We start from the raw sequence: 41,071 nt of genomic DNA on the forward strand, positions 1-41,071 counted from the left end.
CTGGGCGTAAACCTGGGCGTGGGGCTGGGCGGCCTGCCCGAGATGGAGGCCACGCACGACATGTGGCAGGCAGGCGGGTTTCGAAAAATCTCTCCGTTCTTCATTATCCAGATCGCGCCCAACCTGCTGGCGGGTCAGGTAAGCCTGCTGCTCGATTTTCGCGGGCCCAACATGAGTGTCGCCAGCGCATGCGCGACCAGCGGCCACTCGCTCGGCGAGGCCGCGGCGGCCATCGCGCGCGGCGATGCGGATGTGATGCTCGCGGGCGGTGCCGAGTCGACCATCACGCCTCTGGCAGTCGGCGCCTTTGCGCAGATGCGCGCGCTCTCCACGCGCAACGACGCGCCAGCGGCGGCCTCACGCCCCTACGACCGCGACCGCGACGGCTTTGTCCTCGGCGAGGGCGCGGTCGTTTTCGCGCTCGAAGAATACGGGCACGCGCGGCGGCGCGGGGCGCGGATCTACGCCGAGCTGCGCGGCTACGGAGCGAGCGCGGATGCGTACCACCTCACCTCGCTCGCTCCGGGGGGAGAAGGCTCGGCCCGCTCCATGCGGGCCGCACTGGCTGCGGGCGGCCTTGCGCCCGGCGAGGTCGACTACGTCTCGGCCCACGCGACCTCGACCCCGGGCGGCGACGGCGAGGAAGCCGCCGCAATCGCCAGCGTGTTTGGCGAGCACGCGCCGCGCCTCAACGTCAGCGGCGTCAAGTCGATGACCGGCCACCTGCTCGGCGGCGCGGGTGCGCTCGGCGCCTTTGCCGCCGTCAAGGCAATCGCCGAGGGCACCGTCCCGCCGACGATCAATCTGGAAAACATCGATCCGGCCTGCGCCGAAACAGGGCTCAACTTTACGCCCAATGTGGCAGTAAGGCGCGAAGTCCGCGCCGCGCTCTCCAACTGCTTCGGCTTTGGCGGCACCAACGCCTCGCTCGCCTTTGCGCGAGTCTGAGTCCGCGCCGTTAAAAACGCGTACACTAGGCGTAACGGCGACCAACCTATCGGCGGCGATTTTTACGGAGCCCCCGCTCAACAGCCGCCGCCGCGCCAAGCGCCCGTTTCACTGATGCTCTGGCTCTACCGGCTACTCTATCCCTTTGCGCTGCTGATCGGCGCACCGTTTTACTTGCGGCGGATGTGGCGGCGCGGCGGTTATCGCGAGGGCTTCGCCCAACGGTTTGGCCGCGTGCCCGCTCTGCCGCCGCTCCGGCCAAAGCACGTTTCGCCAGCGAATGGCACCGCCGCCGCCGCGCGCCAGCGGATCTGGCTGCAAGCGGTGAGTGTGGGCGAGCTGCTGGCGGTCGCTCCGCTTCTGGAAGCCTGGGCGCGCGCGGGCCACGAAGTTTACCTCACCACGACGACGAGCACGGGCTACCGCCTGGCGCGCGAGCGATACACCGCCTTAACAATCGGGATCGGCTACCTGCCGCTGGATTGGTGGCTCTTTAGCGCGCGCGCCTGGCGTGCCGTAAATCCCGACCTCGCGCTGCTCATGGAGGGCGAGCGCTGGCCCGAGCACATCGCGCAAGCGGCGCGGCGCGGTGTGCCAGTCGCCTGCCTCAACGCGCGACTTTCCGACCGAAGTTTCAGGCGCATGCGGCGCGCCCGGTGGGCCGTAAAGCCGCTGCTGGGCGGGATCACGCAAATCCTCGCCTGCTCGCCGGAAGACGCGCAGCGATTCCGCGCGCTGGGTTTTGCCGCCGGGAAAATCGAGACAACGGGGAATATAAAACTGGATGTCCGCGTGCCGCCGCTCGGTGCAGACGCCCGGGCGCAATTGCGGCGCGAGCTTGGCATCGGGGCGGTGGCGGGCGAGGACGCCACCTGCGCACCGCTCGTTCTCTTGGGTGCATCGACCTGGCCGGGGGAAGAGGCCGCACTGGTCGATGCGTTTTTGCGCGTACGTGCGGCCTCCGCATCCGCCGCCGCAGCAGCCAATCGCGGCGCACCACCGATTTCGCTCGTTCTGGTGCCGCGGCATGCCGAGCGGCGCGGCGAGATCGCGGCCTTGCTGCGCGAGCGCGGGCTGAGCCACCGGCTGCGCTCCGATTATTTGCGCTCGGCCGACGGGTTCGCAGGTGTGCCGCCCAATGCCGCAGCAACTGCCGCCGTGGAGGTCGCGGTGGCCGATACGACGGGCGAGCTCCAGCAGCTCCTGCAAGTGGCCGACCTCGTCTTTGTGGGTAAAAGCCTGCCACCGCACACTGAGGGGCAGACGCCGGTCGAATCGGCGATTCTGGGAAAGCCGATTTTGTTTGGCCCCGGGATGGGGAATTTCAGGGCAATCGCCCGCGAGCTCGTGAACTGTGGCGCGGCCCGCGTGGTGCCCGATCCGCAAGCGCTCGCCGCTCAGGTGTGCGCGCTACTCACTGCAGAGGCGGGCGCGTCAGCGCGCGCGGCGATGGGCGCAGCGGGCCGGGCGTGGCACGCGCAAAACGTGGGCGCAGTGGAGCGGACTGTGCGGGCGGTCGCCCAACTGGTTGAGCCGGGCCGCGGCCATAAATAACCCTTAAGTCACAGTTCGTGGTTGCCCGCATTTTGGGGCGACCTACCGTCATCCCTTTTTTCGGATGCACCCCCATGCGACAAAGCGCATCTACACACCGCAATCGCTCGAATTCTGGTTTGAAAAACTGGGCGAAGATTGGTCTAACACTTTTAAAGAAAGCCAGTTAGAAAATGGGCGGCGGCTTTATCGCGAAGGGCAGGTCCGCGAACTGGAGCTGACGGCGGGCGAGGCGATCATCCATCGCCGTATCGATAAGCGCGACGAATACGCCTTGATCGAGTGGGAGCCCAGTTCGGGCGGACGCGAGCGGCTCCATGTGCGCTCTTCGACGACCGACCTGGAGGAGGCGCGCGCGCTGGCGGTGGCCGGGCTGCACGAGATTGAAGAACTCATCGCCGACGAAATTCCGGCCACGGCGGACGACTCCCTCGAAGCGGCCGCACCCGAGCGCCCCAAGGCGGCTGCGAAAACCGCCCCGGATGCCGCTAAAACTCCCGCGCCGAATCAGCCGAGCCCAGCCCTCCGCGACAAAAGCGACTCGCTGCCTGCGGCGAGCCGTAGCGGCGCCACGCCTCAGGTCTCTGCCGCCGCCACGACTGCACCTCCCGCCTCTCCCGCTCCTTCCGCTCCCGAAAACCGCAGTAACCGTGAGCTGCTGCTTGATTTTAAGGTCACTTCGGCGGGGCTGAGCTTTCAGGCGTATTGGCTGGAGGCAGACGGCGCGCGCCAGCCCGCGCTCGGCGCCAGCGCGAACAGCGGTGTGCACGTGAGCAGCGCAGAGCGAGCCAAGCTGATCGGGCTCGCGGCCTATGCGCGCAAGGCGCACCTGCTCTACGATCAGGCGAGCGGCGTTTACCTGATGGAATCGCTGGTCGAGATCCCGAGGTTTTTAAAAACGACGCTGCCCGCGTGGGAGAAGCTCTTCCGGGTCGAGATCGACGCCCGCGCCGAGCATCTGCGGCACGGCACGCGCTCAATTGACATCGAGGGCATCGCGCAGCGCAGCGACAGCGGGGGAGGGGGCTACTCGCCCTTGGCCGATAAGGCTGCGGGGGCGACGAGCGCGGGCTCGCGCAACTGGCGCGGCGCGGTTGACGCCGTGGAGGGCATCAACCTGCGCTGGATCTTCCGCGTGGGCGAAAGACTGCTGAGCCCCGGCGAGGTGCGCACGGTGCTCAAGAGCGAGGGCAAGCCGGTGTTGCTGCCCAACTTTGGCGTCGTCGCAATCGAGCCCGAAAAACTGAGTGCGTATAAAACCTTTGGGCCGAAGCGCAGCCTGGCCACAGCGAGCGCGGCGCAAGCGGAGCTCCCGAGCGCAGCTTCACCGAAGCAGCTCGGCGAGCAACACTCCGAGGAAGCCGGTCGGGCCACCGCGCCAAACGAAGCCGCGAACGCCTCTTCCGCTCGGCAGTCGGGTGAGGGAGGCGGTGAGCCCGAGCTGCCGCCTTATCTGATTTTCTCCCTGTTTAACGAGGCGGGCCTGAAGCTCACGCTCAGCCCCGAGCTCGAGGCATGGCGGCAGCGATTGCTCGCTGCGCCGCCGCCTGCGGCGGACTTGCCCGAGCTTCTGCGGCCCTACCAACGGCGCGGTGTCGAGTGGCTCGCGCACCTGGGCGAGCTGGGCTGCCACGGCTTGCTGGCCGACGAGATGGGCCTCGGCAAAACCCTGCAAGTGATCACGCTGCTGAGCCACGCCCGCCGGGCAAACGAAGTGCCTTTCGCCGCTGCCAAGCCTTTACCCAACACCGCGGAAGTTACTGAGGCAGACGCGCGCCCAACAGAAGGCGCCGCAGACTCCTTATTCTTGCGCGACGGCAACGGAGCTGCGCCTTCTTCGTCCGAATCTGCCGTGGATGCTGGGAATGCTACCAGGCCTGACGTGCGACCAGCGGGAGCGCGCCAAATAGAAAGGTCGAAGGACCTCCCGTCGCTGATTGTTTGTCCGGCCAGCGTGGTGCCCGTTTGGCAGGAGGAGATCGCTCGCTTCGCGCCCGAGCTGCGCACCGCAGTCTTGAAGGGCAGCCACGATTTTGTGAGCGACCGGCGAGCCGAGCTCGTGTGGATCGCCAGCTACACGCAGCTCCGCAAACATCGCGAGCAGCTCGCCCACCAAAGCTTCGACTACGCGGTGCTCGACGAAGGGCAGTTTATCAAAAACCCCGACGCCAAGGTCTCGCAGACCTGCTGGGAGATCTGCGCGCGGCGGCGGATCGTGTTGACCGGCACGCCGCTGGAAAACCGCCAGCTCGACCTGTGGAGCCTGTTCCGCTTTTTACTGCCGGGGCTGCTCGGCACGCGCGCGAGCTTCGAGGCGGCGCTCGCCAGCGACCGCGTGGGGACGACCGAGCGGCTACGCGCGCAGCTTGCGCCCTTTATCCTGCGGCGCACGAAGCGCGAGGTCGCCACAGAGCTGCCGCAAAAAGTCGAGATGGAGCTGCTGTGCCCGCTCAGCGACGTGCAGAAGGCCGAGTACGCGCGCACCTGCGCCGAGGGGCTGGAGCGGCTGGGTGACGATATGGCGGTGGCCCTGCGCGAAAAATCCTTTGGCTTCCTCGCCCTGCTCACGCGGCTGCGGCAGACTTGCTGCGATCCCGACCTGCTGCCGTGGCGCAGCTCGCCGCTCAGCGATTCGGGCAAGCTCATGCTGCTGGTCGAGAAGCTCGCCGAGGTGATCGAGAGCGGCCACAAGGTCGTGATCTTTTCGCAGTTCGTAAAACTGCTCGACCGCGTGAAGGCCGCGCTCGATGTGCATCACCCGCTGCTCCCGCGCTTCGAGCTGACCGGCGGCACGCTCGACCGGCAGCGACCCGTGCAGGAGTTTCAAAATGCGGTGGGCGCGGCGGCGATGCTCGTCTCGCTAAAGGCCGCCGGCACGGGCATCACGCTGCACGCGGCGGACTACGTGTTCCTGCTCGACCCGTGGTGGAATCCGGCGGTGGAGGCACAGGCGGTCGACCGCGTCCACCGGATCGGCCAGGAGAATACCGTTTTCGTTTACCGGATGGTGACGGCGGGGACGATCGAGGAGCGGATCCAGGACCTGAAGGCAGAGAAGAAGGAGCTCTTCGACAAGCTGCTCGGTGGCACGGGCGCGGACATCGACCTCGGCGCGCACTTTGACTCGCTACGCAGCCTGGTGGAGCTCGGCGCGAGCGTGGGCGGCAGCGACTCCGCGACCCTCGGCGCAGCAGGCGGTGCAAGCGCGGTGGGCGCAGGCCCGAGCGCGGGTGGGCCAGCTCGCCTTGCGGAAAATGGCCGCGCCGAGCTGCGCGCTGCTGGAGCCAATGCGCCCAGGCCCAGCGGCCGCCTCGACCTCGCCGCGCTCGCGGCGACGATGAGTCCCGACGAGCTCGACTTCGCAGCGGCGCAAACGCTTCCGGCCGCCGCCAAGGCTGTCGCGGCAGAAACCGCCGCCGCCGGCCCAAGCCCAAGCGCCGAGCTCGCTCCCGCCACTGCCGCCCGCGTCGAGGCGCAGCAATCCGAGTTGGACTTTCTCAGTTAGCGCGGCGCAGAGTCCCCCCCGAAGTCTCCGCGATGAAGGCAGTCACCGATCCGGCCAAGCAGTTTATGGAGCGCATGCTGCGCTTGATGCGCTGGCGGGTCTGGCTGGCGGAGAAGCTGCACCCGACCGAGTGGCAGGTCACGCTCATGTGGGCCGCGCTGGCGGGTCTGCTCGGCGCGCTGGCGGCCTTGTTTTTCTCGGCCTGTGCGGAAGGCGTTCACCAGGTGCTGACGAACTCCACGGCGGGCGTGGTCGAGTCGATGCGCGTGCTGCCGTGGTGGGCGCGGCTGCTCGTGCCTGCGCTGGGCGGCTTGCTCGCGGGTACGGTGCTGCTGCTCGGCGCGCGTTTTCTCAAAGGCCAGAGCGCGACCGACTACATGGAGGCCATCGTGATCGGCGACGGGCGGATGCCGCTGCGCACCAGTCTGGTCAAAATCACGGCCTCGCTCTTCACAATCGGCTCGGGCGGCTCGGTCGGGCGCGAAGGCTCGCTGGTGCAGCTCGCTGCCTTGCTGGCCTCGCTGGTCGGGCGCTGGCGGCGCTTTTCGCCGCAGCAGTTGCGCCTGCTCGTGGCTTGCGGCGCGGCGGCGGGGATCGCCTCGGCCTATCACGCGCCGATCGGCGGCGCGTTTTTCGTGGCAGAGATCCTGCTCGGCACCATCGCGATGGAGAGCCTCGGCGCGCTGATCGCGGCTGCCGTCGCCGCCACGCTCACGATGCAGGCGCTGGGGAGCTCGGGCGCCCTGTACGCGGTGCCGCGCTTCGAGCTGCACTCGCCGTTGGAGATGGGTCCATACCTCGTGCTCGGCCTGTTGGCGGGAGCGGTGGCGCCGTTTTTCCTGCGCTCGCTGCGTCGCGCAGAAACCCTGTTTGTCGAAACGCAACTCCCGCTCGTCGCGCGGCTGACGCTCGGCGGGCTGCTCGTCGGCGCGATTGCCATCAGCGTGCCCGAGGTCGCGGGCAACGGCTACACGGTGGTCGTCGATATTTTAAACGGGCGGATCGCATGGCTCGCCCTGATCGGCATCCTGGTCTGCAAGTGGCTGGCGACCGCCTCCTCCGTGGGCTCGGGCGCGCAGGGCGGCGTATTTACGCCCACGCTGTTTATGGGCGCCTCGGGCGGCTATCTCTTCGGCTCGGCCGTAAACGGCGTGTGGCCGCAGGCCGCCATCGATCCTTCGGCTTTTGCACTTGTGGGCATGGGCGCCTTCCTCTCGGCGGCGAGCCGCGCGCCGCTGATGGCGGTCATCCTGCTCTTCGAGATGACGCTGAGCTACAACATCATCCTGCCGCTGATGCTGTGCAGCGTCGTCGCCTACTTCACGGCGCGGGGGATCGACTCGCACTCGCTCTACGGCGAAGTGCTCAAGCGCAAGGAAGCCGAAAGCCCCACCCATGCGCTGGAGCACCGCAGCGTGCGCGACCTCATCAAGGTCGATCCGCCCACCGTGAGCCCGCGCGCGCACTTCGCCGAGCTCGCCAAGCTCTTCCTCAGCGTGCGGATCAACAACGTCTACGTGGCCGATGAGGCCACACGCCGCTGGATCGGCGCCGTCTCGCTCCACGACATCAAGCCCTACCTGAGCGAGCCCTCAATGGTCGATCTGGTGCTCGCAGGCGACATCCTGCGCGAGGATTTCCCGACCCTGCGCCCCGAGCAGTCGCTCAGCGAAGCATTGGGGAAATTCATCGGCAGCGAAGTGCAGCGGCTGCCCGTGGTCGATGCCAGCGGAACGCTCCTCGGCAGCATTTCCAAAAACGACCTCATGCTCGCCATCGTCGAGCAGCAGAAGTCCGCCCCCGCCCCTCTCGCCTCCGCTCCGCGTAGTGCCTAGCGGCTCGCACAATGAACGAGTCGAAGCCCTTGCGCGCAGCGGCAACGTCGCTGCGGCCCATAAAACGGTCAACGACCCCACTGCGCGTGGGGCGGTGGCGGGTCGCCACTGCCATTCAATTTGCGATTTTACCCGTGCGCTGCGCGCCCGAGCAAAATCGCAAATTTAACGGGACATCCCCCTGTCGCTTCGCGACAGGCCGTGAGGAATTAAACGCGGATGAAGCAAACACCTTCAATTCGGTCGCGACGAAAGGGTTTACGGGTTAAATCTCCGACCCGACCGGAAGGTCGGATGTTTTCAACTGTGCGGCTTGCTCGTCGGGCGTTCCGCCCGACAGCAAGCCGCACAGTAAATGGGAGCGGGCACTGCCCGCCGCCCCACGCGCAGTGGAGGGGTGATCCGCCGCCGTTTTGCAGCGGGCCTGCGGAATTTTCACACGCACTACAAACAGGCTGTTGATGAGTGGACCTTGTACGATAATTCTGGTCCTTCACTGGTCATCATTGAAAAGGGAGCAGGAATGCAGCCATGACGCCTGAAGAGATTGCAAAAATTGCCGACCCCGAACTCAGGGGGGCCACCGCCGCGCTTCAGAGGGCGGCTCAGATGGCGCGGGAGATTGCGATCCAGACCAATACCGCGATCATCGTGAGGGGAGAGGACGGGCAAATCCGCCGGATCACGGCCGACGAGCTGCGCAGGGAAAAAGCCGCTGCCGAGGCTGCCGAAGCGGCGGCCAGGACGGCGCGGGCGGCTCGCTGATTTTTGCGCCCCCCTTGGCGCCGCAAGACGTGACCGGAGGCGTGGAGCACCAGCTCAGCCTCCCGAACAGCGCATATTTTGCTCAATGAAGGTTCGTGACCTCACAGCCTCGCTGAGCTCAGGCCCATAACATCACGGCTGCGGAGGCGCAGTTTGGTTAAGAAATGCGTGGACTTGTGCATTAAATGCGCAGTTTATAGAACACTCCAAGAGACCCGACCGTTCCCGTCTCCCGAGGGCGCCTCCCCTGAATCCCTTAAGCCACGCAAGATAACCCAATTTATGGCAACTTTTTGCCGCTACATGCGCATTAATTTATACGTATTTTTGCTATCCATTTGGCATAAAAAGCTTATCCCTCTCCCCCAACAATGAATGTGAACGCCAAGCCAGCCCAGCGAGATTCGAGGGGCGATTTCCGCCCACTCTCCACCGATAGCACGTTTAGCATAGGCTCCCCACGGGCCCGCATATCGACCTGCGGGCTTTTTTTAGCGCTCGGGATTGGACTCGGGCTGCCCGGGGCGGCGCGCGCGCAGCTCCTCATCATCCCGCCCGGCGTTTACCAGTGGGATGGCGGGGCAGGGACGCAGAGCTGGGGCGACGCGGCCAACTGGTCTCACGCCAATGCAGCCAACGACAACCAGGTGCCGCCTTCTGATGCGGCTGCGTTCTTCGATGCGCTCTCCAGCTTCGGAGCCGATCCCGACGCGCGCGAAGAAATCTCCGTCTTGGGCGACACCTCGATTGGCTCGCTCTGGTTTGGTGCGCACAACAACGGCCCGGCCTACACCCTATCGAGCACCGGCAAACTCACACTCGGCGAAGGTGTGGCGAACCAGGGAAACCTCATCGGCGTGGTCGACTGGTATCGCTCGCGCGAGACGCGGATCTTCGCGCCCACGATCTCGCTGCACAACTCAGCCCCCAACACCGTGCGGATCAGTAACCAGAGCATGGCGGGGCTCCTGATCGGGGGCGGCCCCGGCGATTCCAGCAGCACCTTCGACCTCGGCTCGCATACGCTCCAGATCCGCGGCGGCTCCATGACCCACATCGCCTCCTCCCTCACCGGCACGGGGCGGATCGATGTCGAGACAGGCAGGACGCAGCTCATCCTCAACGCCGATAACTCCGGCTGGACTGACGGTTCGCTCAATATCGCCGGTCACGCGATTGCCGTGATCAAACACAGCGGCGCGCTGGGAGAGAACATCACTGTAAACGAGCACAGTCGTTCTTCATTGCCTGGGTGGGACCATGGGACGCTGATGCTTCGCCCGACGATTACTGCGGATGGGGAAGGCCTAAGCGGCCTGACCGTCTCGCCCAAGGAGATCTTCGTCTACAGCCAAGGAGCGGGGCGTGCCACTAACATAAATCCCAATTCTGGTAACTACGGAAAAATCGGTAGTGGGACTGGGGGACTTTACAATGATGGTGGAAACAACACGATCACTTCGGATATTAAGGGTGGGGGTGGTTCTATAGGAGGGAATTACTTCTATTCGCGCTCCGGAAATTTGAAGCTAACGGGGAGGATCAGACTTGATGGTAATTTTACCAAAGAAGGATGGGGGACGATTACCCTGACCCGTGGCCTAAACCCGAATTTCGGGTATGAGGCTCCAGACTCGGGTAATACGTGGTCTGTGGGTATTTTTCTTAATAAGGGAGAGTTGCGAATCGAGGAGACTCACTGGGCGCTGTTTGGCGGTTTTGGCACATCGTATCTCTCACCGACCGGTTCGTATATCCCGCTGGATAATATGTCTCCAACACTGTATTTTACTGGCGGTGTGCTTGGGCTGGGGGTGGATACACACTTTAATCGCAAGGTCGGCGACGGGATAGGCGCCAGGTTCGGCGGTTCTTACAATGGTAATAGTACAACTATTATCGAAGCAGCCAACGTTTACTGGGGCGGTAGAGGTGGGTTTATCGCACGGGGCGGGATTCGGACCGTCGAGCTGACCTTGGATAAGGGAGGCTACATTCCAGACCCGAATGACTCGACAAAGCTGGTAAAAAACTGGGAGCTCGGCGGGACGCTCAACTGGCACAAGGGCGGCTTCATGGGCGCATGGGAGGGGAGAGCTGTATTCGGAGGGAGCAACACCAACCGGAAATTGGGCGGGCCGCTTGTCCTCGGCTCGGATAGTTACGAAAACTACCTCATCTGGAAAAACCCGATCTACTTTGGGAATCGCAATCAGTTTCAAAGTGAACTGGACGTCTTCCAGACTGATGCAGGGCTGAGCTATTCCTTCTATGCCCCAGGACGTGCCATTGAGGTGCAGGAGGGCGTGGCCGAAATGCAGGGCAAGTTGAGCGGCGAGGGCTTCGATCTTGTTAAGCGGGGGAAGGGCCTCCTGCGGCTGACGAGTACCGAGTCCAACTATGAGCGCCAGTTTTACGCGAAAGATAATGTGTATCAGGGCGGCCATACCATTATCGAAGCAGGAGCGCTCCAGGGTGCGACCAACAACCTGGACTTCAGCAATGTCATCCTCTCGGACGGCGTCTACATGCCGAACACGGCGAACTTGACGAGCGTCCCCGGCCTCGGTCGCCTCTTCAACGTCACACTCGGCACCGGCACGGGACAGTTCCGGTGGATGGCTTCAACGGGCACCGGCGGTGTCTCAATCTCACGCGGCGGCGGTTTCGCCGCAGGCGAGCAGGACACTGTGATCCGGATCGGCACTTCGACCACAGCACTAAATTGGGGCACGGGCGGCACCCAGCACTTCCTCACCAGCGGAGCCGAGCTGATCCTCGGCCACTACCTGTCTGGCGCCACGCTCACTTGGGACAAGGCACTCACGCTGAAAGGCAACGACATCCAGACGCTCCGCGTCATCCGGGGGCGAAAGAACATCGATTTCGATGCCGTGCTCACTCAAAAAATCACCGCTACCGAAGGCCTTAATGCCGGACTCCGCATCGTGGGCGATATATACGACAAGGGGACATACGATATAAATGAAGATATGCACAATGGCCGGGTCGCCCTGCGCAACGGTGACAATGAGCTCAACAACCTCATCATCTCGGGGGCCAGTGCTACGCTTGACCGCGCAGGGAAAATCTCGGGTGCGACTCATGTCCTCGTCGATCAAGGCGGCACACTCACGCTCGATAATCGCTCGCAGAGCGTCGCCAACCGACTGGCGACAAACTCCACCCTTGAGCTCGATGCGGGTAACTTTCGCTACCTCAAGCGCACCAGCGGCAGTGACGTAGCTGGCGCAAATACCCTCGGCACGCTCAAACTCTCCGGCGGCGCCAACACCATATCGACCGACTCGGTGCTCAACTTCGGCGGGCTGGAGCGGGTAAATGAGCGTACCACGCTCAACTTGGGAGGCGAAGGAGGGTTTCTTCCCGGCTCTGGCCCGATACTGGCGTTTTCCGGATCAAGCGCAACCTACCTCGAATGGCTGACTGTCGGCGGTACCGATTGGGCCGTTGGTAACGGCAGCGGCCAATGGAGCCGGATGACTGGCTACACCAGTAACCTCAACGGAGGTGCCACTAGCCACGCCCGTATCGCCAACAACAACGCCACAGTTTCTCAAAACCGCAGCATCCGCTCGCTCGCCTTGGCGGGCACCGGCTCGGTGACGATCAACTCGGGGCGGACGCTCACTGTCGGCTCCGGCGGTCTGCTCTTCACCTCCTCCAATGCCTTGTCCACTCCCTCAATTCTGGGCAGCGGCTCCTTGGCGACGTCGGGTGGGAACGCGTTCTACGCGCACGTTTTCTCCCCGGTGGCGAACGTCTCCGCCACCTTTACCGGAGGGAAGGATTTGGTAAAAACCGGATCGGGCACGCTCTCGCTCACGGGTGGCGGAATGCACAGCTTCAACGACGTTTACGTTCACGAAGGCCGGCTGGAGCTCAACCTCGGGAGTAGCGGCAGATTTAACGCCAGCGGTAAAATCTACGTCGGCGACCGCTCGGGGACAGACGTTCTCCGGCTGCCGCAATTTGATAACCAGATTAACAGGAATGCCCACGTCGTCCTGCGTGGCGGCGATTACGGCGCGGGCGTCCTCGAGTTTGCGCTCAAGCCAGCGGGCTTGCCCGGCACGACCGCCTTTGAGGGGACGACGCACCGGATCGGCACACTGGAAGTCCAAGGCTTTGGGGTAATCGACTTCCGCGGCGGCGAAGTCGGCCATGCCAACTACCTGTACATCGACGAACTGATCATTGAGTTCGGCTCAAAGCTCGCTGTCCGCAACTGGTTTGAAGGTGAAGACTTCCTCCTCGTCCACCGCTCCAAAGCGGATGAATACACCTACGCCGCCTCCAACCCAATGGATGTGGGGATCATTGGGAACTCTCACCAGCGCATTTACTTTGAGGGCTACGAAGGTGTACTCCTCTTCCTCAACCACTACGACGAAGACTACTACGAAATCACGCCCTTCCCGCGCGCCAAAGCCACCTACCTCCCCGAGCCGAGCACCTACGGCGCCCTCCTCGGCACCCTCGGCCTCGGCCTGTTTTTCTACCGCCAAAAACGCCGAAAAAAATCTCGCCCGTCCCAGTGAGGTATCACGGGGTGTCCCCTGATGTAGCGGGTGAGCCAATCGGGACTGGTGTTTAAAATACTTGTGACGGGGAGAGGTGGGTATCTTCTTCCATAACCTGTGAAGAAGTTATTCCTTATATTTTTCTGCGAATAAAAGCAGTGAAAAAAGTGCACAGGCCGCTGCGACCTGTGCACTTGAACAGTATGCAGTATGACTAATTTTAGTTTCCTGGAATGAAACACTGATCAGTCTTCATCATCGACGATCAGCACCATATCTCCTACCCAACGATTATCATCGTAAGGCGTGATCATGTGAAATTCGGGGTCTTGGCCCATGACCTTGCCATCAATGACCATAATACTGGAGAAAACACCGTCATCCAGATTGGCTGCATTGATAAGCCCGAGATGGTTCGCTAGCTTCTGCATTTGGTAAAGAGTAACCCCAAAACGCCCCCCATGGCTTGCTATCCGATTTACTGAAGTTCCGTCCACGTAGATCAGGTAAAACTTTCCATCGGCAGATTGCCCAAGTGCTGTACGCGTATGAAAATCTAGATGATAAAAGGGCTCGGGCATTGGAGAGTTTTCGCCGTCTTGAACAAGGGCTGGTGTCGCGAGCCAAGCATTGAGACCTGGTCGGCCTGGTATGTTTAAGTCCAACTCCACGGGGCCCGCAGCCGCTGCCTCCTTAAGGATTTTCTGTTTCTCTCCTGTTGCCAAAATGAGTGGGCCTCCGCTTTCAATAAAGTAACCATCATACAGATAACCATCTTCACCAATTTGCATCTTGAGGAGGGGGATTTTATGCGTGCCATGAGAGAGAGGCGCGCTCTCAGCCACCATTGTATCCATCGCAATAAGCTCATCTTTACCGGGCTCAGGCATGCGGTCAATACCGTCGATCGTTATGCTTTTCTTGCCTCCAGCCCACTTGAACACAGGCATCGGAAACAAACTCCTCTTATCTATCATGGTCTCAATCTCACCGTTGCCCTTGTTGTCGAGATAGAAGTTACTGCGCCATGAGTCTGGGTTGTACGGATCTGGCTCGTGGTGCCACTTACCTTCGGTAATAGAGATAGCTGTGGGCACACCCGCTATTTCATTAATTGAGTGCTCGAAATAAGCACCGTTGGTCGCTACTACTGCATTACGCCGACGCGCCACTTCCAAGGGCGTTTGGCGCAGTGCCGTGCGAGACCACTCACTAATGACCTTCCCTCGATATTTTTTGGGGTCAACGACCACTATATCAATAGACCACGGGCCATGATTCCAAGTAGGGGAAAAAGTCGGGCTACCAATGAAGGGGGTGCGAATGGATAATTTGCGCCCAGCCTGCCTAGCTTCCTCCCGGGTCTCAAATTCACCGGCAAATAAGACGTAATATGTGCCCAATGGACTCTCAAACGTATGCTCCCGAACCTTATAGCCCGCTTGGGTAAGCGCCTGCTCAAATGGAGCCAAGGTGGAACGGTCAAGCGAGTGACTACTCTGAAACGCTACCTTTGGAGGGCCATCCTTGGGCCACGCTCCGCGTTCGATGTGTACGTGGGTCAGGCCTGGGCGGAGCTCCCTGATCGTGCGGGTTTCCTGAAGGTCATCTCGACCAATCGGGAGGGGGCCCGGGGGTAAAACGGCCTGCGCCGCGAACGGAGCAGCAAGCAGACCAAGTAAAAGGGCCGCCTTGGGAAATCCGGGTGTCCGGTAGTGACTTATCTTATCCATTATCATTGGGATTAGGTTTATACAGGAGGGGAAAGGGGATGAGGTCGGTGCTTTTTTGCGTTTACCCAGCTCGACTTAACAGACCTTTTAAGAGACTTGATTTTAGCGCTTAAGCTCTTGATAAGCACGTACTCCTGAAAATTTCAGAGACAGGCGGAGCACGGTACGTGCCAGTGGGGGGATGGGGAAAAGCGAAAAACTGAGGAACCAAGAAAGCCAACGGCTAGGAAATGTGGGGCGAAATCCGAAATGCAATACTCTTCTACCTCATAGTCCAGTTCGCCCCTTCGCGGAGGCGGCGAGGAAAACTCACCTGTATGCCTTCCCGGCAATCCGACAGGAAAAGTTCAAGGCCGCTTGCCCGCCAGTCCGGCCTTGGTAAACTTGGTGGACCCTAGCGGGTTCGAACCGCTGACCTCCTCAATGCCATTGAGGCGCTCTTCCAACTGAGCTAAGAGCCCATTCATCCAAGTGAAGGGCCGCTAAAATCCAAGCTGGATGGATTATGGCAAGGCTTTTATCGGAGATTTTGAGCGTGGCGAGAGAAGGGGGACTCACTCGTGTGTGCGCCGTTTCTTACTGGGCGGAGTACCAGCGCCAGGCGGTTTCCACGATGGGTTCGATGGTGCTGAATTTGGGTGTCCAGTTGAGCTCGGATTTTGCCTTGCTGGAATCAGCGTAGAGGGCGGGGGGATCGCCCGCGCGGCGCGGCGCAAAATTGTGCGGGACGGGGCGACCGGAGACTTTTTCAATCGCGCGCAGGACTTCGAGGACGGAGCTGGGGGTGCCGGTGCCGAGGTTGTAAAAGAGGGCGGCACCGGGAGCGTCCAGTTTGGGGAAAACGGCGATGTGTGCGCGGCTCAGGTCGTCAACGTGTACGTAGTCGCGCAGACAGGTGCCGTCGGGAGTCGGGTAGTCGTTGCCGAAGACTTGCAGTGCGGGGCGGCGGCCTGTGGCGGCGTCAAAGGCGAGCGGGATGAGGTGCGTCTCGGGTTCGTGTTTTTCGCCGATGCTGCCGTCTTCGGCAGCGCCCGCGGCGTTGAAGTAGCGGAAGGCCGCGAAGCTGAGCCCGTGTGCGTGAGCGAGCGCCTTGAGTGCGTTCTCGATATCGAGTTTGCTCTGCCCGTAGGGGTTGATCGGTGCCTGTGGAGTGTCCTCGGTGATTGGCATTTTCTCGGGGATGCCGTAGGTCGCGCAGGTCGAGGAAAAGACGAATTTCTTGACGCCTGCATCGAGCATGGCGCGCAGCAGGTGGAGCGTGCCGACGACGTTGTTGAAGTAATACTTGAGCGGATCGGTGACGCTCTCGCCGACGTAGGCGTAGGCGGCGAAGTGCATGACAAGCTCGATCTTTTCCTCGCGCAATATGCGGCCCACGGTGGCTTCGTCGCCCAGGTCTGCCGTATAAAAGGGCAGGGTGGGCGGCACATCTTCGCGGTGTCCGTAGACGAGGTTGTCGAGCACCACGGGCGAGTGCCCGGCAGCGACGAGTTGACGGACACAATGGCTGCCGATGTAGCCAGCTCCACCTATGACGAGAACTTTCATGCGGTGAGCCTTGTATTGCGGCACTCACCGGATTGGCTAGCGCAATCCCCACCCACATTTTTGCATGAAGCACGCACGCATCGTCATTACCGGCCTCGGCCTCACCGCGCCCAACGGCAATTCGCTCGCCGAATTTCGCCAAAACCTGCTCTCGGGCGTCGCCGGTATCGAGCGCCTGGACATCCGCTATGTGGGCGAGCAGCTCGCCGGGGTATGCCACTACGATCCGCTACGGTATCAGACTAAGAAGGAGCGGCGCGTAGGGACGCGGGCGGGCTCGATCTCGATCTACTGCGCGCGCGAGGCGCTGGCCGATAGCGGGGTGAATTTCGCCGCAGCGGATAAGGACCGCATCGGCATCTACATCGGCTGCACGGAGCACGGTAATGTGGAGACGGAGAACGAGATCTATAACATCTCGCAGTTTGGCTACGACACGAAGTATTGGTCGCACTACCACAACCCGCGCACGGTCGCCAATAACCCTGCGGGCGAGGCTTCGCTCAACCTCGGTGTGACCGGCCCCGTGTACACGATCGGGGCGGCTTGCGCGGCGGGAAACCTCGGGCTGATCCATGCCACGCAAATGCTGCGGCTGGGTGAGGTGGACTTCGCGATTTGCGGCGGCGTGAGCGAGAGCATCCACACCTTTGGGATTTTCGCGGGCTTCAAGAGCCAGAACGCACTCGCCAGCCACGCCGATCCGCACAAGGCCAGCCGCCCCTTCGACAAGGCGCGCAACGGGATCGTCGTCTCCGAAGGCGGCGCGCTTTTTACGCTGGAGCGGCTCGAAGATGCCCAGGCGCGCGGCGCCAAAATCTACGGCGAGATCGCGGGCTACCACATCAACAGCGACGCCAGCGACTACGTACTGCCCAACCCCGCGCGCCAAACCCAGTGCGTGCAAAAAGCAATCGCGCACGCGGGCCTGCGCGCCGCCGATATCCACATCGTCAACACGCATGCGACCTCGACTCCGCTTGGCGACATCCAGGAGTGCGAGGCCATCCGCGCCGTCTTCGGCGAGGGCTGCCCGGACACTTACATCAACAACACGAAAAGCTACATCGGCCACTGCATGGGTGCGGCGGGCGCGCTGGAGCTCGCGGGAAATCTCCCCGCCTTCGACGACCTCACCGTGCACCCGACCATAAACGTGGACGAGCTCGACCCGGCCTGCGCGCTCCCGAACCTCGTCCTCAACGCGCCGCGCCGCGCCGCCCGCATCGATACGATCCTCAACAACTCTTTTGGCATGCTCGGGATAAATTCCGCGTTGATTGTGAAGCGCTTCGTGCCCTAGATCGCCGCCCCTTGCACATCCCGCACGGCTCCCTCCATCCCCTTTCCAATCATGACAAAAGACGAATGTAAACAGGTGGTCATCAACATCATTGCGGACATCGCTCCCGATGAGGACTTGAGCAGCCTGAAGCCCGATCTGCGCCTGCGCGACCAGCTTGAGCTCGATTCGATGGACTTCCTGGACATCGTCATGGAGCTGCGCAAGCAGCACGGCATCGAAGTGCCGGAAGCCGATTACCCGCAGCTTGCCAGCCTCGATAGCTGCGCCGAGTACCTGACACCGAAGTTTGCCGCGTTGGGAAAATAATCCCACCCCGCGAGCCAACGGACGGGCGAGCCAGAGCACAAACCCATGAGCGCGGTCGCGGCGGACGAGGGCGGCAACGCGCCGAACCAAGAGCAGCAACACTACGACGTCGCGATTATCGGGGCCGGGATGTCCGGCCTCGCCGCGGGGATCCGTCTCGCGCACTTCGGCAAGCGCGTGTGCCTGTTTGAGCGGCACAACGCGATTGGCGGGCTCAACAGTTTTTACAGCTTGGGCGGCCGAAAATACGATGTCGGCCTGCACGCGGTGACCAACTTCGTGCGCCCGGGCGTGAAGGGTACGCCGCTCACCAAGCTGCTGCGCCAACTGCGGATCGACCGCGAGGAATTCGCGCTGTGCGAGCAACGGCAAAGCCGCGTGAGCTTCGGCCCGAGCGGCGAGCACACACTAAAATTCAGCAACGACCTCGCGCTGCTGGAGAGCGAGGTCGCCCGAGAGTTTCCGGCGCAGATCGACGGCTTCCGCGCGCTCGTCGCCGCAGTGCGCCGCTACGATGATGTGTCGCTCGATGCGCCACAGGTATCCGCGCGCGAAATCGTCGGCCGCCACATCACGGATCCGCTGCTCACCGACATGCTTTTTTGCCCGGTGATGTACTACGGCAGCGCGAGCGCAGGCGACATGGATTTCGGCCAGTTCGCCATCATGTTTAAGGCGCTGTTCTTCGAGGGCTTTGCCCGCCCGCTGGATGGCGTGCGCGTGATCCTGCGAGTGCTGCTGGGCAAATACCGCGCGGCAGGCGGCCAGCGGCGGATGAAGTGCGGGGTGCGAAAAATCATTTGCCGCGGCGGCCGCGCCGCTGCGCTGCTCCTCGATTCGGGCGAGGAGGTCACCGCTACGCACGTGCTCTCCTCGGCAGGCGCACCGGAGACATTCGCCATGATCGAAAATGAGGCAGGCGGGGAAGGGGAGCGCGGCGGCGCAGACCGCAGGCCCGGGCAGGCCCTCGCAGCTTCCGCTACGCCGCTGGCTCGCGCGGGCGGACACTCCTTTGTCGAGACGATCACGGTGCTGGAGGAGCAGCCCGACGAGCTCGGCTGGGGAGAAGACACCATAGTTTTTTTCAACGACTCGGAGCGCTTTCACTACGGCTGCCCCGAGGCGCAAGTCGATGTGCGCAGCGGGGTCATCTGTTTCCCCAACAACTTCGCCTATCCCGATGGCCAAAACTTGAGCGAGGGCTTCGTGCGGCTGACCTGCCTCGCCAATCCGCAGCGCTGGTTTGGCCTGCCCGAGGAGCGTTACCGTGCGGACAAGCAGCGCTGGTTTACCGAAATCGAAAAAAGTGCGCGTCGCTTCTTGCCGCCGCTCGGAGCGGGCTCGCTCGCCGAACGCGCTGTGGCGACCGACATGTTTACGCCGCGCACGATCCACAAATACACGGGGCACGCCAACGGCGCGATCTACGGCTCGCCCGAGAAAATCCGCAGTGGGCGCACACCGCTTGCCAACCTCTACCTCTGCGGCACTGACCAAGGGTTTCTGGGCATCATCGGCGCAATGCTCAGCGGCATCTCGATGGCCAACTTTCACATCTTGCAGGGCAGCCGCAGTTGAGGGCCAGGGAGCGTTCGGGCCTCCACCGCGCGTCCCCCCGCTAAAATCCGGACGAACTTTGTCCCGCGTGCCCTTCGCCGCTTGCCAGTCGCACGGGCGTCCATTCTCTCGACAGCTTTTTACATGGCTTACGACTGGTTAAAAGGTGTGGACGACGAGTATGACGTCATCGTCATCGGCAGCGGCTTGGGCGGGCTCACCGCGGCCAATTACTTGGGAAAAGCCGGTCACAAAGTCCTGCTGCTGGAGCATCACTACCAGTTCGGCGGCCTCGCCACGTGGTTTACGCGTCGCGGCGGGCACATCTTTGACATCTCGCTGCACGGCTTTCCGGCGGGCATGAAGAAGAGCTGCCGCAAGTACTGGACGCAGGAGATCGCCGACTCGATCCACCAGCTAAAGGACATCCGCTTCATCAACCCGCAGATGGATGTGCGCACGACCTTCACGCGCGAGGACTACACCCGCGCCCTCGTCGAGCAGTTCGGCGTGCCGCGCGCGCAGGTCGAGGCCTTCTACGACCACCTGCGGCAGATGAATTATTACGACGATAACCCGGAAACCACGGGCGAGCTTTTCGAGCGTTTCTTCCCCGGGCGGGCCGATGTGCACCGGCTGCTCATGGAGCCAATCGCCTACGCCAACGGCTCTACGACCGAGGATCCCGCGATCACCTACGGAATCGTGTTTTCCAACTTCATGGGCTCGGGCGTCTACACCTTTCAGGGCGGCTCCGACACGCTCATCAAGAAGATGATCGCCGAGCTGAAAAAGAACGGCGTGGAGTGCCGCAAACACGTGCGCGTAAAAAAAATCCTCGTCGAAGAGCAGGGAGCGGCCGACTCGCTCACGGGCCAGCCACGCCGCCGTGCGGTCGGCATCGTCGCGGGGCACCACGATCGCGTGATCCGCGCCAAGGCGATCCTCTCCAACGCGAACATTAAAAACACCGTTCTGCGCCTTGCGGGCGAAGCGCATTTCGAGCCCGACTACCTCGCGGCGGTCGAGGCCGTGCGGCTCAACACCAGCAGTTGCCAGGTCTACCTCGGCATCCGCAAGGGCGAGTCGATCCCGCACATCGGCGACCTGGTATTCACCTCCGATGCGCCGCAGTACAGCAGCGCCGAGCTCACCGACCTGCACACCACGAGTCGCACATTTTCAGTCTACTATCCCGACACGCGTCCGGGCTCCGACCGCTACACCGTCGTGGCCTCGCTCAACAGCCGCTACCTCGATTGGGCCAAGCTGAGCGAGGCGGAGTACGCGCAGCACAAGCAGCGGCTGATCGACGAGGCGATTACCTCGCTCGAAAAATTCATCCCGGGCGTGCGCGGGAAAATCGATTGGGCGGAGGCCGCCACACCGCGCACCGTCGAGCGCTACACCACGCACTGGAACGGCGCCTCATTTGGCACGAAGTTTGAGGGGCTGAAGGTCTCGATGGAGCTGCCCGAAAAACTCCCGGGCCTCTACCACGCGGGCAGCGTCGGCATCATCATGTCGGGCTGGCTCGGCACGATTAACTACGGCGTCATCACCGCCAACAAGATCGATAAAGCGCTCTTCGATTTGAAGAAAACGGCTACAGTGGAATCGACACCGCCACGGGTCGCCGCTCCCGCTGCCCTCTAAAAAAACCAACCACTCACCGTTTTAGGAAAAACCGCCCAATGACCAATGAAGTCACCGCGCTGATCCCGCACCGCCCGCCTTTTCTCTTTGTCGACCGTATCTTGAGTGCGGATGGCGACTCGCTCACTGCCGAGCGCACCTGGCGGGCCGAAGAGGATTTCTATCGCGGCCACTATCCGGCGGCGCCGATCACCCCGGGCGTGCTCCTCTGCGAAGCGGTTTTCCAGACCGGCGCGCTCTTCATGGCCAGGCAGGCGCAAGCCGCAGCACAAGCAGAGGCCGGAAGCGGCAGCGGCTCCACGTCGATGGGCGAGGGCGTGCCGTTGCTCGCCAAGATCAGCGATGTGCGGTTTCGCAACCCCGTCTTCCCGGGCGAGGTTGTGCAAATCGAGGTGCGCAAAAAAGAAGTCCTCGGCGGCTTCACGATGATGGACGGCGCGATCCGAAAGGCCGACGGCACGCGCGTCCTCACGGTCAGTTTTGCAGTGGCGTGGAAAACCCCGGAGGCCAAGCCAGCGCCCCAAAGTTCCGGAACTGTGGCCGCCCGCGCAGCCGTCGCGGAAAAGTCGCCCCGATAACCACCGATGAGCGACTTCCTCCAACTTCAGGGCAAGCGCATCCTCGTCCTCGGCGTCGCCAACCGCAAAAGCGTGGCGTGGTTTATCGCCAAGGCTCTCGAAGAGCAGGGCGCGACCGTCATTTACAGCGTGCGCTCCGAAGCGCGCCGAAAATCGCTCGAAGCCCATCTCGCGGAAAAACCGGTTTACCTGTGCGACGTCGAGGAAGAGGGCGCCGCCGCGCGCCTCGCCGCGCAGGTCGCCGCCGATTGCGCCGGCCCGCTGCACGGCATCGTCCACTCGGTCGCCTTTGCCAATTACAGCGCGGGCTTCCGCCCCTTTCACGAGACGCGCCGCGCTGACTTTTTGCAGGCTACGGCGATCTCGGCCTTCTCGCTCGTGGAGCTCGCCAACGCGTTCAAGGCACAGCTCGCGCCCGACGCTTCGGTCGTGACGATCGGCATCTCCTCGCTCCAGGTCACGCCCGACAACTACGGCTACATGGGCCCGATCAAGGCAGCGCTCGAGTCCAGCGCGCGCTTCCTCGCCAAGTCCTTTAGCGCGGACACCGCGGTGCGCTTCAACGTCGTCGGTGCAGGCCCGCTCAAGACCAGCGCCTCGGCGGGCATCCCCGGCTACCTCGAAAGCTACCTGTACACCGAGAAGCTCACCCTCCGCCGCAAGAACCTTTCCACCGCCGAGGTCGCCAACGCCGCGCTCTTCCTCCTCAGCCCGCGCAGCAGCGGCATCAACGCGACCACGCTCGTAGTCGATGCAGGGCTGGGCTCCAACTTTTATGACAAGGAGCTCGTGCGCCTCGCCATGCGCCCCGAGCAGGGGCCGGGCACCGCCGCGCGAGCAGCAAGCAGCGCCTCTGCGCTGCCACCACCGGGCAGCACTCCGAACCACAGCGCTGCAAATCCGCTCGCGCCCTGAAGTCTCCCGCCGCCGCCGCTCTCCGCCCGATGAAATTTTCCTGCACCTGCATCGAGTCGCTCGAAGTCGTATTGCCCGAGGAAGTGCTCAGCTCGGCCGATATCGAGCAGCGGCTGCGCCCGCTCTACGAGCGGCTGCGCCTGCCTGAAGGGCGCCTTGAGCTGATGACCGGCATTCGCGAGCGCCGCCTGTGGCCCGCAGGGAAGCGCCCTTCCGATGCCAGCGCGCGCGCAGGCCGTGCCGCGCTCGCCCGCTCCGCGATCCGCCCCGAGCAGGTGGAGCTCTACATCCACGGTGCCGTTTGCCGCGATATGCTGGAGCCCGCTACCGCGTCCTTCGCCCATCGGAAAATCGGCCTCTCGCCGCGCTGCCAACTCTTTGACCTCTCCAATGCCTGCCTCGGTTTTCTCAACGCGCTGACAGTCGCCGCGAGCATGATCGAGTCGGGGCAGATTCGCGCCGCGCTCATCACTTGCGGCGAAGACAGCCGCCCGCTCGTCGAGCAGACCTTGCGCACGCTCAACGCAGAGCCGCTGACGCGAAACGGCATAAAGCCTTATTTCGCCAATCTGACAATCGGCTCGGGCGCAGTCGGCGCAGTCCTTTGCCATGAAAGCCTCGTCGGCGCCGGGCGGCCCGCGCACCGGCTGCTCGGCGGCGTCGCCCGCGCGGCGACCGTGCACAGCGAGCTTTGCCAGGGCGATACTCACGGGGCCGACTCGCTCGCCATGCAGACCGACTCCGAGGCACTGCTGGTCGCGGGCGTAAACCTGGCGGCGGAGACCTGGGCGGAGTTTTGCGAGATGACCGGCTGGACGGCCACCACCCCCGACCGCTTCATCTCGCACCAGGTCGGCAGCGTCCACCGGCGCAAAATTTACGAAACGCTCGGGCTCGATCTGGCAAAGGACTTTTCGACGCTGGAGCGGCTCGGCAACACGGGCTCGGTCGCGCTGCCCGCGACGCTCGGCCTCGCCGTGCAGGAGGGCGCCATCGACCACGGCGACAAGGTCGCGCTGCTCGGGATCGGCAGCGGCCTGAACTCACTCATGCTCGCGCTGGAATGGTAAGCCAATCGACAGCTCCTCCGGCAGCGCCGCTTGAGAGTCCGGCGCACCACCACGCTGCCCGTGCGTTTGCTGGCGGCGCAGGAGAGCAGGCGCCACCTGCCAGAGTCGCGACTGCTGCTGCGGAGCCGCGCATCCCCGCCGAGCTGCGCACGCTTTATCCCTTTTCCTCACACTGGTTTCGCACGCCCGGCGGCGCGCAGATGCACTACCTCGACGAATACGGACAGGGAGGGGAGGGGCGGGAGGGGATGCCGCACACCGCCTCCGCCGAAGCTGTCCTGATGCTGCATGGCAACCCGACCTGGTCCTTCTACTACGCGCAGCTCGTGCAGGCCCTCTCGCCTGCGCTGCGCTGTATCGTGCCCGACCACATCGGCATGGGGCTTTCGGAGAAACCGGAAAACTACAGCTACCGACTCCAAACGCGGATAGACGACGTCGCCGCGCTCGTCGCGCAACTCGGGCTTCGGCGCGTGCACCTTGTCGTGCACGATTGGGGCGGGGCGATTGGCTTTGGCCTTGCCGCGCGCCACCCCGAGCTGATCGGCCGCATCGTCGTCCTCAATACGGCGGCCTTTCCCTCACCGCGGATTCCTGCGCGCATCGCCCTGTGCAAGGCCCCGCTGTTCGGCCCGCTCATCGTGCGCGGGCTCAATGGTTTTGCGTGGCCCGCGCTATCAATGTCGATGGCCCGCCGAAGGCTCAGCGCGCTTGAAAAACGCGCGCTGCTTTTGCCCTACGATTCGTGGGGCAGTCGCGTCGCCGTCAGCGGTTTCGTGCGCGACATCCCGATGCGTGAATCACACCCGAGCTGGCCCGCGCTCAAAGGCGCGGAGCAGGGGATTTTCCGGTTCAAAAACCACCCCGCACTAATCCTCTGGGGCGGCCACGACTTCTGCTTTAACGTCGCATTTTACGACGAGTGGAAAAAACGCCTCCCGCAGGCCGAGGCGCATTTCCTCGCCGACGCCGGACACTATGTGCTGCTCGACGCCGCCGAAGAAATCCTCCCGCGCATCACCCGTTTTTTGTGCGCTTGAGCAGGAGCAGGGCGCGCGCGCAACGAGAAGTTACCCGCCCGGAGGAAGAGCGCCGGGGAAGAGCGTTACGCGCTGCTTGAGCCGCGGGAGCCCCATCGAAGGCGGGCAGCTCTCGCTTCGCGATCACCACTCGCTCACGTGCGCCCGTAGAGGGCGGCGAGTTCGCTGAGGTAAGCGGCGCTTTCGTGGGAAAGCCGCTCGAGTTGTCCGGCAGCGTAGCGCCAGCGCCAGTTTCCGGCGGGCGTGCCCGGGATGTTGAAGCGGGCGTGCGAACCGAGGCCGAGCAGGTCTTGCAGCGGCATTACGAAAAGCCGGCTCACACTCGCATAGCCCGCGCGGATGAAGTCCCAGTTTATCGCCGCACCATCGACGCGGAAGTAGATGCGCGCGTGGTGTCGGGCGGCCTCGCTGGCCGCAGCGTACCAGCCCAGCGTCGTATCATTATCGTGTGTGCCCGGGTACAGCACGCTGTTGGCCCGCAGGTTGTGGGGCAGGTAGTGGTTCTCCGCCGTTTCGCCGAAGGCAAATTGGAGAATCGCCATCCCGGGAAGTCCGGTCGCCTGGCGCAGCGTGTGCACCGAGGGCAAGAGCTCGCCCAGGTCTTCGGCGATGAGTCGGCAGTCGGGCAGTTTTTCGCGGATTTTTTGGAAAAACCCCAGTCCCGGGCCGGGCTGCCATTCGCCGTTGCGGGCAGTCGGCGAGTCGGCGGGGATGGCCCAGTAGCTGTCAAAACCGCGGAAGTGGTCGATCCGCACGACGTCGCAGAGCGCGAAGTTGGCCCTCAGGCGAGCGATCCACCACGCGTAGCCTTCGGCTTTATGCTGCGCCCAATCGTAGAGCGGATTTCCCCAGAGCTGGCCCTCGGCGGAAAAGTAATCGGGAGGCACCCCCGCGACTGTGCGAGGCCGGCTCGTCGCGCGATCGAGCTGGAAAAGTTCGGGGCGGCTCCACGCATCGGCACTGTCGCGAGCGACGAAGATCGGCGCATCGCCGATGATCTGGATCCCCAGCTCCTGAGCGCGCGTGCGCACATGCTGCCACTGGCCGAAGAAGAGGTATTGGGAGAAGCGATACGCATCGGCGCCGAGGCTGATTTCTTTGCTGCGGGCGAGCGTGGATTTCCTGGCCGCCTGGCAGCTGCGCAGCGAGTCCGGCCACTCCCAATAAGGCGCCGTCCCGAAGTGATCCTTTAGCGCCATGAAAAGCGCGTACGGATCGAGCCACCCGGCCTGATCGGCGCAAAATGAGTCAAAGTCGCCATAAGGAAGCGCCATGTTTGGCGCTGCCCGGAAGCGCGCGTGCGCCTTGAAAAACAGCGGCCACTTGAGCGCGTAAATTTGCCCAAAATCGACCGAGTCGGCGGGCAGGGCGCGGAGCGTGTGCAAATCTTCCGGATCGAGGAGGCCGAGCTGTTGAAGCGGGGCGAGATCGACGAGGTACGGATTTCCGGCAAAGGCCGAAAAACACTGGTAGGGCGAATCGCCAAAACCGGTCGGCCCAAGCGGGCAAACCTGCCAGTAGCGCAGCCCCGCATTTTTCAAGAAACCGAGCAGCACATCGACCGCTCCGTCCAACACTCCGATGCCTTGATCTCCGGGCAGGCAAGTCGGGTGCAGCAAAAGCCCCGCGGCGCGTTGGGTTAACCAATCAAAAAGGGGAAACGCTGGTCGCGAGGAGGGCACTCCCAACTTCAGGGCGAGAAAAAGCCCTGTGCCAGAAAAATAGGGGAACTTACTGACCAAGAGAAAAGCCCGTGGGCCTGGAAGCCTCTTGGGGCCCTAAAGTCGAGGTTGGAGCATCCATGGTCTCATGCTCGCGCTGGAATGAAGGATCGCCTCCGTGTCCTACGATTCACGAAATCCAATTATTAAACATAATGATCATTGAAGGAGTTTGGCACGAATTTGAATTTGGCGCCGAGAAGCCGGATCCCCGAGAGAACGGAAACTCAAGGGGACCGAAAGCTCGGGAAGCTTGGGCGGCCTCGGATTGAGTTTCCGGCGCTTTGGAGGATTGGTGTCTGAGTTGGTCGTCCGACCAGTAGAGCCGAGCCATACGCATCGGAAATTTCCTACAGTTCGCGCCATTCGTGGCGTGGGTAGCGGCGGGAGAGTTCGCTGCGGATTTTCGGGTATTGCTCGCGCCAAAACAGCGCCAGGTCGTCCGTAATCTGGATCGGGCGTTGGTTGGGCGCCAGGACTTCGATCCGCACCGGAACCCGCCCAGCGCCGAGGGTGAAACGGCTTTCCACGCCGTAGAGCTCCTGGATTCGCGCGCTCAGGATTGGCGGCCCTTCTGGCAGGTAACGCAGCCGCGCCCTCCCGCTCCTCCCGCCCGGGCCCCCCTTCCCGCCGCCGCCCCCGTTTGCCATGACCAATCGCTCCGGCAGGTACTGATCAAGCGCGGCCAATTGCTCTGCCGAAAGCCACTCGCGCAGCACGGGCATGACCGGTTTTTCGCGCACGGCGCGCGCCGAGGTTTCGCCGTAGCAGAGCTGCTCAATCAGGAGAGCCCGATCTGCCTCGCCGATCTGGCTGACTCCCAATTCCGGAAACCACTCCGCGAGCCGATTCACGCGCACGATCCACTGCTCAACCGCTTCGTCCCAGTGCTTCAGTTTGAGCCGCCCGGCCAGCACTTCGCGCGCCAGCAAGGCTGCCGCCGCGCTCGGCGGGACTTCCTCGCTACTCATCCGCGCTTCCAGCGCGAGATCGCGAAAACGCCGCTCGCGCCGCGCCACAACCCGCTTGGCGGCCTCGTCGTAAACGACGCCTGTCGTCTCCGCGTAATCTTCGGGAAACAGCTCTGCGAGCCACGGCTCCTCAATCGCTGTCGCCAGCCCAAGCACGGTGCTGACTTCGCCGCGCCCGCCGACTTCGGTGATTTCGCCGATGACCATGAGTGCTGCGCGCTGGCAGACGCTTTCGCGAGCGAGCAGTCCGCGCCGCCCATGCACCAGCTCGCAGCGCAGCGTCCCCGAGTCCAGGCGCCGCGCGACCTGATCCGAAAAACCCGCAAGCACGCATTTGCGCAAATCGCTATCGCCCGCCGCCGTCTCAGCCGGCACCGCTGCTGCGGCTGCGTCGCCGCTAACGCCGTCTGCGCTGCCTGTGCGCGAGTGGCGCCCATCGCTGCGCGGATAATCGCGCTCCCACGCCGTATTTGCAGCCGCCCGCGCGATTTTTAAAAACTGCTCGTAGAGCGGCCCGACCTGGCGGGCGGCCTGTGCGTGGATCCCCAGTTCACGGCAAAACCCCAAGTCAAAACCCGCCCTCTGCGCGGCCTCCCAAGCGCGGACAAGAAGGAGAAAATCGCTCTCGTGCTCCTCGCCCAAAACCCGTTCGCGCGCCTGCGCGATCTCCTTTGAAACACCGCGCAGCAGGAAGCTCCGCCCCTGCGTCAGCGCGGCCATCAGGGCGACCTCGCGCACGCAGCTGCGTTTTCCGGCCTCGATCAGCATCCGCGCATAACGCGGGTGCAGCGGGAAGCGCAGCATCTGCCGCCCCAGCGCGGTGATTTGCGGGAACGTGTTGGCCGAAGCAGCCCCCTCCTCGGTGCCGCGCGGATTCCCGCCACTGTCGCCCCTGTCGCCGCCGCCGCCGGCGCTCGCGTTTGCCCTGGCGCGGCTCAATGCGCCGAGATCTTCGAGAAGCCGCTCCGCCCGCGCCAGCGCATCCGGGCTCGGTGCCTCGATCCAGTTAAAGCCGACCAGATCGTCTATCCCGCTCGCCTTTAGCGTGAGCACGACCTCTGCCAGATCGATCCGCTTCACCTCTGGCAGCTCCTGCGGATTGAGCCGTTCGTGTTCGCGCGCAGTCCAGAGCCGCAGGCAAGTCCCGGGCGCGGTGCGTCCCGCCCGCCCCGCGCGTTGATCCGCGCTGGCGATCGAGATTTTCTCGACCAGCAGCGTATTGATCCCGCGGCGCGGATCGTAGCGCGCCACGCGTGCCAGCCCGCTGTCGATCACGAGCGTGACGCCCTCAATGGTGAGCGACGTTTCGGCGACATTGGTCGAGACGATGATTTTGCGCCGCCGCACTACTCCGGAGCGTTGCGATCCGCTGGCCGTATCATCCGCACCGCCACCGCTGGCCGTGCCGCCGACTGCGCGGTCCTGTTGCGCAGCGGGCAGCTCGCCGTGCAGCGGCAAGCACTCGAAATCCCGCAGCCCGCGCCTCGCCTGAAGCGCCTGTAGCGTGCGGTTGATCTCATAGACCCCGGGCATGAAAACCAGGACGTCGCTCCCGTCCGGCGACTCCGCTACGAGCCGCTCGCACTCGCGCGCAGCGAGCTCCCAGACCGGCTCCGTATCGGGGCTCACCGCACGCGGCAGGTAATCGATTTTTACGGGAAAAGTCCGGCCCGCCGAAGTCAGCACGCGACAAGGCGCGAGGTAGCGTTCGAGAGCCTCGGTATCGAGCGTAGCCGACATGACGATGAGCCGCAGGTCGGGCCGCGTGCTGCGCTGGATTTGCAGTGCGCGCGCCAGCGTGATGTCGCCGTACAGATGCCGCTCGTGAAACTCGTCGAAGACGATCGCTCCTACTCCGCTCAACTGCCCATCGGCCAGCATCTGGCGCAGCAAAACGCCCTCCGTCACGAAGCGTATCCGCGTTTGCGCCGAGACCCGCGACTCCAGCCGGATCTGATAGCCCACGGTCTCGCCGAGCGCGCGGCCGAGCTCGGCGGCTACGCGCCTGGCGAGCATCCGCGTCGCGAGGCGTCGCGGTTGCAGCACCACGATCTCGCCCGCAGTGCCGGTGCCGCCGAGCCCATGCTTGAGCAAGATTTTCGGAATCTGCGTGGACTTGCCCGAACCGGTCGGCGCCTGCACGAGCACACGCGCACCGCCCGCACCCGCTCCTTCGCGCAGCGCGGCGAGCAGCTCTTTTTCCAGTTCGTAAATCGGTAGGTTTAGCGGATCCATCGGGGCGAGTCGGCCCCTCATTCACGCTCACGCGAGACTTGGCTGCATGCAACCCTCTTTCTCCAGTTCGTCATCCCCTGTTCGGGAGCGCGGCGACGAAACTTGGCTGAGTCGCCTCTTGACTACGTAAGTGCCGGAGCTGTTGTCGCGCGCGGTCGTTTTTTGAGCGGCCTTCCATTTTCCACCTGCCGACCGCAAATCCCCATCCCCTCGCCTGCCATGACTCACGCCTCGCCCGACCTCGCCTCCAGCAGCGCTTCGCCCTCCTCCTCCGGCGGGCCGCGCTCGAAATGTCTTTTTGACGAACAATGGCGTTTTCAGCTCGGCGGTGTGGCGGGCGCGGAGGCGGCCCGCTTTGACGACAGCGCGTGGCGCACGCTCGACCTGCCGCACGACTGGAGCATTGAGCTGCCGCGCGACCCGAAGGCGCCCACCGGCGGGGCGGGCGGTTTTTTCCAAAACGGGATTGGCTGGTACCGGAAGACCATTGCGGTTGATCCGGCCTGGGCGGGCCAGCGCGTGGTGCTCGAATTTGAGGGCGTGTACTGCAACGCCGAGGTTTTCGTAAACGGCCAGCACACTGGGGTGAAGCAGCCCTACGGCTACATTCCGTTCAGTGTGGATTTGAGCGAGGCTGTGCAGGCGGCGCTCGCGGCAGGCCCGGAGGCGCAGGCGATCACAATTGCCGTGCGCGTAGACAACGAGCAGCAGCCTTCTGCGCGCTGGTTCACCGGCTCGGGGATTTACCGGCATGTGTGGCTGCACCGCTTCGCGCCAACGCATATCGCGACCGACGACTTCAAGCTGACGACAACTTCGCTGAGCGACACGGAAGCTGTGCTGCGCGTCGAGGCAGGCGTCGTGAGCACCGCGCAGAGCGCGGGCGCGGTAAGCGTGGACTTTGCGGTTTACGCGCCGGATGGTGCGCAAGTCGCCCAAGCCCGCGCAGCGGGCGAATTGGTCGGGTCGCGCACGCGGATCGTGGCCGACCTGAAAATCCCCGCGCCGCAAGCGTGGTCTCCCGACAGCCCGAGCCTGTACCGTATCGTCGCGCAGCTGCGCGGGGCACAAGGCAGCGGACGCGGTGGCAACGACACCGCGCCAAATGAACAGGCCCGTGATCTCCGGCTTCTGGACGAAGTCGTCGTAACGACCGGCCTGCGCACGCTGGCGTGGTCTGCCGAGCGCGGGCTCTTGCTCAACGGCCAGTCAATCAAGCTCAACGGCGGCAACGTCCACCACGACAACGGCATCCTCGGCGCAGCGGCTTTTGACCGCGCCGAAGAACGCAAGGTCGAGCTCATGAAAGCCGCCGGATTCAACGCAATCCGCACCGCGCACAACCCGCACTCCACCGCGCTGCTCGACGCCTGCGACCGACTCGGAATGCTCGTGCTGGACGAGATTTTTGATGGCTGGGCTGTCTCCAAAACCGCACACGGCTACCACAAGTTTTTCGGCGTGTGGCACGCCTACGACCTGGAGCGCTGGCTGCGCCGCGACTGGAACCACCCCTCAGTCATTTGCTGGAGCATCGGTAACGAGATGCCCGATCGGGCATCTCCCCAACTCCTCTCGATTGCCAAGGAGATGGCGGCCCTCGTCCGCTCACTTGATCCTGGCCGCCCCGTTTCGGCGGGGTTGCACTCGGAGTGGGGCAACGCGTCTGTGTGGCCCAAGCTCGACCCGCTCTTCGCGGAGCTCGACATCGGCGGCTACAACTACGAGCTCGCGCCACGCATCCCCAGCGACCCAGGCCGCATGCAGTACCGCAAAATCGAGCTGGCCCCGCACCATGCCCGCGACCATGAGCGCGCGCCTCAGCGAATCATAATAGGCACCGAGACCTTCCAGTCCGAAGCCTTCGTGAACTGGAAGGTCATGCGTGACCACAGCTACGTGGTCGGCGATTTTGTCTGGACGGCTATCGACTATCTCGGAGAGGTCGGCGCCGGGCACGTCATCCCGCCAAAGGGCTCTACTCTCGGACTCGGCCAAATGGCCCACCCGGGCACCTGGCCTTCGCGCGGTGCCCTTTGCGGCGAAATCGACCTCACCGGTTGGCGAAAGCCCAATTCCCATTATCGCGAGATCGTGTGGAACGACCGGCAAAGGGTGGGCGGCAAAAAACTCTACATGGCTGTCCACTTGCCGCCTTCGTTAAGCAGTGAAACAGCGGCCAGGGCGACGAACGCACTCACTGAAGAGGAAGACCTCTGGCAGCTCACGGCGTGGTCAATGCCGCCCGCCTTGCCGATTTGGGGTTTCCCTGAGCACAGCAAGGGACGGCGGTTCACAGTCGAGGTGTACTCGCGCTACGACTCGGTGCGGCTGTACCTCAACGGCCAGCTCGTCGGCGAAAAGCCGACCGGCGAAGCGGAAGAGTTTAAAACGCTCTTTTACGTGCCCTACTCCGCGGGCGAGCTCGTCGCCGTGGGCGTTGAAGGTGGCGAAGAGCGCGAGCGCTTCGTCTTAAAAACAGGGGGGCCCGCCGTCGCGCTGCGCGCGAGCGCGGATCGCGGACGCTGCGCCGACGATCGCGGCGCAACTAAAACGAGTTGTGCGACTCTGCGCGCCGATGGGCAGGACCTAGCCTTTGTTGAGATCGAAGCCGTCGATGCCGCCGGACAGTGGCAGCCTTGGGTCGATGAAAAAATCAGCGTGGAAGTCTCCGGCGCAGGCCGGCTCGCCGCGCTCGGCACAGGCAACATGCGCAGCAGCGTGGAGCGCTATACCGACTCGTCCTGCACGCTCTTTCAGGGCCGCGCGCTCGCCGTCATCCGCACGGGGAAAACGCCCGGCTCGATCACGCTGCGCGTCAACGCTCCGGGCCTCGGCAGCACCGAACTGGAGCTCCATGCCGATTAAAGCATGAGCCCTGCGGGATGAGACGGCAGACTCCCACTACGCGTGGGGCGGGGTCGCAGACCCTTTTATTTTGCGAGCCGCTCGCTGGCGGCTCGTCAGGGTCGCCACAGGCCATTGAATTTGGGAATCGGCCTCGTCGCTTCGCGACGAAACTCGATTCCCAAATTTAACGGGACTTCCCCCAGTCGCGTTGCGACTGGGAAGGGAGCATCAAATGCGGATGAAGCGAGAACCCATTTGGGCGAGGTGAAACGATTTGCCGGTGAGTCACCGATTAATGGTCGGGATCTTTCTACTGTGCGGCTTGCTCGGCGTGCGGAACGCACGGCACGCAAGCGGCACAGTAAATGGCAAGTGGCACCGCCTGCCGCCGCCCGCGTAGGGCCGCCCTCCCGCACCCCAGAATAAAATTGCCGGAGCTCTCCTGCTGCGAAGCATCCGCCCCGTGGTTCCTGAAGCCGATTATCGCATCAAGCTGCCGGTCTTTGAAGGCCCGCTCGACTTGCTCCTTTTTCTCATCCGGAAAAACGAGCTCGATATTTACGACATCCCCATTGAGTCGGTCACCCGCCAGTACATCGCCGCGCTGCACGCCATGCAGGAGCTCGACCTCGAAATCGCGGGCGACTTCTTCGTCATGGCAGCCACGCTCATGGAGATCAAAAGCCGCCTGCTCCTCCCCAAAGGGCAGCACGCCGTCGCCACCGAAGACGAAGACGACGCGATGGATCCGCGCTGGGAGCTCGTCCACCAGCTCGTGCAGTACAAGCGCTTCAAAGAGGCAGGCGAACAACTCGACGAGCTCATCACGCAGCGCCACGACCTCATCGAGCGCAGCGGCCCCGCCCAGCTCGCGGAGTCCGGCGAGCGCCCGCTGAAACCGCTCGACCGCATCCAGCTCTGGCAGGCATTCAACAACGTCCTGCGCCGCCTCGCCGAGACGGGCCTCGTCGGCGAAATCCAGGAAGAGCAAGTCACCGTCTCCGACCGCATGGACGACCTGCTCCTGCGGCTGCGGACGCAGAAGCGCTTCCGCTTTTCGGAAATCCTGCCCGCAAAAATTACGCTGCGCTACCTCGTGGCGACCTTTCTCGCGGTCTTGGAGCTCACCCGCCTGAAGCGGCTGCGCCTCGCACAAGACGAGGCCTTCGCCGACATCCTCTGCACCGCCGTCGAGGACGATGACCGCACTCCCCCGCCCCCGTCGCCGGACGAGGAGCCCTCAACCGATCCGCTTGCCGGGCGGAGCGAAATGCCACTTGAAACCCACACCCAGCCCACCACGGTAAGCGCGTGATCCCGCCACCCAACCACCGCTCGCTCCCGGGCCCAAGGGCCGGACTTCTCGGCCTCGGCTTCGACAATGAAGACGGCCACAAACGCATCACCACTGCGGATCAGTTTGCCATCATCGGCGGCTCGGCCGACACGCACGACCGGATGACCGAGACACTCATGAAGACCTTCGAGGAACTGAAAAAACGCAGCAAACACCTCGAACAAGTCGGCCCAAAGGAACTCGCCGAGATCATTCACAAGGTGACGCCGCGCTAAACATTGCGCGCCCACGGCATTCGCGAAACTGCGCAGTGGTTGAGCCGTTGCCCAAGTACCCAGCCTCCGCCCCTCTCCTTCACCACCTTTCCCATTTCCTCACCCATCCTACCATGTCCGAAAAAATCACCAACCTGACCAGCGACAACTTCAAGACCGCAATCGCCGCCGAGACCCCCGTGCTCGTAGACTTCTGGGCGCCCTGGTGCGGCCCCTGCAAGGCAATCGCCCCAATCCTCGAAGAACTCGCAAACGAGCTCGACGGCATCCAGATCGCCAAGGTCAACGTCGACGAAAACGAGCAAATCGCCGCCGAGTACGCCATCCGCGCGATCCCGACGATGCTCGTCTTCAAGGCAGGCCAGGTCGTCGAAACCATCGTCGGCATGACGCCCAAAGACGCCCTCAAGGCCAAACTCCAGGCCCACCTCTAGCGGCGGCCACAGTGGCGGCGAGGCCTTTCCACTACGCGTGGGGCGGGGGACGGTGTCCCCTGCCATTTACTGAGCGGTTTGCCCGGCGGGCAAACCGCTCAGTTGGGAGCTCCCGACCTCCGGTCGCGGTCGTTGACCGATTTTATGGGCGCGGCCTCGTTGGGCCGCGCTAGAACTGCGTCTACCGGTTAACCAACAAAATCTGCCCCAATGGGTCCCGCTTCATCCGCATTTGAGGCCTCGCGCCCTGTCGCAATGCGACAGGGTGAGGTCCCGTTAAATTTGCGATTTTGTTCGGGCGCGTAGCGCACGCGGCAAAATCGCAAATTAAATGGAAGTGGCGACACGCCACCGCCCCACGCGTAGTGGAGTTCTGCAGCCTAGTCAGCGTGCGAGGCCGGTGCGGCGGGTGAAGGGGTAGTAGATGAAGATGGGGCGGCCGATGACTTCGGTGGCGGGGACGTAGCCCCAGTAGCGGCTGTCCTGGCTGTTCGCCGAGTTGTCGCCCAGTGCCATGAAAGAGCCGGGCGGCACGGTCATCGTTTTCCCTTTGGAGAGGGCCTGTGAGTTGCGGTAGCCGACGTAGCCATCGATGCGCTGCGCGTTTTTCTCAAACGCCGCCGCACCGGTGATCGGCTCGCCATTGCGGTACAGCCGGTAGTCCTTGATTTCGAGCGTGTCGCCCGGCAGGCCGGTCAACCGCTTGATGTAGTACTGGTCGAGCTGGTGGCCGCTGCGGTCTTTCATCACGGGGCTGTCGATTTGCCGCGTGCGAAAGACGAAGCCCTGACCGACTTTCGGGCGCACGAAGTGGTAACTCACCCGGTCGGCGAGGAGTTGATCTCCCGTCAGGATATCGAAGCTCAAGACGCGCTCACCGCGCGCGACACTGCGGCCCAGCGGTACGCGGAGCACCTCGGCAGCGCGGCTCACGCCCGGGTAAACTTCGAGCCAGTGGCGCTCGATTTTCGCGCGGTCGCGCTGGAGCGCGCGCAGGTGCTCGGCGAAACCGCTATCGCCGCCAAAGAGCGTTTCGCGCATCGCCTTATCGACGCCTTGGAGGTCTTGCGGGACCTGGATGCGGACGGGCTCCCCATCGACGTAAAAAGTGTATTCGCGCACGGTCGTGGGCAGGATGAACCACGAGCGCGCGGGCTTGAGGCTATAGGCGAGCTCCAGGTCGTTACCGCCCGCGCTGACGAAGAAGTCGGCACTCACCTCGCCCGTGCGCGGGGCGATGACTTCGCGTCGTTGCGCGCCAAGCGTGGCGGTGCGCCACAAGCGGCTGAGCCCGCCAGGCACGTCGCTGGCCGAGGTGAAGTTATCGACCGTCATCCCGTAATAACTCGGCCACATGGAGTTGGTCGGGATCTTGAAGGGCTGCACGAAGAAGGCGCGAAAGCCGAGGATCACAATCGCTGCGACGAGGAAGAACTCCACGTTTTCGACGAGGGAGGTTTTCGGGTAGTGCGTGCCGCCGAGCTCGCGCAGGACGCTTTCGAGCGCCTCGATCGCGAGCTTCAACCGCATGGGGTCGCCGCCCTTTTCGCGCAGGAGCTGGCGCAGGGCGGCGGAGTGCGTCATGAGGCGCCCGAGCTCGTCGGTGCTCAGCCGGTCGCGGCGGTAGTGGTACACTTTTGCAGCGAGCTCCAACCACTGTTTGGCACTGCGGCGCATCTTTGTGTTTTGGGAAGCGAAGAGGCTGAACATGGTGTGAGTGGTGCGGCGCGGCAGGAGCGGGAGGTGGAGCCTGGAGCAGGGCAGCGAGTGGCAGGGAGGTGGCGGCGACGACAGGCGGCGCAGAGGAGCGCGGGCGCGCCGGCCTCCCCCTGCCCCGTCCGGCAGGCGGGCTAGTTGGTTTTCAGGACTTTGATAAAGGCATCGGAGGGGATGGAGACTCGGCCAAACTGCTTCATCTTTTTCTTCCCCTCTTTTTGCTTATCGAGGAGTTTGCGTTTGCGCGAGATGTCGCCGCCGTAGCACTTGGCCGTCACGTCTTTGCGCATTTCCTTAACGTTGTCGCGAGCGATGATTTTCCCGCCGATGGCGGCTTGGATGGCGACCTTGAACATCTGTGGGGGGATGATCTCGGCGAGGCGCCCGCAGAGTTCGCGCCCTTTGCCCTCGGCCTTTTCGCGGTGGACGATTGAGGCAAAGGCATCGACGGGCTCGGCGTTGATGAGGATCTCCATTTTCACGAGCTCGGCCTGGCGGTACTCGCCGAGTTCGTAGTCCATCGAGCCGTAGCCGCGGGTGATGCTTTTGAGCCGGTCGTTAAAATCGACGAGGATCTCGTTAAGCGGCAGCGTGCAGGTGAGCATGATGCGGTTGGCATCGAGCGTATCGGTGTGGTCGATCGTGCCGCGCTTCTCCATGATGAGCGCAAAGATGTCGCCCATCGACTCGTTGGGGATGTGGATCGCGGCCTTGATGGTGGGCTCGCGGATTTCGCGCACGGCGCCCGGATCGGGCAGGTTGACGGGGTTATCGACTTCGCGCAGCGCGCCATCGTCGGTCACCACGTGATAAACCACACTCGGATAAGTGGAGATGATGTCCACGTCGTGCTCGCGGCGGATGCGCTCCTGGATGATCTCCATGTGGAGCAGCCCGAGGAAGCCACAGCGAAAGCCAAAGCCGAGCGCGACCGAGCTCTCCGATGCGAAGACAAACGCCGCGTCGTTGAGCCGCAGCCGCCCCATCGCCGCCTTCAGCTTTTCGTAGTCGGAGCTGTCTACCGGATACAGGCCGCAGAAAACCATCGGGCGCACCTCCTGGTAGCCCGGGAGCATCTCGGTGGCGGGGCGCTGCGCGAGCGTGATCGTGTCGCCGGTTTTGATCTCGGAGGTGTCCTTGATGTTGGAGACGAGGTAGCCGACATCGCCCGCGGCGAGTTTTTGGGCCTTCTCCATTTTCGGCGTAAAGATGCCGACTTCCTTCACCTCCGACTTGTTGCCGTTACTCATCAGGAGCATGGCGTCGCCGGGCTTCACCTCGCCGGAGAAAACGCGCACGTAGGCGATCACGCCGCGGTACGAATCGTAGAGCGAGTCAAAGACCAGCGCACGCGTGTGCGCGTGGTCGCTCCAGCGCGGCGGCGGCACGCGCTCCACGACTGCTTCGAGGATTTCCTCGATGCCGATGCCGGCCTTTCCGCTGGCGAGGATCGCCTCCTCCGCGGGGATCGTGAGGATGTCTTCGAGCTGGCTCAGGCACAGGTCGAGGTTGGCCCCGGGCAGGTCGATCTTGTTGATCACGGGGATGACCTTGAGGTTTTGCCCAAAGGCCAGGTGCGCGTTGGCGACTGTCTGCGCCTCGACGCCCTGGGCGGAGTCGATCAGGAGCAGCGCGCCTTCGCAGGCGGCGAGGCTGCGCGAGACTTCGTAGGAGAAGTCCACGTGGCCCGGCGTATCCATGAGGTTGAGCTTATAGGTCGTCCCGTTTTTCGACGGGTAAAGCATCGTGACCGGATGCGACTTGATCGTGATGCCGCGCTCGCGCTCCAGATCCATCGAGTCGAGATGCTGATCGGTGAGCACACGCTGGGCCACCGTGTTGGTGTGCTCCAGCAAGCGATCCGATAGGGTCGTCTTGCCGTGATCGACGTGGGCGATGATGCAGAAATTTCGGGTATGGGCGATTTCCATGAGCAGCAGCAGTCGCGCGCGTTATTTCGCCAAATCCTCGAACTCGGAAAAGCTCTTCACGGCCCACGCCTTGTCGGTGCGCCGCGCCAGTCCGGCCAGCACGCTCCCCGGGCCGAGCTCCCAAAACTCGCTCGCGCCCGCGGCCACCGCGCTGCGCATGCAGTCCTCCCAAAGCACGGGAGAGACGACCTGCCTGACGAGCGCCGCGCGCAGTTCCTCGGGCTCGGCGAGTGCGCGGCCCGTCGTGTTGGTAAACACGGCAAAGGCAGGACGCGAAAACTCGATGTCGCTCAGGAAAACGGCAAAGGCCGCGCGCGCCGACTCCATCAGGCGGCTGTGATACGCGCCGGCGACATTGAGCGGGATCACCTTTTTCCCGCGCTCCTTCGCGGCGGCAACGGCTGCGGCCACCTTGGCCTTCTCGCCGGATACGATGATCTGCCCCGGCGCGTTAAAGTTGGCTGCCTCGATGTCGAACTCCGCGCAAAGCGCAGCCACGCCCTCGCGCGGCTCGCCGAGGATGGCCGCCATGCTGCCCACAGTCGTTTCGCAGGCTTGCTGCATGAGGCGGCCCCGCTCGGCGACGATGCGCAGCCCCGTTTGAAAATCGAACACGCCCGCCGCCGCGTAGGCCGTGATCTCGCCGAGGCTGAGCCCGAGCGCGCAGGCCGGCGCCGACGCGGGCCCCAGCCTGCCCTGCTCGCGCAGCGCCTCGACCAGCGCGAGGCCGTGGACGTAAAGCGCGGGTTGGCAGATCTTCGTCTGCGTGAGCTCCTCCTCCGGCCCTTCAAAGCAAATGCGCGTCAACGGGTAGCCGAGCGTCGCATCGGCCTCATCGAAGCGGGCGCGCGCCGCCGCCGATTGCGCGTAGAGGCTGCGCCCCATGCCGACTTTTTGCGCGCCTTGTCCTGAAAATAAAAGTGCCAGTGCCATTGAGGGAAAAGGGGCGAAGGCAATCTCTGGCCTTGCGAAAAACCAAGCTCTAAACTTTCAACCCGATCCTACTAACGATGGCTAAGAAAACCGCCCCCCGCTCCCTGACTGGCACGCTGACTGCACTCGTCACACCGTTTAAGAAACAGCAGGTCGCCTACGGTGATCTTGAGGCGCTGATCGAGTTTCAGATCAAAGGCGGGATCGACGGGCTGGTCGCCGTCGGCACGACCGGCGAGTCGCCTACGCTCACGCACGAAGAGCACATGCAAGTCGTGCAGGCCACCATCGAGCTCGCGGCGGGCCGCGTACCCGTGGTGGCAGGCACCGGCTCAAACTCGACGCGCGAAGCAATCGGGCTGACCAAGCTCGCCCACGACGCAGGCGTCGACGCGATACTGCTCGTCGCCCCCTACTACAACAAGCCGAGCCAGGAGGGGCTGTTTCTGCACTTCAGCGCCATCGCCGAAGCGACCGACCGGCCCATCATCCTGTACTCGATCCCCTCGCGCTGCGGCATCGAGATCGGTGTCGGCGTGGTCGAGCGGCTGCGCGCCAAATACCCCCACGTCCGCTACATCAAGGAAGCGGGCGGCTCGGTCGATCGGGTTGACCAGATCAAGCAAGCCCTCGGCAAGGACATCACCGTGCTGAGCGGTGACGACTCGCTCACCCTGCCCTTTATCGCCGCCGGAGCGGAGGGCGTGATCAGCGTCGCCTCCAACCTCTATGTACGCGAAGTCGCCAAACTCGTAAGCACCGCGCTCAAGGGCGATCTGCCCGCCGCCACCAAAGAGCACCGCCGGCTCTACCCGATTTTCAAAGCCCTGTTTAACGAGCCCAACCCGGTGCCCATCAAACTCGCGCTGCACAAGGCGGGCATCATCAGCCGCCCCGACGTGCGGCTGCCGCTCTGCCCCGCCAGCGCGGAAAACCGCAGCGCGCTCTTCCGCATCATGGCCGAGCTGGCCAGGTAATCCGCCCCACGCCATGTCGCTTTCCATTTCACTGGTCGGAGCACGCGGGCGGATGGGCCGCACCATCGTCGAGCTCGCTCCCGAGCAAGGACTCTCGATTGCCAGTGCGCTCGACACCGGCGACGACCTCGCGGCGGGGCTCGCCCGGGGAGACGTCATCATCGACTTCAGCTTTCACGAAGCGACCGCCGAGGTGATCGCGCACGCCGTGCGCTTGGGCAAGCCACTCATCATCGGCACGACGGGCCACTCGCTTGAGCGCCGCGCCGCCCTGCTAAAAGAAGCCGCCAAAGTGCCCTGCGTGTGGGCCGGTAATTACTCGGTCGGCGTAAACTTGCTGAATGCGCTCACCGAGCGCGCTGCCGCTGTCCTGAGCGACGACTACGACGCCGAAGTCGTCGAAATGCACCACCGCTTCAAGAAAGATGCGCCCAGCGGCACCGCCGCCCGCCTGCTGGAGATCATCCTCGCTGCACGCCAGCTCGGCCCCGAAGCCCTGCGCCACGGCCGCCAGGGAGTCCCGGGTGAGCGCACGCGACGCGAAGTCGGCATCCATGCGCTGCGCGGCGGCGATGTCGTCGGCGACCACACCGTGATCTTCGCCGCGCAGGGCGAGCGCATCGAGCTCACGCACAAGGCCAGCGACCGCGCCATCTTCGCGCGCGGTGCGCTGCGGGCTGCCGCGTGGGTCTCGGGTAGAGCCCCCGCCGTCTACGACATGCAGGACGTGCTCGGCCTCGGCCCGGCAAACGCCGCACCGACAACAGTAGCAGCAGCAACAAACACGGCGTCCAGCGCAGCATGATCACCTCGATCCACGGCACCCTCGTTGCCGCCACACCGCTGCGCGCGACCGTCGAGATCGGCGGGC

27 protein-coding genes and 1 tRNA gene (1 of these 28 running past the window's edge) are annotated in these 41,071 nt (G+C 63.6%); 20 read left to right on the plus strand and 8 right to left on the minus strand.

The window, feature by feature from the left end:
• The 6 genes from fabF to AXK11_RS05470 all read left to right on the plus strand — a co-directional run.
• A protein-coding gene (gene fabF / locus AXK11_RS05445; protein ID WP_082780933.1) for a beta-ketoacyl-ACP synthase II crosses the window boundary here: on the plus strand, nucleotides 1-948 show its 3' portion. 447 nt of this gene lie to the left of the window's left edge; 948 of the gene's 1,395 nt are visible here — the last part of the coding sequence; its start codon lies off the left edge, out of view; the stop codon is at nucleotides 946-948.
• Nucleotides 949-1,062: 114 nt separating this feature from the next.
• Nucleotides 1,063-2,502: a 3-deoxy-D-manno-octulosonic acid transferase gene (locus AXK11_RS05450; protein WP_068630093.1), complete on the plus strand. Its 1,440-nt coding sequence runs from the start codon at nucleotides 1,063-1,065 to the stop codon at nucleotides 2,500-2,502.
• A 64-nt stretch (nucleotides 2,503-2,566) separates the two neighbouring features.
• Nucleotides 2,567-6,007 (plus strand): DEAD/DEAH box helicase, encoded by a 3,441-nt coding sequence (locus tag AXK11_RS09435; RefSeq protein ID WP_156469218.1) that lies wholly within the window; start codon nucleotides 2,567-2,569, stop codon nucleotides 6,005-6,007.
• Between the two features lie 32 nt (nucleotides 6,008-6,039).
• Nucleotides 6,040-7,842 carry a ClcB-like voltage-gated chloride channel protein gene (locus AXK11_RS05460; RefSeq protein ID WP_082780925.1) on the plus strand — a complete coding sequence of 601 codons (1,803 nt, stop codon included), beginning with the start codon at nucleotides 6,040-6,042 and terminating at the stop codon, nucleotides 7,840-7,842.
• A 531-nt stretch (nucleotides 7,843-8,373) separates the two neighbouring features.
• Entirely contained in the window at nucleotides 8,374-8,607 is a 234-nt protein-coding gene (locus tag AXK11_RS05465; RefSeq protein WP_068630095.1) for a hypothetical protein, read from the plus strand.
• 371 nt (nucleotides 8,608-8,978) lie between these two features.
• The gene (locus AXK11_RS05470; protein WP_068630097.1) at nucleotides 8,979-13,169 is read left to right on the plus strand and encodes an autotransporter outer membrane beta-barrel domain-containing protein; all 4,191 of its coding nucleotides are present in this window, start codon (nucleotides 8,979-8,981) and stop codon (nucleotides 13,167-13,169) included.
• Nucleotides 13,170-13,396: 227 nt separating this feature from the next.
• On the opposite strand, the gene AXK11_RS09445 is transcribed toward AXK11_RS05470, so the two are convergent.
• From AXK11_RS09445 to galE, 3 genes are all read right to left on the minus strand, one after another.
• Nucleotides 13,397-14,884: a phosphodiester glycosidase family protein gene (locus AXK11_RS09445; protein ID WP_197456817.1), complete on the minus strand. Its 1,488-nt coding sequence runs from the start codon at nucleotides 14,882-14,884 to the stop codon at nucleotides 13,397-13,399.
• 385 nt (nucleotides 14,885-15,269) lie between these two features.
• A tRNA-Ala gene (locus AXK11_RS05485) sits at nucleotides 15,270-15,345 on the minus strand.
• A 115-nt stretch (nucleotides 15,346-15,460) separates the two neighbouring features.
• Nucleotides 15,461-16,432, minus strand: a complete 972-nt coding sequence (gene galE, locus AXK11_RS05490) for a UDP-glucose 4-epimerase GalE (RefSeq protein WP_068630104.1) — start codon at nucleotides 16,430-16,432, stop codon at nucleotides 15,461-15,463.
• A gap of 64 nt (nucleotides 16,433-16,496) precedes the next feature.
• Here galE and AXK11_RS05495 point away from each other — a divergent pair, with 64 nt between their 5' ends.
• The 8 genes from AXK11_RS05495 to AXK11_RS05530 all read left to right on the plus strand — a co-directional run bounded on the left by AXK11_RS05495 (nucleotide 16,497) and on the right by AXK11_RS05530 (nucleotide 24,860).
• On the plus strand, nucleotides 16,497-17,735 hold the full coding sequence (locus AXK11_RS05495) for a beta-ketoacyl-[acyl-carrier-protein] synthase family protein (RefSeq protein WP_068630106.1): 1,239 nt from the start codon (nucleotides 16,497-16,499) through the stop codon (nucleotides 17,733-17,735).
• Nucleotides 17,736-17,786: 51 nt separating this feature from the next.
• Nucleotides 17,787-18,044, plus strand: coding sequence for an acyl carrier protein (locus tag AXK11_RS05500; protein WP_068630108.1), 258 nt, complete (start codon nucleotides 17,787-17,789; stop codon nucleotides 18,042-18,044).
• Nucleotides 18,045-18,089: 45 nt separating this feature from the next.
• A complete protein-coding gene (locus AXK11_RS05505; protein WP_068630110.1) occupies nucleotides 18,090-19,622 on the plus strand; it encodes a phytoene desaturase family protein in 1,533 nt (510 codons plus the stop codon).
• A gap of 123 nt (nucleotides 19,623-19,745) precedes the next feature.
• On the plus strand, nucleotides 19,746-21,257 hold the full coding sequence (locus tag AXK11_RS05510) for a phytoene desaturase family protein (protein ID WP_068630112.1): 1,512 nt from the start codon (nucleotides 19,746-19,748) through the stop codon (nucleotides 21,255-21,257).
• A gap of 38 nt (nucleotides 21,258-21,295) precedes the next feature.
• A complete protein-coding gene (locus tag AXK11_RS05515) occupies nucleotides 21,296-21,835 on the plus strand; it encodes a 3-hydroxyacyl-ACP dehydratase FabZ family protein (protein ID WP_068630114.1) in 540 nt (179 codons plus the stop codon).
• A gap of 6 nt (nucleotides 21,836-21,841) precedes the next feature.
• Nucleotides 21,842-22,750: an enoyl-ACP reductase FabI gene (locus tag AXK11_RS05520; protein ID WP_082780928.1), complete on the plus strand. Its 909-nt coding sequence runs from the start codon at nucleotides 21,842-21,844 to the stop codon at nucleotides 22,748-22,750.
• A gap of 29 nt (nucleotides 22,751-22,779) precedes the next feature.
• A complete protein-coding gene (locus tag AXK11_RS05525; protein WP_068630116.1) occupies nucleotides 22,780-23,820 on the plus strand; it encodes a 3-oxoacyl-ACP synthase III in 1,041 nt (346 codons plus the stop codon).
• The gene (locus tag AXK11_RS05530; protein WP_082780929.1) at nucleotides 23,814-24,860 is read left to right on the plus strand and encodes an alpha/beta fold hydrolase; all 1,047 of its coding nucleotides are present in this window, start codon (nucleotides 23,814-23,816) and stop codon (nucleotides 24,858-24,860) included. Before AXK11_RS05525 ends, AXK11_RS05530 begins: the two co-directional genes overlap by 7 nt.
• A gap of 134 nt (nucleotides 24,861-24,994) precedes the next feature.
• Here the strand turns inward: AXK11_RS05530 and malQ are convergent, their stop codons facing one another.
• On the minus strand, nucleotides 24,995-26,542 hold the full coding sequence (gene malQ, locus AXK11_RS05535; RefSeq protein WP_068630156.1) for a 4-alpha-glucanotransferase: 1,548 nt from the start codon (nucleotides 26,540-26,542) through the stop codon (nucleotides 24,995-24,997).
• A gap of 389 nt (nucleotides 26,543-26,931) precedes the next feature.
• Nucleotides 26,932-29,787: an ATP-dependent RNA helicase gene (locus AXK11_RS05540; protein WP_068630118.1), complete on the minus strand. Its 2,856-nt coding sequence runs from the start codon at nucleotides 29,785-29,787 to the stop codon at nucleotides 26,932-26,934.
• 219 nt (nucleotides 29,788-30,006) lie between these two features.
• Here AXK11_RS05540 and AXK11_RS05545 point away from each other — a divergent pair, with 219 nt between their 5' ends.
• The 4 genes from AXK11_RS05545 (at nucleotide 30,007) to trxA (ending at nucleotide 34,643) form a co-directional block, all read left to right on the plus strand.
• Nucleotides 30,007-32,655: a glycoside hydrolase family 2 TIM barrel-domain containing protein gene (locus AXK11_RS05545; RefSeq protein WP_068630120.1), complete on the plus strand. Its 2,649-nt coding sequence runs from the start codon at nucleotides 30,007-30,009 to the stop codon at nucleotides 32,653-32,655.
• A gap of 445 nt (nucleotides 32,656-33,100) precedes the next feature.
• Nucleotides 33,101-33,952 (plus strand): segregation and condensation protein A, encoded by an 852-nt coding sequence (locus tag AXK11_RS05550; protein ID WP_068630122.1) that lies wholly within the window; start codon nucleotides 33,101-33,103, stop codon nucleotides 33,950-33,952.
• Nucleotides 33,949-34,209, plus strand: a complete 261-nt coding sequence (locus tag AXK11_RS05555; RefSeq protein WP_082780930.1) for a hypothetical protein — start codon at nucleotides 33,949-33,951, stop codon at nucleotides 34,207-34,209. The genes AXK11_RS05550 and AXK11_RS05555 overlap by 4 nt, the downstream gene beginning before the upstream one ends.
• 113 nt (nucleotides 34,210-34,322) lie before the next feature.
• Nucleotides 34,323-34,643, plus strand: a complete 321-nt coding sequence (gene trxA, locus AXK11_RS05560) for a thioredoxin (protein WP_068630124.1) — start codon at nucleotides 34,323-34,325, stop codon at nucleotides 34,641-34,643.
• Between the two features lie 384 nt (nucleotides 34,644-35,027).
• On the opposite strand, the gene lepB is transcribed toward trxA, so the two are convergent.
• The 3 genes from lepB to fabD form a co-directional block, all read right to left on the minus strand.
• Nucleotides 35,028-36,353 carry a signal peptidase I gene (gene lepB, locus AXK11_RS05565; protein ID WP_068630126.1) on the minus strand — a complete coding sequence of 442 codons (1,326 nt, stop codon included), beginning with the start codon at nucleotides 36,351-36,353 and terminating at the stop codon, nucleotides 35,028-35,030.
• A 140-nt stretch (nucleotides 36,354-36,493) separates the two neighbouring features.
• The gene (lepA, locus tag AXK11_RS05570; RefSeq protein ID WP_068630128.1) at nucleotides 36,494-38,290 is read right to left on the minus strand and encodes a translation elongation factor 4; all 1,797 of its coding nucleotides are present in this window, start codon (nucleotides 38,288-38,290) and stop codon (nucleotides 36,494-36,496) included.
• Between the two features lie 21 nt (nucleotides 38,291-38,311).
• Nucleotides 38,312-39,223, minus strand: coding sequence for an ACP S-malonyltransferase (gene fabD, locus AXK11_RS05575; RefSeq protein WP_068630130.1), 912 nt, complete (start codon nucleotides 39,221-39,223; stop codon nucleotides 38,312-38,314).
• A 77-nt stretch (nucleotides 39,224-39,300) separates the two neighbouring features.
• Here fabD and dapA point away from each other — a divergent pair, with 77 nt between their 5' ends.
• On the plus strand, nucleotides 39,301-40,200 hold the full coding sequence (dapA, locus tag AXK11_RS05580) for a 4-hydroxy-tetrahydrodipicolinate synthase (RefSeq protein WP_068630132.1): 900 nt from the start codon (nucleotides 39,301-39,303) through the stop codon (nucleotides 40,198-40,200).
• 13 nt (nucleotides 40,201-40,213) lie between these two features.
• Entirely contained in the window at nucleotides 40,214-41,005 is a 792-nt protein-coding gene (gene dapB / locus AXK11_RS05585) for a 4-hydroxy-tetrahydrodipicolinate reductase (protein WP_082780931.1), read from the plus strand.
• Nucleotides 41,006-41,071 lie beyond the last annotated feature (66 nt).

Origin of the sequence: Cephaloticoccus primus (assembly GCF_001580015.1) — a bacterium.
In the GTDB taxonomy this organism is placed as follows: Bacteria; Verrucomicrobiota; Verrucomicrobiia; order Opitutales; family Opitutaceae; genus Cephaloticoccus; species Cephaloticoccus primus.

What these genes read in the sequence shown, in the direction of transcription:
- AXK11_RS05450 (WP_068630093.1), top strand. Translation starts at nt 1,063, where the DNA reads ATGCTCTGGCTCTACCGGCTACTCTATCCCTTTGCGCTGCTGATCGGC.
- AXK11_RS09435 (WP_156469218.1), top strand. Translation starts at nt 2,567, where the DNA reads ATGCACCCCCATGCGACAAAGCGCATCTACACACCGCAATCGCTCGAA.
- AXK11_RS05460 (WP_082780925.1), top strand. Translation starts at nt 6,040, where the DNA reads ATGAAGGCAGTCACCGATCCGGCCAAGCAGTTTATGGAGCGCATGCTG.
- AXK11_RS05465 (WP_068630095.1), top strand. Translation starts at nt 8,374, where the DNA reads ATGACGCCTGAAGAGATTGCAAAAATTGCCGACCCCGAACTCAGGGGG.
- AXK11_RS05470 (WP_068630097.1), top strand. Translation starts at nt 8,979, where the DNA reads ATGAATGTGAACGCCAAGCCAGCCCAGCGAGATTCGAGGGGCGATTTC.
- AXK11_RS09445 (WP_197456817.1), bottom strand. Translation starts at nt 14,884, where the DNA reads ATGGATAAGATAAGTCACTACCGGACACCCGGATTTCCCAAGGCGGCC.
- galE (WP_068630104.1), bottom strand. Translation starts at nt 16,432, where the DNA reads ATGAAAGTTCTCGTCATAGGTGGAGCTGGCTACATCGGCAGCCATTGT.
- AXK11_RS05495 (WP_068630106.1), top strand. Translation starts at nt 16,497, where the DNA reads ATGAAGCACGCACGCATCGTCATTACCGGCCTCGGCCTCACCGCGCCC.
- AXK11_RS05500 (WP_068630108.1), top strand. Translation starts at nt 17,787, where the DNA reads ATGACAAAAGACGAATGTAAACAGGTGGTCATCAACATCATTGCGGAC.
- AXK11_RS05505 (WP_068630110.1), top strand. Translation starts at nt 18,090, where the DNA reads ATGAGCGCGGTCGCGGCGGACGAGGGCGGCAACGCGCCGAACCAAGAG.
- AXK11_RS05510 (WP_068630112.1), top strand. Translation starts at nt 19,746, where the DNA reads ATGGCTTACGACTGGTTAAAAGGTGTGGACGACGAGTATGACGTCATC.
- AXK11_RS05515 (WP_068630114.1), top strand. Translation starts at nt 21,296, where the DNA reads ATGACCAATGAAGTCACCGCGCTGATCCCGCACCGCCCGCCTTTTCTC.
- AXK11_RS05520 (WP_082780928.1), top strand. Translation starts at nt 21,842, where the DNA reads ATGAGCGACTTCCTCCAACTTCAGGGCAAGCGCATCCTCGTCCTCGGC.
- AXK11_RS05525 (WP_068630116.1), top strand. Translation starts at nt 22,780, where the DNA reads ATGAAATTTTCCTGCACCTGCATCGAGTCGCTCGAAGTCGTATTGCCC.
- AXK11_RS05530 (WP_082780929.1), top strand. Translation starts at nt 23,814, where the DNA reads ATGGTAAGCCAATCGACAGCTCCTCCGGCAGCGCCGCTTGAGAGTCCG.
- AXK11_RS05540 (WP_068630118.1), bottom strand. Translation starts at nt 29,787, where the DNA reads ATGGATCCGCTAAACCTACCGATTTACGAACTGGAAAAAGAGCTGCTC.
- AXK11_RS05545 (WP_068630120.1), top strand. Translation starts at nt 30,007, where the DNA reads ATGACTCACGCCTCGCCCGACCTCGCCTCCAGCAGCGCTTCGCCCTCC.
- trxA (WP_068630124.1), top strand. Translation starts at nt 34,323, where the DNA reads ATGTCCGAAAAAATCACCAACCTGACCAGCGACAACTTCAAGACCGCA.
- lepB (WP_068630126.1), bottom strand. Translation starts at nt 36,353, where the DNA reads ATGTTCAGCCTCTTCGCTTCCCAAAACACAAAGATGCGCCGCAGTGCC.
- lepA (WP_068630128.1), bottom strand. Translation starts at nt 38,290, where the DNA reads ATGGAAATCGCCCATACCCGAAATTTCTGCATCATCGCCCACGTCGAT.
- fabD (WP_068630130.1), bottom strand. Translation starts at nt 39,223, where the DNA reads ATGGCACTGGCACTTTTATTTTCAGGACAAGGCGCGCAAAAAGTCGGC.
- dapA (WP_068630132.1), top strand. Translation starts at nt 39,301, where the DNA reads ATGGCTAAGAAAACCGCCCCCCGCTCCCTGACTGGCACGCTGACTGCA.
- dapB (WP_082780931.1), top strand. Translation starts at nt 40,214, where the DNA reads ATGTCGCTTTCCATTTCACTGGTCGGAGCACGCGGGCGGATGGGCCGC.